At 46.9% G+C, this 57671-nt stretch carries 54 protein-coding genes, 6 tRNA genes and 1 other RNA gene (1 of these 61 only partly in view); 31 read left to right on the top strand and 30 right to left on the bottom strand.

Translation table 11 applies throughout. The features are described from left to right. Positions 1–132: 132 nt before the first annotated feature. From FTT63_RS01505 to FTT63_RS01490, 4 genes are all read left to right on the top strand, one after another. Positions 133–987 carry a DUF3298 domain-containing protein gene (locus tag FTT63_RS01505; protein WP_180191910.1) on the top strand — a complete coding sequence of 285 codons (855 nt, stop codon included), beginning with the start codon at positions 133–135 and terminating at the stop codon, positions 985–987. A 119-nt stretch (positions 988–1106) separates the two neighbouring features. Further along, a complete protein-coding gene (gene serS / locus FTT63_RS01500) occupies positions 1107–2378 on the top strand; it encodes a serine--tRNA ligase (RefSeq protein ID WP_016659896.1) in 1272 nt (423 codons plus the stop codon). Positions 2379–2459: 81 nt separating this feature from the next. Continuing rightward, complete coding sequence (gene cysG / locus FTT63_RS01495) at positions 2460–3842, top strand: siroheme synthase CysG (protein WP_180191909.1); 1383 nt, start codon at positions 2460–2462, stop codon at positions 3840–3842. Positions 3843–4081: 239 nt separating this feature from the next. Continuing rightward, positions 4082–4561: a tRNA (cytidine(34)-2'-O)-methyltransferase gene (locus tag FTT63_RS01490; protein WP_045796434.1), complete on the top strand. Its 480-nt coding sequence runs from the start codon at positions 4082–4084 to the stop codon at positions 4559–4561. 154 nt (positions 4562–4715) lie between these two features. Here the strand turns inward: FTT63_RS01490 and FTT63_RS01485 are convergent, their stop codons facing one another. The 6 genes from FTT63_RS01485 to rpoD form a co-directional block, all read right to left on the bottom strand. Beyond that, positions 4716–6113, bottom strand: coding sequence for an APC family permease (locus tag FTT63_RS01485; RefSeq protein WP_005176119.1), 1398 nt, complete (start codon positions 6111–6113; stop codon positions 4716–4718). Positions 6114–6383: 270 nt separating this feature from the next. Next, entirely contained in the window at positions 6384–7568 is a 1185-nt protein-coding gene (locus FTT63_RS01480) for an iron-containing alcohol dehydrogenase (RefSeq protein WP_180191908.1), read from the bottom strand. Position 7569: 1 nt separating this feature from the next. After that, positions 7570–8103, bottom strand: coding sequence for a hypothetical protein (locus tag FTT63_RS01475; RefSeq protein ID WP_005176124.1), 534 nt, complete (start codon positions 8101–8103; stop codon positions 7570–7572). 81 nt (positions 8104–8184) lie between these two features. Then, positions 8185–8844 carry a lipoyl(octanoyl) transferase LipB gene (gene lipB / locus FTT63_RS01470; protein WP_005176127.1) on the bottom strand — a complete coding sequence of 220 codons (660 nt, stop codon included), beginning with the start codon at positions 8842–8844 and terminating at the stop codon, positions 8185–8187. A gap of 140 nt (positions 8845–8984) precedes the next feature. Beyond that, entirely contained in the window at positions 8985–9272 is a 288-nt protein-coding gene (locus tag FTT63_RS01465; RefSeq protein ID WP_005176130.1) for a YbeD family protein, read from the bottom strand. A 99-nt stretch (positions 9273–9371) separates the two neighbouring features. Continuing rightward, a complete protein-coding gene (gene rpoD, locus FTT63_RS01460) occupies positions 9372–11258 on the bottom strand; it encodes an RNA polymerase sigma factor RpoD (RefSeq protein WP_163142590.1) in 1887 nt (628 codons plus the stop codon). A gap of 373 nt (positions 11259–11631) precedes the next feature. Here rpoD and FTT63_RS01455 point away from each other — a divergent pair, with 373 nt between their 5' ends. Then, positions 11632–11838, top strand: coding sequence for a PA3496 family putative envelope integrity protein (locus FTT63_RS01455; protein ID WP_005176134.1), 207 nt, complete (start codon positions 11632–11634; stop codon positions 11836–11838). Positions 11839–11907: 69 nt separating this feature from the next. After that, positions 11908–12432 carry a YecA family protein gene (locus tag FTT63_RS01450; RefSeq protein ID WP_005176137.1) on the top strand — a complete coding sequence of 175 codons (525 nt, stop codon included), beginning with the start codon at positions 11908–11910 and terminating at the stop codon, positions 12430–12432. 60 nt (positions 12433–12492) lie between these two features. Here the strand turns inward: FTT63_RS01450 and FTT63_RS01445 are convergent, their stop codons facing one another. The 5 genes from FTT63_RS01445 to FTT63_RS01425 all read right to left on the bottom strand — a co-directional run bounded on the left by FTT63_RS01445 (position 12493) and on the right by FTT63_RS01425 (position 15916). Next, a complete protein-coding gene (locus FTT63_RS01445) occupies positions 12493–13053 on the bottom strand; it encodes a glycine zipper domain-containing protein (protein WP_168396337.1) in 561 nt (186 codons plus the stop codon). Positions 13054–13335: 282 nt separating this feature from the next. Further along, positions 13336–13743, bottom strand: a complete 408-nt coding sequence (locus FTT63_RS01440; RefSeq protein WP_168396336.1) for an ABZJ_00895 family protein — start codon at positions 13741–13743, stop codon at positions 13336–13338. 39 nt (positions 13744–13782) lie between these two features. Beyond that, positions 13783–14397 (bottom strand): DedA family protein, encoded by a 615-nt coding sequence (locus FTT63_RS01435; RefSeq protein WP_180191907.1) that lies wholly within the window; start codon positions 14395–14397, stop codon positions 13783–13785. Positions 14398–14471: 74 nt separating this feature from the next. Continuing rightward, a complete protein-coding gene (locus FTT63_RS01430; protein ID WP_016659901.1) occupies positions 14472–14774 on the bottom strand; it encodes a hypothetical protein in 303 nt (100 codons plus the stop codon). A gap of 209 nt (positions 14775–14983) precedes the next feature. Beyond that, entirely contained in the window at positions 14984–15916 is a 933-nt protein-coding gene (locus FTT63_RS01425; RefSeq protein WP_005176153.1) for a rhodanese-related sulfurtransferase, read from the bottom strand. A gap of 199 nt (positions 15917–16115) precedes the next feature. Here FTT63_RS01425 and FTT63_RS01420 point away from each other — a divergent pair, with 199 nt between their 5' ends. Continuing rightward, positions 16116–16607 carry a DUF1289 domain-containing protein gene (locus tag FTT63_RS01420; RefSeq protein WP_075174416.1) on the top strand — a complete coding sequence of 164 codons (492 nt, stop codon included), beginning with the start codon at positions 16116–16118 and terminating at the stop codon, positions 16605–16607. Between the two features lie 49 nt (positions 16608–16656). Then, positions 16657–17274, top strand: a complete 618-nt coding sequence (locus FTT63_RS01415) for a LysE family translocator (protein WP_180191917.1) — start codon at positions 16657–16659, stop codon at positions 17272–17274. A 76-nt stretch (positions 17275–17350) separates the two neighbouring features. Here FTT63_RS01415 and panD read toward each other — a convergent pair whose 3' ends face one another. The 11 genes from panD to FTT63_RS01360 all read right to left on the bottom strand — a co-directional run bounded on the left by panD (position 17351) and on the right by FTT63_RS01360 (position 23429). Further along, on the bottom strand, positions 17351–17731 hold the full coding sequence (gene panD / locus FTT63_RS01410; RefSeq protein ID WP_005176160.1) for an aspartate 1-decarboxylase: 381 nt from the start codon (positions 17729–17731) through the stop codon (positions 17351–17353). Positions 17732–17865: 134 nt separating this feature from the next. Continuing rightward, a complete protein-coding gene (gene pth, locus FTT63_RS01405) occupies positions 17866–18450 on the bottom strand; it encodes an aminoacyl-tRNA hydrolase (RefSeq protein ID WP_016659905.1) in 585 nt (194 codons plus the stop codon). Between the two features lie 19 nt (positions 18451–18469). Then, complete coding sequence (rplY, locus tag FTT63_RS01400; protein ID WP_005176167.1) at positions 18470–18766, bottom strand: 50S ribosomal protein L25; 297 nt, start codon at positions 18764–18766, stop codon at positions 18470–18472. Between the two features lie 99 nt (positions 18767–18865). Beyond that, on the bottom strand, positions 18866–19819 hold the full coding sequence (locus FTT63_RS01395) for a ribose-phosphate pyrophosphokinase (protein ID WP_005176171.1): 954 nt from the start codon (positions 19817–19819) through the stop codon (positions 18866–18868). Positions 19820–19855: 36 nt separating this feature from the next. Then, positions 19856–19930, bottom strand: a tRNA-Gln gene (locus FTT63_RS01390). Between the two features lie 91 nt (positions 19931–20021). After that, positions 20022–20096, bottom strand: a tRNA-Gln gene (locus tag FTT63_RS01385). Between the two features lie 19 nt (positions 20097–20115). After that, positions 20116–20190: transfer RNA gene (locus FTT63_RS01380), tRNA-Gln, on the bottom strand. A gap of 26 nt (positions 20191–20216) precedes the next feature. Continuing rightward, positions 20217–20291, bottom strand: a tRNA-Gln gene (locus tag FTT63_RS01375). Beyond that, positions 20290–21120, bottom strand: a complete 831-nt coding sequence (gene ispE, locus FTT63_RS01370; RefSeq protein WP_005176175.1) for a 4-(cytidine 5'-diphospho)-2-C-methyl-D-erythritol kinase — start codon at positions 21118–21120, stop codon at positions 20290–20292. Before ispE ends, FTT63_RS01375 begins: the two co-directional genes overlap by 2 nt. A gap of 12 nt (positions 21121–21132) precedes the next feature. Beyond that, on the bottom strand, positions 21133–21711 hold the full coding sequence (gene lolB / locus FTT63_RS01365; RefSeq protein WP_168396334.1) for a lipoprotein insertase outer membrane protein LolB: 579 nt from the start codon (positions 21709–21711) through the stop codon (positions 21133–21135). A gap of 5 nt (positions 21712–21716) precedes the next feature. Next, a complete protein-coding gene (locus FTT63_RS01360) occupies positions 21717–23429 on the bottom strand; it encodes a tetratricopeptide repeat protein (RefSeq protein WP_168396333.1) in 1713 nt (570 codons plus the stop codon). A gap of 78 nt (positions 23430–23507) precedes the next feature. Here FTT63_RS01360 and hemA point away from each other — a divergent pair, with 78 nt between their 5' ends. Next, positions 23508–24791, top strand: a complete 1284-nt coding sequence (gene hemA, locus FTT63_RS01355) for a glutamyl-tRNA reductase (protein ID WP_168396332.1) — start codon at positions 23508–23510, stop codon at positions 24789–24791. A 36-nt stretch (positions 24792–24827) separates the two neighbouring features. On the opposite strand, the gene FTT63_RS01350 is transcribed toward hemA, so the two are convergent. Then, the gene (locus FTT63_RS01350) at positions 24828–26726 is read right to left on the bottom strand and encodes a DNA primase (RefSeq protein ID WP_168408324.1); all 1899 of its coding nucleotides are present in this window, start codon (positions 26724–26726) and stop codon (positions 24828–24830) included. 460 nt (positions 26727–27186) lie between these two features. Beyond that, positions 27187–28170, bottom strand: a complete 984-nt coding sequence (locus FTT63_RS01345) for an outer membrane protein assembly factor BamD (RefSeq protein WP_005176190.1) — start codon at positions 28168–28170, stop codon at positions 27187–27189. 71 nt (positions 28171–28241) lie between these two features. On the opposite strand from FTT63_RS01345, the gene rluD reads away from it, so the two are divergent. The 3 genes from rluD (at position 28242) to FTT63_RS01330 (ending at position 30705) form a co-directional block, all read left to right on the top strand. After that, a complete protein-coding gene (rluD, locus tag FTT63_RS01340) occupies positions 28242–29294 on the top strand; it encodes a 23S rRNA pseudouridine(1911/1915/1917) synthase RluD (protein WP_104470400.1) in 1053 nt (350 codons plus the stop codon). A 64-nt stretch (positions 29295–29358) separates the two neighbouring features. Continuing rightward, complete coding sequence (pgeF, locus tag FTT63_RS01335; RefSeq protein ID WP_005176194.1) at positions 29359–30108, top strand: peptidoglycan editing factor PgeF; 750 nt, start codon at positions 29359–29361, stop codon at positions 30106–30108. A 33-nt stretch (positions 30109–30141) separates the two neighbouring features. After that, positions 30142–30705, top strand: coding sequence for a flavodoxin family protein (locus tag FTT63_RS01330; RefSeq protein WP_104500249.1), 564 nt, complete (start codon positions 30142–30144; stop codon positions 30703–30705). Between the two features lie 80 nt (positions 30706–30785). Here FTT63_RS01330 and smpB read toward each other — a convergent pair whose 3' ends face one another. After that, the gene (gene smpB, locus FTT63_RS01325; RefSeq protein WP_005176206.1) at positions 30786–31262 is read right to left on the bottom strand and encodes an SsrA-binding protein SmpB; all 477 of its coding nucleotides are present in this window, start codon (positions 31260–31262) and stop codon (positions 30786–30788) included. 181 nt (positions 31263–31443) lie between these two features. On the opposite strand from smpB, the gene coaD reads away from it, so the two are divergent. From coaD to FTT63_RS01305, 4 genes are all read left to right on the top strand, one after another. Then, positions 31444–31935 (top strand): pantetheine-phosphate adenylyltransferase, encoded by a 492-nt coding sequence (coaD, locus tag FTT63_RS01320; protein WP_005176208.1) that lies wholly within the window; start codon positions 31444–31446, stop codon positions 31933–31935. Between the two features lies 1 nt (position 31936). Next, complete coding sequence (locus FTT63_RS01315) at positions 31937–32200, top strand: YfhL family 4Fe-4S dicluster ferredoxin (protein WP_034597403.1); 264 nt, start codon at positions 31937–31939, stop codon at positions 32198–32200. Between the two features lie 27 nt (positions 32201–32227). Beyond that, positions 32228–32606, top strand: an RNA gene (rnpB, locus tag FTT63_RS01310) — RNase P RNA component class A. A gap of 73 nt (positions 32607–32679) precedes the next feature. Then, a tRNA-Met gene (locus FTT63_RS01305) sits at positions 32680–32756 on the top strand. A gap of 41 nt (positions 32757–32797) precedes the next feature. Here the strand turns inward: FTT63_RS01305 and FTT63_RS01300 are convergent. After that, on the bottom strand, positions 32798–33211 hold the full coding sequence (locus tag FTT63_RS01300) for a hypothetical protein (protein WP_225876425.1): 414 nt from the start codon (positions 33209–33211) through the stop codon (positions 32798–32800). A gap of 186 nt (positions 33212–33397) precedes the next feature. Between FTT63_RS01300 and FTT63_RS01295 the strand changes: the two genes are divergently transcribed. Beyond that, positions 33398–33474: transfer RNA gene (locus FTT63_RS01295), tRNA-Met, on the top strand. 116 nt (positions 33475–33590) lie between these two features. Here the strand turns inward: FTT63_RS01295 and FTT63_RS01290 are convergent. The 3 genes from FTT63_RS01290 to FTT63_RS01280 all read right to left on the bottom strand — a co-directional run bounded on the left by FTT63_RS01290 (position 33591) and on the right by FTT63_RS01280 (position 36617). Further along, positions 33591–33863, bottom strand: coding sequence for a hypothetical protein (locus FTT63_RS01290; protein ID WP_016659913.1), 273 nt, complete (start codon positions 33861–33863; stop codon positions 33591–33593). 253 nt (positions 33864–34116) lie between these two features. Further along, the gene (locus tag FTT63_RS01285) at positions 34117–35742 is read right to left on the bottom strand and encodes an NAD+ synthase (RefSeq protein WP_005176221.1); all 1626 of its coding nucleotides are present in this window, start codon (positions 35740–35742) and stop codon (positions 34117–34119) included. Between the two features lie 374 nt (positions 35743–36116). Next, on the bottom strand, positions 36117–36617 hold the full coding sequence (locus FTT63_RS01280; protein ID WP_016659914.1) for a hypothetical protein: 501 nt from the start codon (positions 36615–36617) through the stop codon (positions 36117–36119). 154 nt (positions 36618–36771) lie between these two features. Between FTT63_RS01280 and FTT63_RS01275 the strand changes: the two genes are divergently transcribed. From FTT63_RS01275 to FTT63_RS01255, 5 genes are all read left to right on the top strand, one after another. Beyond that, positions 36772–38274, top strand: coding sequence for an AAA family ATPase (locus FTT63_RS01275; RefSeq protein WP_005176226.1), 1503 nt, complete (start codon positions 36772–36774; stop codon positions 38272–38274). Then, positions 38262–39725 (top strand): VWA domain-containing protein, encoded by a 1464-nt coding sequence (locus FTT63_RS01270; protein ID WP_163169961.1) that lies wholly within the window; start codon positions 38262–38264, stop codon positions 39723–39725. The genes FTT63_RS01275 and FTT63_RS01270 overlap by 13 nt, the downstream gene beginning before the upstream one ends. Positions 39726–39933: 208 nt before the next feature. Then, positions 39934–40890 (top strand): metal-dependent hydrolase, encoded by a 957-nt coding sequence (locus FTT63_RS01265; RefSeq protein WP_127798968.1) that lies wholly within the window; start codon positions 39934–39936, stop codon positions 40888–40890. A 15-nt stretch (positions 40891–40905) separates the two neighbouring features. Further along, positions 40906–41757 (top strand): SDR family oxidoreductase, encoded by an 852-nt coding sequence (locus tag FTT63_RS01260; RefSeq protein ID WP_127798979.1) that lies wholly within the window; start codon positions 40906–40908, stop codon positions 41755–41757. A 175-nt stretch (positions 41758–41932) separates the two neighbouring features. Then, positions 41933–43387 (top strand): NAD(P)/FAD-dependent oxidoreductase, encoded by a 1455-nt coding sequence (locus FTT63_RS01255; protein ID WP_180191916.1) that lies wholly within the window; start codon positions 41933–41935, stop codon positions 43385–43387. 119 nt (positions 43388–43506) lie between these two features. On the opposite strand, the gene gltA is transcribed toward FTT63_RS01255, so the two are convergent. Further along, the gene (gene gltA, locus FTT63_RS01250) at positions 43507–44781 is read right to left on the bottom strand and encodes a citrate synthase (RefSeq protein WP_005176240.1); all 1275 of its coding nucleotides are present in this window, start codon (positions 44779–44781) and stop codon (positions 43507–43509) included. Between the two features lie 1020 nt (positions 44782–45801). Here gltA and sdhC point away from each other — a divergent pair. The 9 genes from sdhC to sucD all read left to right on the top strand — a co-directional run. Continuing rightward, positions 45802–46200 carry a succinate dehydrogenase, cytochrome b556 subunit gene (sdhC, locus tag FTT63_RS01245; RefSeq protein ID WP_005176242.1) on the top strand — a complete coding sequence of 133 codons (399 nt, stop codon included), beginning with the start codon at positions 45802–45804 and terminating at the stop codon, positions 46198–46200. Beyond that, positions 46200–46565 (top strand): succinate dehydrogenase, hydrophobic membrane anchor protein, encoded by a 366-nt coding sequence (sdhD, locus tag FTT63_RS01240; protein ID WP_005176252.1) that lies wholly within the window; start codon positions 46200–46202, stop codon positions 46563–46565. The genes sdhC and sdhD overlap by 1 nt, the downstream gene beginning before the upstream one ends. A 12-nt stretch (positions 46566–46577) precedes the next feature. Next, entirely contained in the window at positions 46578–48476 is a 1899-nt protein-coding gene (locus tag FTT63_RS01235) for an FAD-binding protein (protein ID WP_163169964.1), read from the top strand. 14 nt (positions 48477–48490) lie between these two features. After that, positions 48491–49201, top strand: coding sequence for a succinate dehydrogenase iron-sulfur subunit (locus FTT63_RS01230; RefSeq protein WP_005176256.1), 711 nt, complete (start codon positions 48491–48493; stop codon positions 49199–49201). Between the two features lie 817 nt (positions 49202–50018). Further along, positions 50019–52844, top strand: a complete 2826-nt coding sequence (locus tag FTT63_RS01225; protein ID WP_180191906.1) for a 2-oxoglutarate dehydrogenase E1 component — start codon at positions 50019–50021, stop codon at positions 52842–52844. Between the two features lie 16 nt (positions 52845–52860). Continuing rightward, on the top strand, positions 52861–54069 hold the full coding sequence (odhB, locus tag FTT63_RS01220; protein ID WP_104471741.1) for a 2-oxoglutarate dehydrogenase complex dihydrolipoyllysine-residue succinyltransferase: 1209 nt from the start codon (positions 52861–52863) through the stop codon (positions 54067–54069). Between the two features lie 98 nt (positions 54070–54167). Then, positions 54168–55601: a dihydrolipoyl dehydrogenase gene (gene lpdA / locus FTT63_RS01215; protein ID WP_045796462.1), complete on the top strand. Its 1434-nt coding sequence runs from the start codon at positions 54168–54170 to the stop codon at positions 55599–55601. Between the two features lie 170 nt (positions 55602–55771). Next, entirely contained in the window at positions 55772–56938 is a 1167-nt protein-coding gene (sucC, locus tag FTT63_RS01210) for an ADP-forming succinate--CoA ligase subunit beta (protein WP_163169966.1), read from the top strand. Positions 56939–56949: 11 nt separating this feature from the next. After that, a protein-coding gene (gene sucD, locus FTT63_RS01205) for a succinate--CoA ligase subunit alpha (RefSeq protein WP_104471739.1) crosses the window boundary here: on the top strand, positions 56950–57671 show its 5' portion. Its footprint extends 169 nt past the window's final position; 722 of the gene's 891 nt are visible here — the first part of the coding sequence; its start codon is at positions 56950–56952; its stop codon lies off the right edge, out of view.

Genomic DNA, 57671 nt, shown 5'->3' with positions numbered 1-57671 from the left:
CAGGTTACAGAACTGCTCTAGGATCGAACAGCAGGAGTTTTATATAGTGGTAAACGGCTAAATTGTGCATATACAACGCCTTAGCGGGGTGAAAACTGCTGAAAATTGCAGCATGAAAATAGGGGAAATACAATGCAACATCTGAAATCAAATCTGCTCACCACGACAATCGCACTGACCACGGCATTAATGTTAAGCGCCTGTCAGCCGAAGCAGGATGCCGCACCTCAGGTGGAGGCCGAGCAAAGTCAGACTCAGGCGGCTGCTATTCCCGTGATTCAGGCCAAAGTGGTGCCGGTGGAACTGAAACAGCAGCAGCGCTGTGATGAAGAGGGCTGTACCGAATACGATATTCAGACGGTCAATACCAATGTGCCGTGGATTAATGCGTATTTTATGCAGCGGATTAAAAAGGCCGACCCGATTGCATTTAGTGAAGATGCTGCTTCTACTGTGTCAGCATCGTCAGCATCGTCAGCATCGTCAGCATCGTCAGCATCGTCAGCATCGTCAGCATCAGAGGCCAATAGTACAGAAGAACCGAACCGCCTTAGTCTGAGTTCGACCTATGTGCGTTATATTGGCCAGCATGGCCGTCTGGCTACCTTTAGCATGCAAAGTTATAGTTATCCGGCCGGAGCAGCGCATGGCATGCATCATCAGGAGTTTGTGACCTTTGATTTAAACAGCAAGAAGCGTCTGGCCTTGCAGGATATTCTGCTGCCGAATAGTGATGAAGCCAAACTGGTACAAGAACTGTTTAACCATAATTACAACTGGCTGAATGAGCACGACATCCAGCGTGAAAAACTGCGACTGAGTGACAATTTTTATTATGGCGCCAATGGGCTGGTGTTTGTCTATCCATTGTATGAGCTGGCTTCCTATGCAGAAGGCATGCCGGAACTGGAGCTGCCGTATTATGCGGTGGACAAACTGATTAAAGCTGAATATCTGCCAAGTTTGCCGAAGTATCCGGCCCAGTAAATTGTGAAAAAACTGCGCCAGATTGCTGTAATAAGCCCCAGCCGTGAAGCGGATTACTGTATTTTTTAACCCGAAGCGCTTACACTATAGCCAGTTTTTTTCTTTACAAAAGATTGGCTATGATCGACCCGAAATTACTCAGAAATAATATTGAGGCTGTAAATTTAGCCTTGGCAAAACGTGGTGTGCAACTCAATGTAGAAGAATGGGCATCATTGGAAGCTCGCCGTAAAGAAATCCAGTCCAAAACGGAAGCTCTACAGGCCGAGCGTAATGCCGGTGCCAAACAGGTCGGTCAGATTAAAAAAGCCGGTGGTGATGCTTCAGAAATCATGGCACGTATGTCAGCCATTGGTGATGAAATTAAAGCAGCCGAAGTGGCTTTAAATGAATTACAGGCGGAAATTGAAACCAAATCACTGACTATTCCTAACCTGCCACATGAATCTGTGCCGGAAGGTAAAGATGAAGCCGATAACGTGGAAATCCTGACCTGGGGTACACCACGCGAATTTGATTTTGAAATCAAAGATCATACCGACTTAGGCGAATGGATGGGTGGTCTAGAATTTGAAACCGCGACCAAGCTGACCGGTTCTCGCTTTAGCGTTTTAAAAGGGCCATTGGCGCGTCTGCAACGTGCTTTAACCCAGTTTATGCTGGATACGCATACCCTGAAAAATGGCTATACCGAAGCCTATGTACCGTACCTGGTCAATGCCGATTCTTTACGTGGTACCGGTCAATTACCAAAATTTGAAGAAGACCTGTTTAAGCTGCAAGGTGAAAAAGAGTTCTATTTAATTCCAACCGCGGAAGTGCCAGTCACCAACTTTGTCCGTGACGAAATTATTGATGCGGACCGTTTACCGCTGAAATATGCTGCGCATACCCCATGTTTCCGCAGTGAAGCTGGTTCTTATGGTCGTGATACGCGTGGTTTAATCCGTCAGCACCAGTTTGATAAAGTAGAAATGGTGCAAATCGTTAAACCTGAAGATTCTATGCAGGCACTGGAAGAGTTGACCGGTCATGCAGAAGGCATTTTGCAGGCGCTGGGCTTGCCGTACCGTAAAATCATCCTGTGTGGTGGTGATATGGGCTTTGGTGCGACCAAAACCTATGACCTGGAAGTGTGGGTGCCAAGTCAAAATACCTATCGTGAAATTTCTTCGTGTTCTAACATGGGGGATTTCCAGGCGCGTCGTATGAAAGCGCGTTATCGTGCCGACCAGAAGAAAACTGAATTTGTCCATACCTTGAATGGTTCAGGTCTGGCGGTTGGACGCACCTTATTGGCCGTGATGGAAAACTATCAGCGCGCGGATGGCTCAATTGAAGTGCCTGAAGTGCTACGTCCGTACATGGGTGGTGCAGAATATATCGACTAAATTCATGTTGATGTACAGAATGCACCAATTTGTGCACAAAATTTGCTTAAGACAATCAGAACTAAATTACTGAGGTAGTCTGTGGATATTTTTCCAATCTCGTTAAAGTTGCAACAGCAACGCTGTCTGATTGTCGGTGGCGGCCATATTGCCTACCGTAAAGCCGGTTTACTGCAAAAAGCAGGCGCTATTATTGATGTGGTGGCGCCGGACATTGATGCCGCTTTACTGGAACTGGTTCAGCAGAGCCAGGGGCACTATGAGGCTGCTGCCTTCAATACTGAAATTCCGCTGCGCCAGTATCGTCTGGTGATTGCTGCCACCGATGATGCAGCAATCAACCGTCAGGTGTTTGAGGCTTGTGAAGCTGAAAATGTGCTGGTTAACAGTGTCGATGATCCGCCACATTGTCGCTTTATGGTGCCGGCCATTGTCGACCGTTCGCCTTTGCTGATTTCAGTGGCCACAAATGGTGCATCGCCGGTGTTGTCGCGCCAGATTCGCACCCAACTGGAAACCAGTATTCCGCATGGCATGGGCAAACTGGCGAGTTTTTCCGGTCAATGGCGTGCTGCGGTCAAGGCCAAAATCCAGAATCCGGATGAACGCCGGATTTTCTGGGAAAACCTGTATGCCAGTCCGCTCAAAGAGCAGGTCTTTAATGACAATCTGCAAGAAGCCAATCGTTTGATTGAACAGGCCTTGCAGGAATGGACCACGCCAAAAGGCGAAGTGTATCTGGTCGGTGCCGGTCCGGGTGATCCAGAACTGTTGACCTTAAAAGCACTACGCTTGATGCAGCAGGCCGATGTGGTGATTTACGACCGTCTGGTGTCTGATCCGATTATGGAGCTGTGCCGCCGTGATGCTGAAAAAATCTATGTCGGGAAGGCGCGTTCCAACCATGCTGTGCCACAAGAGGGCATTAATGCCTTGCTGGTCAAATATGCGCAGGAAGGTAAACGTGTCTGCCGTTTAAAAGGCGGTGATCCGTTTATTTTTGGCCGTGGCGGTGAAGAAATTGAAGAACTGTTTGCTGCAGGTGTGGGTTTTCAGGTGGTGCCGGGCATTACCGCAGCATCGGGCTGTTCAGCTTATGCCGGTATTCCTTTAACCCATCGCAACTATGCGCAAAGCGTACGTTTCCTGACTGGGCATTTAAAAGAAGGTTCACCGGAACTGCCGTGGAGCGAGCTGGTCTATGAAAACCAGACTCTGGTGCTGTATATGGGACTGGTGGGACTCGAAAAAATCTGCCAGAAACTGATTGCCCATGGCCAGCGTCCGGATATGCCAGTGGCCTTGGTGTCTAAAGGCACCACACCGGAGCAGAAAGTGGTGGTCGGGACTTTGGCGGATATTGCATCTAAAGTTACTGAACATCAAATTCAGGCACCCACCCTGACCATTATTGGTGAAGTGGTGAAGCTGCGCGAACAACTGCAATGGCATGAGCGAGGATAAAGCAACACAACGTGTTGCCCGAGCGCAAGACGAAGGCTATGCCTAAGTAAAGAGGATAAAGCAACGCACTGCGTTGCCCGAGCGCAAGACGAAGGCTACGCCTGTCAAGTGGCAGCTATGTTGAATCATGGTTGCCGGAGATGCAAAAGGGCAATACTGCGTAGCGCTTTAACCCTGACAGCATCCTTGTCCCATCAAGAAAGTTTAATTGCTTAAATCAACCAGATAGTGAGTAAAAAGTGATCCACGTTGTGTTATATGAGCCTGAAATTCCTGCCAATACCGGTAATATTATCCGGCTTTGTGCCAATACCGGTGCTCAGTTACATCTGGTCAAGCCCCTGGGTTTTGAGCTGGATGATAAAAAGCTGAAACGTGCCGGTCTGGATTACCACGAATGGGCGCGGATGCAACTGTGGGATTCAATTGAAGACTGTCTGGCCGATTTGGCCAGTAAAGGCGTAGGTGTGGATGCGGTGTATCCATTAACCACCAAGGGGACAGAAACCCCGCATACTTCGGATTTAAACCGTCCTGTGGCCTTGTTGATGGGACCAGAAACCCGCGGTTTGCCTGAGCATGTGCGTTTGATGTTCCCACAAGAGCACTGGATTCGCTTGCCGATGGCAGAAAACTCCCGCAGTTTAAACCTGTCGAATGCCACAGCGGTCATTGTCTATGAAGCTTGGCGTCAGCAGGGTTTCCAGCCTTTAAGCTAGGGCAGATCATCGCGAAGAATAAAAAACCAGGATCACTGATCTTGGTTTTTTTATCGCTATTTATTTTTTCAGTGAGCAGGATCAAGCCGTCAAAACTTGACCTGAAATGTGGAAACAAAAAAGGTGCCGAAGCACCTTTTTGAATGACTTAAACTTAGAGTTTATCGTCAAATTCATTGTGTTGTGGCGCAGGGTGTTTAAAGCCTTTGGTTTTATAACCCAGGTATAAAATACCGGCCATTGCCCACCATAAACCATATTTCAATGATGTTTCATCAACTTCAAGCCACAGTGCAAACACCGCGATAAAACCACAGAGCGGCACCACCACAAAGTTCAGAATGTCTTTAACATTGCGGGTACGGCCATCACGTAGCGCATAGCGTGAAATGACTGACAGGTTAACGAAACTGAATGCAGTCAGGGCACCAAAGCTGATCAGGGAAATCACGAAATCCAGATCCATAAAGCCCGCAGTTAAGGCCACCGCACCCACAATCAGAATGTTATAAGACGGTGTGAAGTTACGAGGGCTGATATGACCAAAGATTTTCTTGTTGATCACGCCATCACGGCCCATCACGTACATCAAACGGGATACACCGGCATGTGCAGAAATACCCGAAGCCATCACCGTTACAATTGCGAAGGTCAGTACATAGGACTGGAACAGTGAACCACCCACCAGCATCAGAATTTCTGGCTGAGTTTCAGCAATATTCTTGAAGTAGCTGCCCGGTTCATTCGGGAAGTAAATCTGCATGAAGTAGGTGCTGACAATAAAGATGATCCCGGCAATTAACGCAGTCAGGAAAATCGCTTTTGGCAGGGTCTTTTCGGTATCTTTGGTTTCTTCTGCCAGCGAGCTTAAGGAGTCAAAACCGGTGAAGGAGAAGCACAGTAAGGTAGCACCGGTAATCAGCGCACCGACTGAGGTCAGCTCATTCCAGAACGGTTCCAGGCTCCAGAGCTGATAACGCTGTTCGGCACTAATCGGGCCATCGGCATTAAAACCGGCCTGCAGTTTGGTAAATACCATCCAGGTAAAGATCGCGATGACCAGAAGCTGGATAAATACGATCAGACTGTTGAAGTTGGCGACAAAACGCGCACCACGCAGGTTGATGCCGGTCATAAACGCGGTCAGTACAATGACCCAGACCCAATGATTAACATCCGGGAACAGCGCTTCCAGATAAATCACGGCCAGAATAATATTCACCATTGGCGACAGCAGGTAGTCGAGCCAGGATGACCAGCCCACCATAAAGCCAACATTGGGGTGAATGGATTTCTGCGCATAAGTATAGGCAGAACCCGAAGATGGGTAGCGGCGAATCATGTGACCATAGCTTAACGAGGTCAGCAAGATTGCAACCAAGGCAAAAATATACGAGGTGGGTACATGAAAATGACTTTCTTCCGATACTAAACCGAAAGTGTCAAATAAGGTCATTGGCTGAATATATGCTAAACCAATAATAATGATGTGCCAGAGCCCTAGCGTTTTTTGCAGTTTAGCTGCCGATTGAGTCCCAGAGATATTTGTCAACGGCGTTATCCTCTTAATCGTTGATCAAGGATCAGTCATGTTCCTAAGGATCGTTTGAGACGAACGATCCCCCCTATCAATAAAACAAAAGTCCGCCAATCTACTCCAAAATGGTTGCTTTTGTCAGTAACTTTTTCAGAAATTTTTAGCAGAAAATATGCCAATCATCTGAATAAATAAGAACTTTTTCTTGGGTATAGTAAAAGCCTGATGCTTAAAAAAACATCAGGCTTCTAGAAATTTTGGCTATATTCGCCTATTTGCTGGAAATTACCAAGCCTTTTTTAAGATAGATTTCAAATCTTCCAGACTGGCTTCTTTCGGGTTGTAAATGATCGAGCCATCGTTTAGGGCTTTTTCGGCCACTTCATCCAGCTGTGCTTCTGTAACCTTGCCGGTTTCACTCAAGGTGCGTGGCAATTTGGTCATGGCATACAGACGGTCGCGCATGGTCAGCAGGGTAGCAATGGCTTTATCGGCACGCAGATGCGCCGGAGTCTGGGCATAAATATCCGGGCCGGCCAATGGCAGCAGCAGTTCGGCAATTTTGTCGCCATTGACATCTTTGTTGTATTCCAGCACATAGGGTAAGAACAGGTTCATGCACAGTCCATGCGGCAGATGCGCCACTGCACCTAAGGCATGCCCGAGGGAATGTACCAGACCCACCATCGAATTGGAGAAGGCAATACCAGCCATGGTCGAGGCCTGTGCCAGTTCCAGACGGCCATAGGCATCGCTTGGATTGTCCAGCACTTTAAACAGGTTATTGCTGATTTTCTTGATTGCGGCGGTGGCATAGGCATCCGAAATCGGATTCGAGGCCATGCAGCTATAAGCTTCAACCGCATGGGTCATGGCATCCATAGCTGTCATTGCCGTTAAATGCGGTGGCAGGGTCTGGGTCATGCGCGGGTCCAGAATCGCGGCATGTGGCATCAGGTAATAAGAAGCGAATGGCATTTTGACATTCTTTTCAGTCTCTGACACCACAGCGACCATGGTGACTTCTGAACCGGTGCCTGATGTGGTCGGAATCACGAAGAAGGGCTTTAATGGTTTTGGCAGGTTGTGCGCACCTGAATATTTCAGCAGGTCATCGCCGCCTTCCGTTACCAGAATATTGGTGGCTTTGGAGGTATCAATCACCGAACCACCACCCACTGCAATAATGGCATCACAGTTGTGGTCACGATACAGCTGCGCGGCTTTACGTACCGTGTCCAGACTTGAATCCTGTGGCACATCATCAAAAATATAGCCAATTTCAGCATCGGTTGATTCAAAAGCCGCTTCAACCGGGGCCAGCAGGTTGTTTCCACGTACCCCTTTATCGGTAATGATCAGCGGGCGTTTCGCGCCTAAAGTCACCAATTCAAACGGAATGTGTTCCAGTGCGGCATTGCCGGCAATGACTTTGACTGGACAAAAAAATTCGTAATAAGGCTTCGCCATGTTATGCACTCCGTTGGAAATAGGACTGAGCCACTTTCAGGTAAATATGGGCAGCTCCGCTGAGTTTTTCTTTTAAGCTAAGTTCGGATGGGTATTGTTTGACAGCCAGCTCTGCCAGCAGTTTAGGTAAAATCAGGGCTTCCATTTTGTTTAGGCAACGCACCAGACGAATCGCATAAGACAGGTCACCATCGGCAATCATGCGGTCATGAGCAAAGGCCTGTGCCGTACTTTCCTGAAACGAGAACACCAAAAAGGCATGGGTCAGATGCTTGAAGGTAATGACCAGATCGGGTTTGCCATCCAGTTCAGGCAGCAGTTCGAGCTGATGATCTTCAGTCACCCGGGCAATGAACGCAGGTCCATTGGGAAACACTTTCATGGACAGGATAAAATTTGCGGGAAACTTTGCAACTTCCTGTTTTATTTCTTGATCGACCTGGCTTGCCATCACCAGACCTCTGCCAATCACATCCATCATGAGTTTGACATAGGCCTGTTGCAAAGCGGGCTTCACGGTTTTGCTTGAAATCACTCGCTGAGTCCCTTTGTTAACATCTATTATTGGGTTTAGAGTAAATACTCTAATTTATTTCTTATTCAAAAGTAAAGTCATTTAGGCTTGAATGGTTTGAACCTCACTAAAGTAACCACTGTGCTCTAAAGTTTCAATGATATCTCGGCATAAAGTTTCAAACGATGGATAGTCTGGGACTAAATCCTGAATGCGCACCATTTCCAGACCGGCATACCCACAGGGGTTAATGGTTTGAAAACCACTCAAATCACAGTCAATATTCAGCGCTAGTCCATGGTAACTACGGCCTTTGCGGATTTTAAAGCCCAATGAGCCAATTTTACGCTCCGCGACATATACACCCGGCGCATCTGCTTTGGCATAAGCTTCAATACCATATTTTTTGAGCAGCGCAATCATCAGGTTTTCGGCATACGATACCAGCGTGCGGACATTCCAGCCCAAACGGTTCAGGTCAAACAGGAAATACGCCACCAGCTGGCCCGGACCATGCCAGGTCACCTGTCCACCACGGTCGGTTTGTACCACCGGAATATGGCTGGGAATCAGAATATGTTCTGCCTTGCCGGCCTGACCTTGGGTCAGCACCTCATGATGCTGCAAAATCCAGAGCTCATCGGGGGTATTGGCATCACGCTGTTCAGTCAACTGCTTCATCTCTAAAAAGCGGTCTTGATACGGTGTTAATTGCGAATACTGGCGAATAATGAGGGTCGGTTTTTGAAGCGCATCGGTCACAGGCTGCGTCCTTAAAAATGAAATCTGCTGATGTGAATTATAATGATTCAGAATAGGAATGGGAGTATGCCTGCTTTAAATTACTGCGCTTGCACGGTACGCCATAAAAAAACACGCATGAAGCGTGTTTTTTTTGAAACTTAAAGCGCGGTTTTAATCAGCGGGCAGGCAGCTAAATCGGCATAGACCGCATGCACCTGTTCCAGCTCCTCGAAACGCAGCTGTGCAGTAATCGAGTGGTATTTACCGGTACGCGACGGGGTCACGGTCATTTTGTCGCCATCAAAGTCCGGGAAGTGTTTCACGAAAATATCGTTCACCGCTTGACGCAGCTCTGCACCGGCCAGACCAATCAGTTTAATCGGGTAATCCATCGGAAAAACCCAAAGATGCTCTTGTAATTCACGAGAGGGAGTGCGGTCAATCATAATTACCTCAAAAGATTGAAAAACGCCTGCAAGGCGCAGGCGTTTTGGCATTGCTACTTAAATGGGGATGGATTGATCCCAATTCAAGCCGCTGCTGACTTAGTCGTTTTCCAGGAATGAACGCAGGTGTTCAGAGCGGGAAGGGTGACGTAATTTACGTAAGGCTTTGGCTTCAATCTGACGGATCCGTTCACGGGTCACATCAAACTGCTTACCGACTTCTTCCAGAGTATGATCGGTTGGCATATCAATACCAAAACGCATTTTCAGGACTTTGGCTTCACGTTCAGTCAGGTTTTCCAGCACTTCGCGTGTTGCTTCTTTTAAGCCTTCTGAAGTCGCTGCATCGACTGGAGAGGTGATGTTGCTGTCTTCAATAAAGTCACCCAAATGCGAATCTTCATCATCACCAATTGGCGTTTCCATGGAAATCGGTTCTTTGGCAATTTTCAGGACTTTACGTACCTTCACTTCGTCCATTTCCAGACGTTCACCGAGTTCTTCCGGTGTCGGTTCGCGGCCCATTTCCTGCAACAACTGACGAGAAACACGGTTAATCTTGTTAATGGTTTCAATCATGTGTACCGGAATACGGATGGTACGTGCCTGATCGGCAATCGAACGTGTGATCGCCTGACGAATCCACCAAGTCGCATAAGTCGAGAACTTGTAACCACGACGGTATTCAAACTTGTCTACCGCTTTCATCAGACCGATGTTACCTTCCTGAATCAGATCCAGGAACTGCAAGCCGCGGTTGGTGTATTTCTTGGCAATCGAGATCACCAGACGCAAGTTGGCTTCGACCATTTCTTTCTTGGCGCGACGTGCTTTGGCTTCACCCACCGCCATACGTTTGGCAATGTCTTTAATGTCTTTAACATTCAGACCCAACTCTTTTTCGATGTCGGCAATTTTTTGCTGGAAGGCCAGTACGTCAGGACGCACTTTTTCCAGGTAGCCTTTCATCTCTGCAGGAGCTTTGGCAATCTGTTCGTCTAACCATGCCGGATTAGATTCCTGACCCGGGAAAGTCGTACGGAACTGGGTACGGTCCATACGGCCACGACGTACTGCATAACGCATCACTTCACGTTCTGCTGCACGAATCTGGTCATGCGTGCCACGAATCATTTCTGAAATAATATCAAACAGGCGCGGCGCAAATTTGAACATCATGAACACGCTGGCCAGAGCCTGTAACGCAGCTTCCGCTTCTTTGCTGTTACGGCCATGCTTTGCAATGACGTCTTTGGTGTTTTTCCAGGCTTCAGTCAGCTCGGCAAAACGTACTTTGGCAATTTCAGGGTCCGGACCAGAATCCGCTTCAGAATCATCATCCGATTCTGACTCTTCTTCTTCATCGTCGTCATCAAGTTTGACATCTTTGGTGCTCTTGCTGCTCGATTCTTCTTCATCGTCGAGCACGGCTTCATCTTCCTGTACTTCCGGAATTTCTTCATCGGTTTCAGGATCTAAGTAACCTGAAAGCAGATCGGCCAGGCGGCGTTCGCCATTTTCATAATCTTTGTATTCTTGTAGAACCACTTCAACGGCATTTGGCCAGTACGCAATTGAATGCAGCACATCACGGATGCCTTCTTCAATACGTTTCGCGATACTAATTTCGCCTTCTCGCGTTAACAGCTCAACGGTCCCCATTTCACGCATATACATACGCACAGGGTCCGTGGTACGGCCAGGCTCATTTTCTACAGAAGCCAGTACTGCCGCTGCTTCTTCTTCAGCGACTTCATCTGCAGCTTCTGTGGTGTCTTCGAACATCGCATCATCAGATTCAGGTGCACGTTCATGCACAGGAATACCCACGTCCTGAAGCATCTGGATGATGTCTTCAATCTGTTCGCTTTCCGTGATTGAGTCTGGGAGATGATCGTTAACCTCGGCATAAGTTAGGTAACCTTGCTCTTTGCCTCGGCTAATCAGAGCCGCTACTTGCGAAGTAGGGGAAGTCATATCGCTCATCTTTGCTTACTCTTCGTTGAATCTGTGGCAGTGAAAAACCGTGCATGATAGCACAATTTGCTGTAAAAGTTTCTGATTTGATCAATCAAGCATGATTTTATAAAAATGTTTGAAAGCAAAACTGAATAGGAATATGGGGCATCTTGCCCGGTTTTCAAGTCTGGCATCCGTTTTGTCCGCGAAATATTCTTGTCATATGCTTTAAACTATACTTATTCAGATAAGGTCTTCATAAATACACAAATTTTAGCGCGAAATACAAGCCAAAAATAGTCGGGAAAAACAAAAAATATAAATAAAACTTGACAACTTTTTCAAAGGCAGATAAATAGCGGCTAAACCCATTCACATTTTTCATTCTGAGGTAGTTTTAGTGTCTTCAACAGATTTTGAACTAGATGATAACTACGGTGATGATGATGTCAGCTTCGATGAAGCGGCAGGTAAAATCAGTGCGAAAGAATCGTTAGAAAAACGTCGCCTGATTGATGATTTGCTGGCACAGCGTCGACTGGAGCGTGATCTCAAGGATTTTGATTATGACTTCGACGAAGATGATTTTGACGACGAAGATGACTGAAATTTGGGTTCAGTAAAGTCTTCGGAAAATGCTATGCTATACCTTGTATAGACGATTTTTGGATTTAAGATGAGTGCTTTAGATTTAGACCTGTTGAGTGAATATCTAGATGGTGACCAGAACGAATACGGTCTAGATTTTGCTGCCACTCATGGTTTTTTGTGTGCCATTGCAGTCGGCCCGCAATTTGACCAATGGCTGGATGAACTGTTTGAAGGCAACCAGAAAAAAGTGCCGGCAGAAATCGTAGCGCAGGTGAAAACCTGGCTCGAATCCATTCGTCAAAACCTGGCCAATGAAGAAGGCATTGAATTTCCATTCGAAATTGAAGAAGCAGATGTAGAATCAAGCTTGGGCGACTGGAGTGTGGGCTTTGTGGATGCCATGTTCCTGAATGAAGAAGCCTGGTTCACGCCAGAATTTGAAGAACAGCTGGTAGATCTGACTTTACCAATCATGGTGTTTAGCGGCATTGATGAAGAAGACCCGCAAATGGAAAGCTTCCGTCGTAATGGTCAGTTAATGGATGAGCTGGCGGAAGAAATTCCGGACAACCTTAATGAACTGTATTTGATGTATCACACTCCAAACTGATGCAAACCGAATAAATAAAAAAACACCTCCTCGGAGGTGTTTTTTTATAGCCGGATTACATTAGCGGGTCATACGGTTCCAGGCATCACGCACCGCATGTTTGGCATCTTCCCAGGCCAAACGGGTATCGCCCTTGGTGGACTCCCATTCGCTGCGTAAATCGGGTTCTACATCTTCAAAGCGTGTACCCGGTTCATAGCGTGAGCGCTGGGCATAACCGACCCGGTAGGCGGCCTGATAATCGCGCTCATAGCTTAAGTCCGGATGCGTATGTTGCAGGCTGGTATAGTAAGGCTGGCTCTGGCTGTGTTCATGCCAGTAAATATCTTCATCACCTTCGGTCGGGTTTTCGGCTTCTGCAGCGGTTTTACCAACCAGACCGCCCACCACGGCACCAATGGTACCTCCGACCACTGCGCCAATCGGGCCGGTGGTGGCCCCGACTGCGGCACCTGTGGCTGCACCACCGACCGCACCGACACTGGTACCCACCGGATGGGTGCCGGTTTCACCTGTTTTCGGGTTGGCATTCAGCTGTTGCTGCTGCTGTTTCGGTAGCTGTTTGACCTGTTCGCGTTTTTGTTCCTGCTGGCGCTGGGTTTCTATTTCTGGATTCGTCATGTCTGTATCCTCTTGGGGCTGATGATGATCTAAGTAAAATGAATCAAAAAATTAAGATCAAGCGGATCTCTTGAGTTTTAACTTAGATCAGACAGCACCTAGCGCGGGCAGGAGAATTGCACCTTTCACGTTAAGATAAATAACTTATGTCGGTTTCTGGTGACGAAAAGCAGGGCTTACTTACATACAGTTAAATTTTCCGTGCAGATGCGCTGTCCGGAAGCCACCCATCTGCACAACAGAATTTCTAAAGCATATTTGATTAGTGTTTGAAATTGCTAACTACTGTTTGGCGCAATAAGCGGCATACCAGACGTAGGTGGCATAAAATACCGCACCATGGATGGCGACCATACATAGCATCAACACTGCCATGAGGGCCAGTCCCATTTTCTCAGCCGATTGAATAATCTGCTCTGCATAGGGGTTCATCAGCACCATAAAAAAGATAAACAGGCTGCCAATGATGATGGCCACGGCACTGCTGCCCCAAATCAGCTGAATTCTTTCATCTGAGGTCGGCAGGCGTTTTTCACGTTTTACAAAATGTTTGGCATTGATCAGCGCGACCACCACCAGTGTTGGAAAAAGGGTTAATACCCCAAGATTTAAACCATAAACCAGAACCATGGTCAGCAGGACCAGCGCAATGCTGTAGACTGCAGCCAAATGCAGCAAATAGTGTTTCATTGAATCCCCAAGTTTGGCCTGTAGCTCGGCCAATGCACATCACGAAGCGCGTTTACGCATATACCTACGGTATAGAATCCAGCCGATAATCGCAATCACAATTGCAATAATGACATAGCCGACCTGGCTAAAAATTTTCTGCATCAGCGCCTGATTTTCGCCAAAATAAAACCCGACCGCAGCCAGAAAAGTGGTCCAGATGATGGTGCCGAGGCTGCTGTAGAACATGAATTTCCAGAAGGGCATCCGGCTCATGCCGGCGGGAATACTAATTAAAGAGCGTACCGCCGGAATCATGCGTCCGGCAAAGACAATGCGATGCCCATACTGCTCGAACCAGTCCAGTGATTTTTTGACATCGGCCGATTTTAGGAACAGGTATTTTCCGTAGCGGTCGACAAAGCGGAAAATCGCATCATGTTCGAATTTATAGCCGACCCAGTACAGCAAGGCCGCGGCCAGTAGCGTACCGAAACAGCCGGCAACCACGACACCAACAAACAGTAATTCACCTTGTGAGGCCGAATAACCAGCAGAAGGCATAATAATTTCGGAAGGAATAGGGGGGAATACGTTGTCCAGAAACATAAGCAGGGCAATACCGAAGTAGCCCAGCTGTTCCATAATGGAAATAATCCATTCGGTCAGGTTCATAAAGTCAAGAAGGCCTAAAAATTAGACCTTCATGCTAAAGAGGATTGGTTTTTCAGTAAAGAGCTGAAACGTAACTAAAAATCTTCCTCAGTGGTATGCGACAGGGTATGCACATAGACTTTTCGAAGCCCATACGCCACCAGCAGCGGCAAGACAGCGACAATCAGATAACCACTCCAGATATTGGAAAGGTGATAGGCAATAAACATTGCCAGAATCGCGCCGAGCACGGTGCCAAACCCCACAATAAACAAGTGTGAACGCTGTTCAAGCTGCTGTTTCAGGTGGTGCAATTGCAGATCTTGCTGCTGATGCGCTCGTTGTAGTAAGGCAGTACGGAATTGGTGTTTATAGCGTGTTGTTATCGTTCTTTGCATAAGTCAATCCTTGTCCATGGGTGAGAATCTGTACGTCAAAATAAAACTGCATTGTTTTTGTTGTGATTTGGAGTTTAGCCTAAGCATGACTGGCTTCTGTTAGTACCAGAGGGTGCTTTGGTATTGAATTGATTCTGGTATGTAAATAGACGTAAAAAAAGCCCTATAAATAGGGCTTTTTGTAAAATTATTTGTACTGGTTTACATTATTACAGACGTTTGCGTTTTGCCGCTGCAATCTGAGATTGACGCATACGGAAGCCGGCTTTCTGTTTTTCTGTGGTTTTATCAATACAGTATTTACAAGATACGCCGTGTTCATAGCTTGGTTCTGCCACTTCTTCTGGCAGTAAAGGCCAACCACAGGCATGACACTTGGTATTTTGACCTTCTTCCACACCATGCGTAACCGCAGTACGACCATCAAATACGAAACATTCACCTTCCCACAGGCTTTCTTCTGCCGGGGTTTCTTCGAGGTATTTCAAAATACCGCCTTTCAGATGATAAACTTCCTGGAAGCCCTCTTGCAGCAATAACGAAGTGGATTTTTCACAGCGAATCCCACCGGTACAGAACATGGCAATTTTCTTGTCTTTGTGCTGTTCCAGTTCTTTTTTCACATAGTCTGGAAATTCACGGAAGGTTTCAGTTTGTGGATCAATCGCGCCTTTAAAAGTCCCGGCCTTGTATTCATAGTCATTGCGGGTATCAATTAAAATTACGTCATCACGTGCAATCAGTTCGTTCCATTCTTTCGGGTCCAGATAATGGCCGACCAGATCACGTGGTTTGACCTCTACACCCAAAGTCACAATTTCTTTTTTCAGCTTGATTTTCATTTTACGGAAAGGCTTGTCGGCGCTGTGCGACTCTTTATATTCCATCGCGCTAAAGCCTTCGTTTAAAAGAAACTGATGTACCTGATCAATGGCTTCGCGGTCGCCCGCCACCGTACCATTAATCCCTTCACCCGCCACAATGAGAGTACCGCACAGGTTGATGCTATTTACCAAGTCTAAAAGACGTTGTTGTAGATCCGCAGGATCTTGAACTTCTTTGAATTGATAAAGTGCGGCAACAACCCAACCAGAGGTCGCTTGCTGTTCTACAGGTGCAAGCTGTTCTACAGTAGCGTTCATGGAGTACTCCAATGTGATATAAAAAATTTGAGGGGCATATTTTAGCGTGAAAGTGCCCAGATAGCGAGAAATCCAGAACAGAAATATGGTTTTAAATCTGCGATAGAGTCGGCTATGATGCCTATCCTCGCCTATGATTTTACCAAAAGTAATACGGCCGCATTCAGGCCGGCATTACTGCGCTTTTCTGGAGTATATTTTGAGTACGGATCGTCGAATCGCCTCATTGACCCCGTGTGCAGGCCGCTGCTCTACGGTATTTGGTGATTCAGTGTGTCGTGGTTGTCGTCGTTTTAATCATGAAGTGATACGCTGGAATGGCTATACCCCCGAACAGCAAACGGCTGTCTGGCAGCGTCTGGATGCCCAGCTGGACCAGATTCTGGTGCCGATGTTGCCATTTGCCCGCTTGCCGCAGGTAGAGCATTTTGTCCTGTCAAAGCGGGTGCGTTTACGTCCCGATGCCAGCGCAGGCCGCAAGTTATATCATGCGCTCAAATTATGTGAAAAAAACAAGCATCTGGCCGATGACAGTGGTCTTGGTATTCAGGCCGCGCAGGTTAAACCACTGTGGCAGGAATTTGAGCGTCGGGTACTGGCACTGGCGACTGCGAGTTATGACCTGGCATTTTTACGTGCCGATGGCATTAGCCAGCATTTATTAAAAGTCAGTCTGGAAGAGGATGACTAGTTTTTCATCCTAAGGTTTAAGCAAGAGTAGCGCAGGAGTACCACAGATGATCAATATGGCTGAATATCTGTTGTACTGTCTGGTGGTGGTGATCATGATTGCCATCCCAGGCCCGGTGATGATGCTGGTGATTGGTGCCGGACTCAAAGGTGGTTACCGGCGGGCGTTTCAGACCATTGTCGGGACTAATTTAGCTTCTTTGCTGTTAATTGCCTGCTCGGTGCTGATTTTAAAAGGCATCTTCAATATTCAGGCCTTCTGGCTGGATTTAATTAAGCTGCTAGGCTGTGTCTATATTGCCTATTTGGGGGTGGACATTCTCAAGGAAAGCCGGGCAGCGGCCGGACCGAAACAGGAGACGGCCAGCGCTGTAGGCGGATTTCGGCAGGGTTTTCTGGTCGGGATTTCCAATCCGAAAGATATTCTGTTTTTTAGTGCCTTTTTCCCGCAATTTATTCAGGTCACCGATCATTTTAATAACAGCTTAATCCTGCTGACCGCCAGCTGGATTGTACTGGATTTTCTGACTTTGTCTTTGTTGTATTTGGGTTTTTACCGTTTAACGCTGTCACGCGGTTATCGGCCGGTACTGGCGCTGTGTGGTGCTCTTTTAATTCTGATTGCGCTATATGGCCTGATTAGCACAGCAGGGCAGTATCTGTTTTAAATGATCTATGAATATTGACGTCATAAAAAAGCCCGCAATTCAATATACGGGCTTTTTCGTAGGATGATCTTAGGTCTTAAGCGACTTGTACCGGAATACAGTTGGCGGTGTGGCTCACGGTGTTGTCCGGGTTGGCATATACCAGGCGTGGTTTATGCGCATTGGCTTCTACTTCAGTGAAATCACCGAAAGTCGCAATAATGATGATATCGCCGACATCTGCCTGATGTGCTGCGCCACCATTGACTGAAATGATGCCTGAATTGTCTTCACCACGAATCGCATAAGTGGTAAAGCGTTTGCCATTGGTTACGTTCCAGACGTGAATTTCTTCGTATTCGCGAATGCCAGCTAAATCCATAAGTTTGCCATCAATTGCACATGAACCTTCATAATGAAGTTCCGCATGTGTCACGAAAGCACGGTGAATTTTGCATTTTAATAAACGAGATAGCATGGCTAGCGTCTCCTTAGTGGACCTAAGATCTTTATCTTATGGTTGAATCAATCACTGCGACCGAATCAGCCGACGAGCGCATTTTGCGCCCAATTTTGCCAGATGGCAAGCAGGATTGTTCAACAATTATTAGGTTATTCGTTGGGTTTATAGGCATTGATCTGGTTCATGGCTTGCTGAATCTCACCATTGACCAGTAATTTCATGCGAGACAGCGCGTGACTGAGAGCATCATCCATCAAGCCTTGTTCCTGGCTTGGGGCTTTGCTGAGCACATGACCGGAAACACGTTCTTTAGACCCCGGATGACCAATACCAATGCGTAAACGGTGGAAATTTGGACCGGTGTGCGGAACGATGTCACGTAAACCATTATGACCACCATGACCGCCGCCAGTTTTCAGGCGAATAATCCCCGGATTCATATCCAGTTCATCATGGGCAATCAGCATGGCTTCAGGTGCGATTTGATAGAATTTGGCGAAGGGCACAACACTTTGACCGGAACGGTTCATAAAGGTTGTTGGTAATAGCAGACGAACGTCCTGACCTTCAATATTACCGCGACCGCTGATGCCTTTGAATTTCGGATCAGCTTTTAAAGAGATGCCATATTGATCTGCAAGGCGTTCAACAAACCAGAAGCCTGCATTATGGCGGGTTTGGGCATACTCAGCACCTGGGTTGCCCAAACCAACAATCAGTGAAATATTTGACACTAATTTACACCATTAACACTTATGCGCGTTTGAAGTCAGCGTGCATTGGTGTGTTTTTAGCAGGGTGACGTTGTAACGCTTGGATTTTCACGTTTTCAACTTTGTCGCCTACTTTGATTTCTACAACTTCTTCAAAGAAAGCATTGCTTTCTAAAGCTTTTACAAGCTCACGAAGTTCTAAAGTTACTGCTACTGGCTCAGCGTCGCCACCATAAATGATAGCTGGAACTTGAGCAGCGTGACGAAGGCGGCGGCTCGCACCTTTCCCTTGGTTAGCTGCTTCACGCGCTTGAGCGTTTAATACGAAGTTTGCCATGATAGACATCCTATTTCAGGTTAAATAAACCAGACCTGCGACCGATCTGGTGATAGAAAGCCCTGCATAAAGCAGGGCTTTTGAAAATTTAGCGCACTATTATAGATAAGAATCGAACATTGCGCTAATAGATTCTTCGTTGTTAATACGACGAATTGTTTCAGCAACCATGCTTGCGACTGAAACCTGACGAATCTTGCCAAGGTTTTGAGCTTCTTCTGATAATGGAATGGTGTCAGTAACAACCAGTTCATCAATCACAGAATTCTTTAAGTTCTCAATCGCTTTACCAGACAGCACCGGGTGAGTAGCATAAGCAACCACTTTACGCGCACCAAAAGTTTTGAGTGCATCTGCTGCTTTACACAGGGTACCTGCGGTATCGACCATGTCATCCACGATGACGCAGTCACGATCTTTCACATCACCAATCAAATGCATCACTTGTGATTCATTGGCTTTTTGACGACGTTTATCAATGATCGCAAGGTCGATATCCCCCATTTGCTTGGCAACAGCACGGGCACGTACGACACCACCCACGTCAGGTGAAACCACCATCAGGTTGTCGTGTGACTGCTGGCGTAAGTCAGCAAGCAGCGCTGGCGTACCGTAAATGTTGTCTACAGGAATATCGAAGAAACCTTGAATCTGGTCAGCGTGCAGGTCAATCATCACCACGCGGTCAATACCGACAGTGGTCAACATATCTGCAACCACTTTTGCAGTAATTGGCACACGGCTTGAACGAGGACGACGATCTTGACGGGCATAACCGAAATAAGGAATCACGGCAGTGATACGGCCAGCACTTGCACGACGCAATGCATCTGCCATCACCAGGATTTCCATCAGGTTATCATTGGTTGGGGCACAAGTAGGCTGAACGATGAAAACGTCTTTACCACGTACATTCTCGGTAATTTCTACAGCAATTTCACCGTCAGAAAATTGACCGACTGAGGCAGCACCTAAAGGAATGTGAAGATGGCTTACGACTTTTTGGGCGAATTGTGGATGCGCAGTTCCACTAAAAACGACAAGATTGGGCATGAAGCACCCTTGGCGGTTGGAATGTATGGAAATAGATGGCAGGGGTAGCTGGATTCGAACCAACGAATGGCGGGATCAAAACCCGCTGCCTTACCACTTGGCGATACCCCTAATGCGGCAGAACTTTAATATTTTTGCTGGTCGATGTCAAGGTAAATTAACAGCAGAACAGCAAACCAATGCTCTGTCTTTTTCGAGAAAATGGCAGGGGTAGCTGGATTCGAACCAACGAATGGCGGGATCAAAACCCGCTGCCTTACCACTTGGCGATACCCCTAAATTTGATGACTGTAAGATGGCAGGGGTAGCTGGATTCGAACCAACGGATGGCGGGATCAAAACCCGCTGCCTTACCACTTGGCGATACCCCTAATACAGTACATCTACAGGTGAAAAATGGCAGGGGTAGCTGGATTCGAACCAACGGATGGCGGGATCAAAACCCGCTGCCTTACCACTTGGCGATACCCCTATTCAACTTTGAAATGAATTAATGGTGATTCGGCTAAACTGTGGACCAGGTAAGCTTTACATGGTGCCTGAGCCAGAATCTCATCAATCTTCATTTCTGAAGTCACTTCAATAAAAACACAGGCACCTGTACCTGTAAGCTTGGCAACTCCGAACTGATCCAGATATTGCATGGCTTCATCGACTTCAGGATATAAGGCTCTGGCCAGTGGCTCAAAGTTGTTTCCGAAATCAGATGGCTTCAACTGATAGGCGCAAAATTTAGATGGCTTCGTATCTCTTGTCAATGTTTTTTGTGAAAAAAGCAGTTGAGTGCTGATAAAACAGTCAGGTTTTAGCACTATGTACTGTTTTTGTTCTAAGTCTATGAATGTTAAGTGTTCACCAATACCTTCTGCCCAGGCATTGCGGCCATGGACAAAAATCGGCACATCGGCGCCCAGTTGCACCCCTAAATCGGCCAGCTGCTCAGAATTGAGTCCACATTGCCACAGTTGGTTCAGCACAATGAGGGTGGTGGCGGCATTGGATGAGCCACCACCAAGTCCGGCACCCATAGGAATCTGTTTGTCCAGCCGGATTTTTAAACCGGTCGGCGCTTGGGCAAAAGGTTTTAAGATCTGCGCCGCCCGATAAATCAGGTTCTGTTCCAGATCGACTGAATTTAAACCGTCGATCTGAATCTCGGCTGTATCCAATGGCTCAAATTCAAGCCAGTCGTAGAGATCGATCAGCTGGAAAATGCTTTGCAGTTCATGATAGCCATTTTCACGGCGGCCAGTAATATGCAAAAACAGGTTTAGTTTGGCAGGTGAGGGAACACGAATCATGACAGCACAAAATTAACGGTTTTGGATCACCATTGTAATACGGTTCTCCTGACCGGATTCAAATGTTTGCTTTAAAATTAAACGGTTTGGCAAACGCGCCTGTTCGTTATAGCTTAAATCAACGGTCCAGCCATCTTCTAGAAACTGGGTTGGACGACGCTGGCTATCGTAAGCGACTTTGGCCTGTGTAGTGGCCGGACGTGCCTGCACCCAGTCAATGATATGACTGATTGGCGCTTGCCAGCCGGTGGCCCGCTGCAGCAGTTCTTCGGCTGTTGCTGCCTGAATAGTGCCGGTTTTGGCGCTATTCAGTGTGACTTGTCCCGGCTGGCCGGAAATCTGTGTTTTACCGACGCCTAAAATGCCGCTTAGTTCAATATCAAACTGTTCCTGCTGTTGCAGCCAGTTAAAAAAGGCGCTGCCTGACTGCTGTGGTGTGCGTACCCCGATTTTTCCTTGCAGATGAAACTGATTTTCTGCCTCAACCATTGGGCTTGCGGGTGTTTGCGGTTGGGTGAACTGCTGACAACCACTCAGCACCAGGGTGCTGACCGTGACAAGACTAAGACTGAGTTTGGAAATAAGTTGCATGCGTATTAACTCTGAGGGCTGTGTTGCGGTAACAATAACGAATGAAGCTGTTCTAATTGCGGATCATTTGGATATTTTTGTTGGAGTTGTTGTAAAACTTGACTAAATTTTGTCAAATTGCCCTGCATATACAGCGCCTTGGCATAACGGACCCCAATTTTGACTGTTGCACTTAAGGCAAAAGCCTTTTCCAGCACCTGGGCAGAGGTGTCAAAATCATTTTGCAGATAGCTGATCAGGCCTAAAGTATCCAGAATTGAGGCCTGTTCCGGGGCGAATTCCAGTGCCTGTTCCACATACTGGCGTGCTTCATCCAGCCGGCGGTTTTGCAGCGCCAGGGTATAGGCATAGGCATTTAAATAAGTCGGACTGTTCGGCTCGACCTGTAACAGCTTTTTCAGTAAACGATCCAGTTTGTCTTTGTCCTGATAAGGGTCTAGCAGCAACACTTCTGAATACAGCAGTTCCGGATCATCGGGTAAATTGCGGATGGCTTCATCCAGCAGTCTTAAGGCGGCAGTCTTGTTGTTCATGCGCTTTAGAATTTCCGCCTGAGCCTGATATAAAAAACTGGCGTGCTGCGGATAATTGACCCGTTCCTGGGTCAAAAAGCGTAAGGCTTCATGCTGGCGGCTTTGCTGGCTATAAATATTGATCATGCTGCGCCGCGAAACGGTATACAGGCTGCCATCGACCAGACGGTAATAGGCTTTGGCGGTTTCAAAATGCTGTTTACGCTCGGCATTGACCGCCAGATAGTAATAGGCTTCATTTTGATACTGGTTGGAATAACGCAACTCGACCAGATATTTCTCGGCCTTTTCATACTGCTTCAAGTCAATACTGGTCAGACCAGCCAGAAACAGGGCTTCATCTTCCTTTGGCCATTTTTCCAGCATCGCTTCCAGTTTGGTCAGGGCCAATTCCGGCTGATTGGTTTTTAACAGATATTTGGCTTCAGCCAGACGTACTTCCAGATTGTTTTTATGTTTGCGGCTGGATTTGGCATACCATTCCTGGGCAGCTTTCGAGTCTTGCAGCGCACTTAGCAGGCTGGCTTTGAGCAGGATATAACCGGTCACTTTCGGACGTTTGCGTAGCACCCGGTTGACCGTTTCCAGCGCTTCTTCTAACTGGCCATTCTGGGCTTTTAAACCGGCAATCAGAATCAGAATTGAGGGATTATCTTTTTCTTTGCTGGTGCGTAGTGCCTGAATCAGAAACTCACGATCTTCTAGCGACTCCGGGGCAATACCGGCCAGAATCTGTTCTAAATCGGCAGTGGCATCAATGGCCAGAATCTTGTCCAGGGTTTCAGCGGCCAGGTCATATTCATGCGCTTTCAGGGCAATATGCGCCAGATAAAACAGGGCTGGAACATCTTCCGGTTCTTGAATCACCCAGTGGGTGGCAATGTCCAAAGCTGCATTTAAGTCATTGTGTTCCAGTGCAATATTCAGTGCGCGCTGTTTAATACTGGTTGAATTACTTTTAATTGCCAGTACAGTATAGTTATGTAAGGCGGTGGCCACGTCATTCGAGGCGAGGGCAAATTCCGCCACCATGCTTTGTTTTATGGCGTTCAGATTTGTAGGTGCATGGAAAAAATCTCCAGATGCTCTAATATGAGCACTAGAAGCCATGCTACCCACGAGTAAGAGTGTGGTAGAATATTGCTTAATTGTCGCGCCGCTAAGCCGGCTGGTTGTTTGACGCAATTTTTCTTGATCCAAGTAATGCTTTTTATGACACCGTTATTGCACAATAGCATAAATTTAGCGAAATGATGATCTGATATGTCTTTCTTTGCATTGGGTGTCAACCATCAAACCGCCTCTGTAGAATTGCGTGAGCAAATTGCTTTTAACCCTGAAAAGTTAACTCAATTACTCGCCGAACAAAGCCAGAGCCACCTGTTAAATGACATGGTGGTGGTTTCTACATGTAACCGAACTGAAGTGTACGCCATGTCTGACCATGCAGACACGGTGCTGGGCTGGCTCGCCCAGGTAAATGGTCTGGATGTCAAACAACTACAAAATCACGTTTATCGCTATGAAAATGCGCAGGCTGTCACTCACTTAATGCGCGTTGCCAGCGGCCTCGATTCCCTAATGCTCGGTGAACCGCAAATTCTGGGGCAGGTCAAATCGGCCTTATCTTTGGCCAAAGATGCCCACACCGTTTCGCAAGATTTAAACCATATTTTTGAATACGCCTTTTATGCGGCCAAACGGGTGCGTTCTGAAACGGCAGTCGGCAGTCATGCGGTGTCCATGGGCTATGCAGTAGCACAGTTGGCGCTACAGGTGTTTAGCCATCCGGACAAGCTGACCGTGCTGGTGGTGGCGGCAGGTGAAATGAACAGTCTGGTGGCCAAGCATCTGGCGGAAATGGGCGTGGCCAAGGTCATGATTTGCAACCGCACCCGTGCCCGTGCTGAAAATCTGGCCCAGGAAATTGCCCATCGGGTAGAAGTTGAAATTATTGAATTTGAACAGCTGGCAGAACATTTGCATCGCGCCGATGTGATCTCCAGCTGTACCGGCAGCCTGCATCAGGTGATTGGCTATAAAGAAGTCAAAGCCGCGCTGAAAAAGCGTCGTTACCAGCAGATGTTGCTGGTCGATCTGGCTGTTCCGCGTGATATCGACCCGAAAGTGGAATCGCTAGATGGTGTGTATCTATACGGCGTTGATGACCTGCAAAGCGTGATTGACGAGAATCTGGCACAGCGTCGTCAGGCCGCGGTAGAAGCCGAGGTGATGGTGAATCAGCTGGCGACCGAACTGGTAACCCAGCAAAAGGTCAAAAGTGCCGGCAGTACCATTCAGGCTTATCGTGAGCAGGGTGAAACGTTACGTCAGGAAGAACTGCAGCTGGCGATGGCACGAATTGCCAAAGGTGAAAATGCGGCACAGGTGTTACAGGAATTTTCTTACCGTTTGACTCAGAAATTGCTGCATCCCACCTCGATTGTGCTGCGTCAGGCGGCCAAAGCCGAAGATCCGGAATACTTTGAAATGCTGCAAAACGAACTGCAGCAGGTCAGTGTCAAACGGCGTAAATCTAAACGCTAAGCCATTGTGATGGTTTAGCATGGTGTTTAATGCCGCTTATTCTTCCAGTAAGGTCAGGGAACGTTTTTTATCAATCTGATAAATCTGATGTTTCAGATTACGCATTTCTTCAATACTGCTAAATTTCTTCGAGCGGATTTTCTGCTGCAAGAAATGGTATTGCAGTTTAATGGAAAAATCTTCGGCCAGCTTGTCAGCTTTTTCTGGTGAAGTGGTGTAATCCCCGACATTGGCCTGCTGTAAAATGCGCTGCAATTCGTAATGATAAGCCGCACAGGCGCCTAGCACATAGTATTTGGCCAGTTCCGGATCATCCGGTAATTCATCAAAAATTCCGTTAAAGATTTGCAGGATTTTGGCCAGTAACTGATCGGTCGGAATCAGTGCGCGTAACGGCTCAAAATGAATATATAAATACGGATGGTTGATTAGAATCGCCACCACATATTCTTCGGCATCAACCTTGGTGCTAAAGCTGAGTGAGGCATCATTATTGGTATGTGGCTGCCATTTGCGGTTAAAGCCGAGTTTTTCCCGGAAAAACTGTTGCAGCAGATAACGGTAAGAGCCCGTTTTCGGTAACAGTTCAGTCAGCTGTTTTAACTCGCCCATCACCTGACTTTTGCCTTCTGGCTTGCTGATGTCATGGTTTTGACTTAAATGCGCAAACACAAAATCAGACAGTAGCGGCGCCTGATCGAGCAGGCGGCGGAAATTTTCAATACCTTCACGGCGGATCAGTGAGTCTGGGTCATGATCATCCGGCAGCACAAAAAACTTCAGTTCACGGCCATCATTCAGCAGGGGCAGGGCAATTTCCAGCGTACGTCGCGCTGCTTTCTGACCGGCGGCATCACCATCAAAGGCAATGGTAATGCGCGAGTTCTGCTTAAACAGAATATTCAGATGTTCGGTATTACTGGCAGTCCCCAGCGTTGCCACGGCGCCATAAATGCCATATTGCTGCAGCGCAATGACATCCATATAGCCTTCCACCATCAGCCAGTCCTGGGCTTTCTGCTTGCGGCCTTCGTATAGGCCATACAGCAGCTGGTTTTTGTGGAAGACTTCCGAATCGGGCGAGTTGATATATTTCGGCTTGATCTCGTCATTGAGCGCACGGCCACCAAAACCGACCACACGCCCTTTGTGATCGCGGATCGGGAAAATCACCCGGTCACGTAGCAGGTCAAAATCACGGCCGGAATCGCTGGTACGAATTAGCCCCAGCAGTTTTAAACCTTCAATATCTTGTGGAAAGGCTTTTTCCAGATGCTGCCAGTCTTCCGGTGCATAGCCCAAACGCCAGAACTGGATGGTCTGTGCGCTTAAACCGCGCTGGCGAAAATATTGCTGTGCCGACTGGCTGTGCGGTAACTGCTGTTCATAAAACTGCGCCACATTTTCCAGCAGATCAAACAGGTTGCCTTCCTGTATCGGCTCCTGATCAAAATCCGGATATTGTTCAAAACCGGCAAAGGGATCATCTGCTGGCTGGAACTGCTCAAAAGGATCAAAATGTGCAGCAGGGACTTGATCAGTTTCGGTCGGTGTGGGTGTTGCTGGCGCGGGTGCAGTTTTGGCCGGTGGCGCCGGTTTTTTGGCCTCGCGTTTATAGACCAGTTTTTTGCTGTCCTGATTGTCTTTTGGCAGCTCGATACCGGTCTGACTGGCCAGATCTTTCATGACATCGACAAAGTTACGGCTGTCGATATCCATTAAAAAGCGAATTGCATTGCCGTTGGCCTGACAGCCAAAGCAGTGATAATACTGTTTGTCGCGATAAACGTGGAAAGACGGGGTTTTTTCCTGATGAAATGGACAACAGCCCGAATAGGTCCGCCCGGTTTTTTTCAGTTTCACGCGCTGACCAATCAGATCGACAATGTCGGTCCGATCCAGAATCTGATCAATCGTGTGTTGAGGAATAGCCATACTGTTTTTATCGGGTCGGTTAAGCGGTAGGTCGAACAGATCGACAGGGTATAGAGATTACAGTGTATTGTTTCCTTTCTATCCGGTTTTGCGTGTTCAGGCAAGTGGCCAAGATAAAAGGGCAAGTATAGTAACGTATGCTTTATATTTTGCAAAATTGAAAAACAGGTTAAAAGCTCTATCCTTACTCGCTATTTTTCAAAGCTGTACTTATGTTAGGACAATAAAAGGAAGAGACAAATTTTATTTTAAGTGTGTTGGGCCTCTATTTTCATTCGGCCTGTTAAGGGCTTTGTATGGAGAACTTCCTACTTTGGAAAGACCCAAAGTAGGCAAAAGTCTTTGTTCCCCATACACAACATCCTTGTTGTGATGGGGAACGTGTGGCATCCCTGCCACATCCGCGTATCCAATGGAATGTTTAAATCAAATTTAAGACAGTCATGGATGTTAATTATGTTTACTCGGCCGCTTCACTGTTTTCCTGTTTTTCAGGACGGTCCAGCAAACCAAAACTTAAACGGTTGGTCCAGCTACGTGGTTCTTCCTGCTGGTTGGCCAGTTTTTGCTGCTGTTCGGTGGTGGCCTGTGCTTCACGACCAAAAATACCCAAAGTCGCACGGTTTAGCCAGCTACCTTCATTCCGTGCAGCACGCAGGTTTACAGAGCCATCGGCTTTAACCAGATTTGGATAGTTCAGTTTTAACAGGTCAATATACTGTTGTGCAGTGGCACGGTCACCCAGTTGGGTATAACCATAGGCTGCGGTGGCAATTGCTTCCGGAATCTGTGGGGTTTGCGGATAATGTTCGATTACCCAGAGTGAACGTTCCACCGCGGCGACCCAGGCCTTACGTTTAATATTAAAACGTGCCGCATTCATTTCCGCTTCTGCCAGCTCTTGCCCGATAAACTGCATACGTTGTGCAGCATCCACAGCATAGGTGCTTGATGGATAACGGCGAATGAAATCGACAAAGTTCTGATAAGCCACTTTTAAATAGCTGACATCACGATGCGCCTGTTTTAACGAGGTATAACGGATTAAACCATCATAGTTCTGTTCCATATTGGCCACGCCGCGCACATAGTAGGCATAGTCAGCATTTGGATGCTGCGGGTTCATCCGGATAAAACGGTCGGCCAGTGCGACTGCACCTTCATAATCTTTTTGCTGGAATTTTGCATACAGCAGTTCAAGTTGTGCCTGCTGGGCATATTCACCGGTAGGATAATAGGTTTCTAATGCTTCAAGATGCTGGATAGCATCGGTATATTGCCCGCGTTCCAGTGCTCGTTCTGCTTTTTGAATATAAACTTGTTCGCTAGATTGCGGACCTGTATCGACCACTTCTTTTTTTGGATTACTGCTACAGCCCACGATTGCAGATGCAACGCCAAGTGAAAGAGCTAGCATGGTAATTTTATAACGTGGTAGCGACATAAAAATTCCTCTGTTATTACGGGCAATGAGCTACAATTGCGCTATTAAACCACTTTTGTCTGAATGATCAAATGTCTCAAGCACAATCTTCCAATTCCAACATCCCTGAAACTGACTTCAATTTACTTGATGATTCTGAGGATGCAGATAATCATACTTCAGACCCAACTGCAACACGTTTATCGTTGCAATTTCAACTGGATGAAAGCTATCTGGGGCAACGTATCGATCAGGTTGCAGCTCTCATCTGGAGTGATTTTTCACGTGAAAAACTGAAGCAGTGGCTAAAAGATGGCCATTTGTTGGTGAATGGTAACACTGTCAAACCAAAGTACAAGTGCGAAGGCAATGAACTGTTAAGTTTAAATGTTGAACTTGAAGCACAGACCAACAGTCAGCCTGAAAACATCCCTTTAGATATTGTCTATGAAGATGATGATATTTTAGTGATTAATAAACCGGTTGGTATGGTGGTGCATCCTGGTGCGGGCAATATTACCGGCACACTGGTCAATGCCTTGCTGTTCCATTATCCAAAATCGGCAGAATTGTCACGTGCCGGGCTGGTACATCGTATTGATAAAGACACCAGCGGTTTGCTGGTGGTGGCGAAAAATCTGGAAGCGCAGTTTGACCTGAGCAAGCAGCTGGCCAACAAGTCGGTGTACCGGATTTATGACGTGGTGGTATATGGCAATATCATTGCCGGCGGCACCATTGATGAACCGATCAAGCGCCATCCGGTCGACCGTGTCAAAATGACAGTGCTTCCGGGCGGCAAAGATGCCGTGACGCACTATAACGTGAAAGAGCGTTTCCAGCATTTCACCCGGGTTCAGGCGCGTCTGGAAACCGGCCGTACCCATCAGATCCGGGTTCATTTCAGCTATATTGGTCATGGTCTGATTGGCGATCCGGTGTATATGCCACGTGTGCGTGTGCCGGCTGGAGCCTCCGAGCTGCTCAATGAAACCTTGCGCGGTTTTAAACGTCAGGCACTGCACGCGGCTAAACTGGGGCTGGTGCATCCACGTACCAAACAGGACATGATGTTTGAAGCGCCGTGGCCGGAAGATTTCAGCCAGCTGGTGGATGTGTTGCGTAGCGAAAACGCTGCCTATTAAACCGTTCTGCGTCGTTGAGAAAGTATGATCTCAACGCCGCTTTTAAGTGAACACAGGAGCTGAGATGCAATTTATTCAGGGATTACCGGCACAGGTTTATGTGGCGCAAACGCGGATTCAGCATCAGCAGGCCTTGCCAGCGCAAGTACCGGAACTGGCCGGTTTTAACCTGGCCTTGCATGTGCAGGATGCAGCGGAACGGGTGCAGCAGCATCGTATGCTGTTACTGGAACAGCTGGCCGAATACGGTGTTAATACAATCAGCTGGATGAACCAGACCCACAGCACCTTGTGTCATGTGATAAATGATGAGCTGCATTTTAATGCACCGGAAGGCGATGGACTGGTCACGCAGCGCAAAGGCCATGCCTTAATGATGATGACCGCCGACTGCCTGCCCATTGTGCTGGGCAATCAGGATGGCACTGAAGTGGCCAATTTACATGCCGGCTGGAAAGGTCTGGCACAGGGTATTGTTGAAAATACCATTGCCGCCATGCAGCACCCACCGACCTGGGCCTGGTTAGGCGCGGCCATTAGCCAGCCGTGTTTTGAGGTAGGGGCCGAAGTAAAGCAGGTATTTTGTGAGAAATATCCCGCATTAAGCAGCGCCTTTCAGGCAGGGAAACAGGCCGGAAAATTCTATGCCGATTTATATGCGATTGCCCGCTATATCCTGACCGAGCAGGGGGTAACCACCATTTTAGGTGGTGATCAGTGTACCTATCGGCAGGCCGAGGAGTATTATTCTTATCGTCGTCAGGCCAAAACCGGACGCATGGCAACATTCGTTTTTATCGCTGATCAATGCTAAACTTGACTGAATTATTGGGTTTTTAAAGTTTCCATGTCTGTTACTGATCAAACATCTGTGTCGCAAGTAAAAGTCTGTGTTGTGTATCATAGTCCCTATGGCCATACCGCCAAGGTGGCACAGCATATTGTGCAGGGCGCCGAAAAAGCCGGAGCTGAAGTACATTTAATGGCAGTGAGCGAGGTCGATTGGGATGTGCTGGATCAGAGCGATATTCTGGTCATGGGCTGTCCAACCTATATGGGCAGTCTGACTTCGGCACTGAAACAGTTTATGGAACAATCTTCAAAACGCTGGCTAGCGCGAAGCTGGCAGGGCAAAATTGCTGCTGGCTTTACCAATGGCGGCGGTTTAAGCGGTGACAAGCTGGCGGTGTTACAGCAGATCAATTTATTTGCCATGCAGCATGGCATGTTATGGTCGGGCTTGCCGTTTATGCCAACAGGCCGTAGTCCGCATGATATTAACCGGATGTCGAGCTTTCTGGGCTTAATGACCCAGTCTGACAATGCCAGCGTTGACGTTACCCCGCCAGAAGGTGACCTGGAAACAGCGGTGAAGTTTGGCGCTTATCTGGTGGGCTTAAAACAGAAATAAGTTTGCTTTCCAATGATGCAATAAAAAATGCCTCCCATGTTGGAGGCATTTTTACATCAAGTACTTGTGTTCAAACGTGTTTATTTATGCATTAAACGGGCTTTATCACGCTGCCAGTCACGGTCTTTTTCAGTGGCACGTTTATCATGCAGCTGTTTCCCTTTCACCAGGGCAATTTCCAGTTTGGCCAGCGGACCTTTCCAGTAACAGACCAGCGGCACACAGGAATAACCTTTCTGGTTCACCGCACCGAGCAGTTTGGCAATTTCTTTGCGGTTCAGTAACAGCTTGCGGGTACGGGTCGCTTCAGGCACCACATGGGTCGAAGCCGACAGTAAAGGTTGAATTTGGGCGCCAAATAAGAAGGCTTCACCATTTTTAAAGGTGATATAGCTTTCGGTCAGGCTCATACGACCGGCACGCAAAGACTTGACTTCCCAGCCTTGCAGGGACAGTCCGGCTTCAAATTTTTCTTCAATAAAATAATCGTGGCGTGCACGTTTGTTCTGTGCAATCGTGCCACTGGTATTTTTTTTAACTACAGTTGCTTTCGCCATAATGAGTCACTTCCAACGTTAGGCCTATTGTGCCCCAAACACAGGCATGCTGACAATTCCAAAATCAGCGCTGAATGGCAGCACTATCGCAGGATTTTTGTGAAATTGGCCGAGTTTATTCACCAATAAATCAAGTTTTTGCTAAAATATGGCTCTACAAAACCAACTAGAGTAAAAATGGATGTCTAAAACTCGCGTGATTTATCCGGGGACCTTTGATCCAATCACCAATGGTCATATCGATTTAGTAACACGGGCGGCCAGAATGTTTGATGAAGTGGTGGTCGCAATTGCCATTGGTCATCATAAAAATCCGGTGTTTACTCTAGATGAGCGGGTAGAACTGGCCAAAACCTCACTCAGCCATTTACCCAATGTGGAATTTGTCGGCTTTGATGGCCTGCTGGTGAATTTCTTCCGCGAACAGCAGGCCACGGCGGTACTGCGTGGTTTACGTGCAGTGTCTGACTTTGAATACGAGTTTCAGCTGGCCAATATGAACCGTCAGCTGGATACCAATTTTGAAGCGGTATTTTTAACGCCGTCAGAGCAATATTCGTTTATTTCATCCACGCTGGTGCGTGAAATTGCGCGTTTAAAAGGAGATGTGACCAAGTTTGTACCGCAAACCGTGGTCGAAGCCTTTGAACGCAAACATCAACAAGGTTGGTAGCGTGTCTTTATATATTACCGATGAATGCATTAACTGCGATGTCTGTGAACCTGTGTGCCCGAATGAGGCTATTTTCATGGGCGAGCTGATTTATGAAATCAACCCGGCGCTGTGTACCGAATGTGTCGGGCATCATGATAAACCGCAGTGTCAGTTATTCTGTCCGGTGGACTGTATTCCGCATGATCCCCATCATGTCGAAACCCAGGAACAATTGCTGGAAAAGTATCAAAAACTGATTGATCAAAAAAGCACGAGCAATTAGTGCATTTATTTGTTAAGATGCGCCCTCGAAGTGAACCAGACGATCGCTGCTGTGGAGGTCTCCGTGACTAAAGCAGGGGAGGAAAGTCCGGGCTTCATAGGGCAGGGTGCCAGGTAACGCCTGGGCGGCGTGAGCCGACGGAAAGTGCAGCAGAGAGTAGACCGCCTTCATTCAGGTTTCTTTTTCGGAAGAAATCGAAGGTAAGGGTGAAAGGGTGCGGTAAGAGCGCACCGCATGACTGGTAACAGTTCATGGCATGGTAAACCCCACCAGAAGCAAGACCAAATAGGAATCCTGAGGTACGGCCCGTACTGGATTCGGGTAGGTCGCTTGAGCGTATGAGTGATTGTACGCCTAGAGGAATGATCGTTCTCGACAGAACCCGGCTTATCGGTTCACTTCACCAAATTTTGTACAATTAGCCTGTAGAAGGGCTTGACGTTATAAACATTACAGCAGATAATGCGCGCACAGTTTACGGCTATGTAGCTCAGTTGGTTAGAGCACCGCACTCATAATGCGGGGGTCACAAGTTCAAGTCTCGTCATAGCCACCATTTTTAAAGATCACATCCTTATGTGATCTTTTTTTTTGTCTTTAAAATCTGTGCTCGCAGTTGAGCTGCTGCACATCCAGCTTCAGCGTCTGCTGTAGCTGTTGAATCTGTTGCCAGCGTTGCTGCTGGTCGGCATAGACAAAAATTTTCTCATCGACCTGATCCAGTTTGGACACGGTAATTTTTTGTGCAGCACAATAACGGCCTTCATAGCGTTCCTGTGCAAGCGCCTGTTGTGCTTCAGGACTTAGGCGATCTGCGGTTAAAATCTTCTGCTGGCCTTTGGCATACTCGACCAGAATGCGTTTTTGCGGAATGGTGAACCAGAGATGACCATTAATAAATTCTGCGACATCGCGGCGTACCCCGTTATAGTCCACCATGAGTGGGGCAACCAGCTGACAGCCCGATAATGTCGCAACTAGCAGACTACTGATCCATATTTTTAACTGCATTGTGTTCAAATGATTGATCCTGGAAAGTTTCATCATAGTCAGCGAAAGGGTTTGACCCAAGTAAAAAATTGCAAATCCGGTTAAAAATTAATAAAAACGTCATGTTTTGCTTAAACAGTGTTCATTTGAGTAGATAAATATCTTGACGATAAAGTCCGAACTTTAGATAATGCGCACACAGTTTACGGCTATGTAGCTCAGTTGGTTAGAGCACCGCACTCATAATGCGGGGGTCACAGGTTCAAGTCCCGTCATAGCCACCATTTTAAAAGACCAAGCTCTCAGCTTGGTCTCTTTTTTTGTCTGTTCAAAAAGTCCAAAAAAATGTTGTGCAAACTCTCCGCGCAATTTAGATACCAGCGATGAATAAAATGCTGGCTTAGGAATTCAGCTGTTGCTGTACCCAGCTTAAGAATTCCTGTTTATGCGCAAGGGCCGGCGCTTTAGAACCATCAATCACTTTAGGCTTGCCATTAAATATACCTTTAAACAGATAAGACTGCCCAGCTTCAAACTCGATACTGCCTGTATCATGGATTTCGGCGAAAAACGCGTTCAGGCGCTCATACTGGCTATAGCGATGAAAATGCGGACGTTCAGTTAAATAATGATAAATCTGTTCTAAAGTCTGCAGGGTATTTCTTAGTGTCATATGAAATCCATTGCATCCAATTTTAGCTCATGCATATCTTGAACATAGGGTTAAACATAGACCGTTGTCTATCTGTTTTTAGTCAACCTAGACGATTCATTGATATTGGTTTTTTTGAATGACGTAGAACTCAAAAATATAGGATCGGTTTAGATGGCAGGGGAAGATGCGTATTCTAAGTAGCCTCATTCCAGCAGACAATAAAAAACCCCAAGACTGGCTTGAGGTTTTTAGGATGGATCAGATCAGGAGCTTATAGGCCCGGTTTCCAGCCATTGACCAGTGGGTAACGGCGTTCACGGCTAAAAGAACGTGATGTAATGCGTGGACCAATTGCGCCCTGACGGCGTTTGTATTCATTGCGGTCAACCAAACGCACCACTTTCTCAACCACAGCCTGATCAAAGCCTTTGGCAATAATATCGTCCTGACTCAAGTCTTCTTCAATATAGGCATACAGGATCGCATCCAGCACATCATACGGTGGCAAAGAGTCCTGATCTTTCTGGTCCGGGCTCAGTTCAGCTGATGGCGGACGGCTAATTACACGCTCAGGAATCACCGGCTGTTCGCTTATACTGTTCCGGTATTTGGCCAGTTCAAACACGATGGTTTTGTAGACATCTTTGAGAACCGCATAACCACCGACCATATCGCCATACAGGGTGCAGTAACCGACTGACAGTTCAGATTTGTTACCGGTCGACAGGACCAGGTTGCCAAACTTGTTGGATAAGCCCATCAGCAGTGTACCACGGGCACGGGCCTGCAGGTTTTCTTCGGTGGTATCAACCGGGCTATTGCCAAAGAATGGATACAGGGTTTGCATAAAGCTGTTCACAATCGAGTGAATTTCGGCAATACCAAAGGTCACACCCATGGTTTTGGCTTGTTGTGCAGCATCTTCTACACTAATTTGCGCGGTATAGGTATATGGCATCATCACCGCTTGCACCTTGTCTGCACCCAGGGCATCAACTGCAATGGCCAAGGTTAGTGCAGAGTCAATTCCGCCTGACAGACCCAGAATCACGCCCGGGAAACCTGAACGTTGTACATAGTCACGTGTTGCCAGCACCAGACCCTGATAAATTTCAGCCATGGTGTCAAGGGCTGCCGCCTGTTCACCCGTTTTATAGCGCTGTTGTTCGGCTTCATACTCCACCACAAACAGGCCTTCCTGATAGGTTGGCGCACGTAAAGCCAGTTCACCGTCTTTGCTGATCAGGAAGCTGGTGCCATCAAAGATCAGATCATCCTGACCACCAACCTGGTTGACATAGGCCAGGTTCAGATTCAGCTGTTTGGCCAGCGCAGTCATGGTATCAATACGGTGCTGTGGTTTACCAACTTCGTATGGCGATGAATTCAGCACCAGCACGGTTTCTACATTCAGCTGGGCCAGTTGCTGTACAGTGGCTAAAGACCAGACATCTTCACAAATCAGTACGCCAAATTTATGCCCCAAGTATTCAAAGACCAGATGTTGATGACCTTCGTTAAAATAACGTTTTTCATCAAACACGCCGTAGTTCGGTAAATTCTGCTTGTTATAAATACCCAGAATCTGGCCATCTTTCATTACCGCAGCCGAGTTATAACGCTGGCCATCTTCAGTTTCATTGACAAAACCAAATACCACGACGATATCTTTAATCTGGCTGAGCTGTTCAAAGGCCTTTTGCGTGCGTTTTTTGAGGCTTGGGCGTAACAGCAAATCTTCTGCTGGATAACCAATCAGAGAAAGCTCTGGGAAAATGATCAGGTCAGCCTGTTGTTTTTTCGCTTCATTTGCTTGTTCAAGCATTTTTTGCGCATTTGCTTCGAGATTGCCAATGTATGGAGAGAACTGTGCAAGGGCAATTTTAAAAGATTTCATTAATTTACGTCCTATTCCTATAGGGTTTTGAATACACGGGCTGCCGCTTGTAATTATGGTGATCGGGCAGCGGTGCATTCTGATACTAAAAAGTACTGCCGACTGGCTCAAGTATAAAAAGTAATACGCATACGACTTGATAAAATCTCATTTTGCAATGCAAAAAATCAGACGGGTTTATTTTATCTTAAATTAATTCAGATGCTAGAGCATATTCAGGATAATTGCATAGTAGCGGCAATTCGCGCCGTGAGAGAAGGCGCATAATGCTTTATTTAGTAAGCTTGAGTAACAAAAGCATGGGTTCGGTGAATCGGGCCTGATGGCACAAAAAACCGGCAGCTTGCAACATGAAAGCGCTATTGCAGCGCAGTTTAGGCCGGTGGATGCAGAATAATATTGTCAATCTTGTTTAAAAAAATATCGCGGGCAATATCGCCTTGCTGTTCAATGTTGTAGGCAAAAAACGGTTTACCGGGAATTAGCTGGTAACGGTAGGGATTATACCGCCCGGCAGACAGATAAAAAGCGGTTTGCAGCAGCGCACCTTTCAGCAGCACATTAATCTGCTGCTGATGCTGGTAAATATGTGTCATTTCATGAATCAGCACCGCCTGAAAGGCAAGCGGTGCCTGGCTATAATCTTCCCGGTACAATGGATCACGCACATGAATATAACCTTGCGGCGCCATCAGAATATGCGCCGGTTGCCAGGGCAAATAAGGATGATTCATGATGCTGACCCGGCTGTAATCAATCAGCTGCCCGAATACGCGCTGGCACAACGCAATTTCGCCCGGGGTTAAAGCCCGGCAGCGAAACTGCTCCAGTTTAAGCAGGCGCAGTAGCAGCGGTAACAGTTTCAATAACAGCATGGTGAAAGATCAGGTCGGGCCATTCAATTTTCCCAGTTATAACAAAACTGGCAGGCAGATATGTAGCAAAAATTTCATCTGCGGTGGCTTGCCGGTTTTTCTTCATTTCCGCAAACCGTTACAATGCAGTTTTTCGCGCAGGTTCAGGTATTCGATGAAAGCACGTATTCATACACTTATTTCGCAAATGTCCCAGCAGATGTATGAACGTGAACAGGTGATCGCACAAACCTTGCTGGCTGCTGTAGCTGGCAGTCATACCTTTTTATACGGCTTGCCGGGCACGGCCAAAAGCCTGATTTCCAGACGGGTTGCAGCCGCTTTTGAGGTCGATGCCTATTTTGAATATTTGATGAACCGCTTTAGTACCCCGGAAGAAATTTTTGGCCCGGTGTCAATTAAAGCCTTAAAAGAAGATCACTATATCCGTAAAACCGAGCATTATCTGCCCTGTGCCGATTTTGCTTTTCTGGATGAAATCTGGAAGGCCAGCCCGGCCATTTTAAATACCTTGCTGACTTTGGTGAATGAAAAAGTCTTTAAAAATGGCGAGCAGCTGCAGCAGGTGCCCTTAAGTGTGCTGATTGGTGCATCCAATGAAATTCCTGAACCGAATCAGGGACTGGATGCGCTGTATGACCGTTTTATTTTGCGTCTGGTGGTCGAACCCATTCAGCAGGCCGGCAATTTTCATCAGCTGCTACAAGCCAAACCGGGCAGTGCTCATTTACAGCTTGATGAATCACTTAAAATTACCCAGGCCGAGCTGGCCGAATGGCGCGAACAGATTCATGAAATTGAGCTGCCGGCTTTGGTATTACAGGTGATTGATCTGATTCGCCAGTATTTACAGCAGCATGTCGATGGCTTGTCGGTCTATATTTCGGACCGGCGCTGGCAACGTGTAGCCTATCTGCTCAAAGCTGCGGCATTTTTAAATGGCCGGCCGCAGGTCTTGGTCAGTGATCTGTATCTTCTGAAATCCTGCCTGTGGAATCAGCTGGAAGATATTCGGGAGATGCACAAGCTGATTGATCAGGCCATTCTGGAGATTGGCTTGCATGCCGATTTGCAATTGGAGTCACTAATTCAGCGCAAAGACGAGCTGGAACAGCAGATGCTGAACGCTTTTTACTATACCGATGATGTCTATGAAAGCTATCTGATTCAGGACAAGGAGTACTTAAGAGCAGTGACTCACCTGGATCATCATTATCAGGATAAAGTGCTGTATCTGTTATTAAATAAAATGGACAGCAAACAGGATTTCTTTGCTGTGGATGCTTCCGGTGAGGAAATTCGCGGCATCGTGTGTAACTTTAATGGCGGCCGGCTCTGTACCTTAAAAGGCGGCTATTATGGGCTGGAAGAAGTGGTCACACCGTATATTAAATACCCGAAAGGCAGCGCACGCCGTGTCATTGATGAAAAGTTGGTGCAGCAGTTGCGGGGAGAGCTTGCCCAGCTACAAAATGCACTGAGCAAAGATTTAGCCCTGTTACAGCAGCGTTTTAATGCCCAGTCAGCACATTTTGCTTCAGTCTTTGTTGCCGCCGCCGACAGTGCCCAGTTACAACAGCATGTGCAGCAGCAGTTACAGCGCTATCAGCTGCAACTGCAAGACTGCGCGCGGCTGGAACAGCTATGTCAAGGCTAGACCTGCAGCAGCATCAGCGTCAGCATACAGCGTTAGAGCAGTTGACCGGACAGCTGTATCAGGAGCTGGCCGATTCCTCCTTAAAACACTGGCTGGATGATCAGAAAGTCAGTCAGCATCTGGATGATAAAGTCCGGGCCTGGGCCTATCAGGCCAAATCCAGTCTCGATCAGCAGCATCCTTATAGGGAAGTGCAGCAGCAACTGGAACACTGGCTGGCGCAGCCCTCCATCAATAGCGCCGAGTTTCAGCAGATGCAGGTGCAATATCAGGATTTTCAGGCTCAGCTGGGGCTGCCTGATTTAAGCCCGTTTTGGACTCAAAGCGCTACTTTCTCTGCCGGACAGCGCGAGCTACAGGCACAGTTATTAACAGAAAAATGGCAACGTAAACTGACCGAAGCCATTGCTCATTGGGAATTTGAGCAGCTGGCCTTGCAGCGGGATGCTTTTCTGGATGAGATTCGCGATTTTCTCAGCCAGATGCAGCGACTGGCCAAATACAAAGATGCCACCGGCATCGAAACCGGTATTTTTATTGACTATTCCAGAGGCCAGTTACAACCACAGGATATCCAGCAGTTTGAGCAATGGGCCAGCTATTTGCAGGAGGATCGTGAGCTGCAAGCCTTGTGTCAGAAAATCGGTTCTGCCCAGCCTGCACATTATCCGCGCCAGGCCGTGCAGCAGCATCGGCCAGAGCAGGAGCTGGAATTGCTGGAGCAGCACTGGCATGAAGAAATTACCGGTATTCAGCTGGCGCAGGATTTGAATCTGGCGCTGCCGAGCGAGCTGGCCTTACTGGCCGATCCTGATCTGGCTATTTTATTTGACCTGAAATATCTGGAATCCAACCTGATGAGCTTTAACCTGCAAGGTCAGCACAGCAGTCGGGTAATTCAGGATCAAACAGCACGGCATAAGCGTCTGGGGCAAAAAGGCCCGATGATTTTGTGTCTGGACACCAGCGGTTCCATGCACGGTCAGCCGGAGCTGATTGCCAAAGCCATGAGTCTGTATCTGGCGATTCAGGCCATGAAAGCCAAACGCCCGATGTATTTAATTAACTTCTCGACCCAGCTGACCAGCTTGAATTTACTCGAAGGCTATTCGCTGGATGATCTGATTCACTTTCTTAGCCAGTCTTTTCATGGCGGCACCGATGTTATTCCCGCCATCGAACATGCCCTGTCGATGCTGGCCCAGCCAAATTTTCACAATGCCGATGTGCTGGTGGTGTCCGATTTCATCATGGGGCAGTTACCGACAGAACTGATGGCCCAAGTCGAGCAGCAGAAACAGCAGGGCACCGGTTTTTATGCGGTAGCGATTGGTAACTTCCGTTTTGAACATCTGAATCAGGGCCTGTTCGATCATCAGTGGATTTATCAGTCCAAAGAACGCAAAGTGCGTTATCTGCCCAGTAACCGCAGTGACAGAGTGTCCAAATAGGCGCTGACCCCAATTGACAAGGAAATGAGCTCTGCAGAAAAAAGTGTGAGCAAATTGTCAGACAATATTTTTAAAGTCACGATTTGCCAATTTTATGACGATTTTGGCAACTGGTTTCAATGCAGGGCTGGCTTAGTTTTGGTCTCATTCAGGTCGATGACCACGGTGTCTTGACCTGGCTCAAATGGACAAAACAAAGAGAATAGCCATGCAGATTGCTCAGTTTTTACCTCAGCCTGTTCGCCATTTTTTCAGCGCGACACCTTTTGATGCCGAGAAACAGTCGGCTGCCCTCCCAATCCGGCATATGAAATTCGACTTTAAGGCCGAAGAAATAGATCCCAAATTTTACTTGAATGCCGAACTGGCCAGTGCCTATTTTGCCTCGCTGTCGATTTTCCTGACCTATGGCGAAGATCTGGTGATTGACACCGCGCGTTATCATCGTGAGCTGTTAAATGATCCCGTGCTAAAACAGCGGGTCACCTCCCTAATTGGCCAGGAGGCGCTACATTCCAGATTGCATGAAGAACTGAATGATGCCTTTCGGGATGCCGATCTGCCGGTTGAGCTGTTCCGTTCCTGGGCCAAATTCGTCTTTGATCACGGCTTTAACCGTTTGCCACAGCCGATGAAACTGTCACTGATGGCCGGTATTGAACATTTTACTGCGGTGCTGGCCGAGTACATGATGAATCATGAGGAAATTTTCTTCCAGTCGCATGATGAAAAGCAGCGTGCCATCTGGATGTGGCACATGCTGGAAGAATCGGAACACAAAGACATTGCCTATGATGTGTTCCAGTCTTTATCCAACAGTTATGGCTTGCGCATTGCCGGTTTCTTCCCGGCGCTCATCACCATCCTGGTGCTGATTTCCATTGCCTCGCTGCTGGTGCCGTTTTATCGCAAACCGTCTAATTTGTTTAGCCTGAGTTACTGGAAAGACCTGCCGCGTAGCATCAAGCTGATTTTTGGTCTGCAAGATGGCGTGTATGGCAGTAGCTGGGCGCATATTCTGGATTATCTGCGTCCCGGTTTTCATCCGAATGACCATGATACTTCGGCCTTTTTAGCCTATTACAAGGAACGTTTGCTGCATCCGGAAAGCGGGGTGTTAACGCCATATTTCGTCAAGGAATTTACCCCGGCGCTCAAAGTGTAAGGATGAAGAAGGATGATGGGATTATTTGCAAAAAAAGTGCGACTGAGCCAGCAGGCCTATGCGGTGGTGACCGGTGCAGGCAGTGGGATTGGACGCAGTTTTGCGCTGGAACTGGCCAGGCGTGGTGGCAGCGTGATCTGTGCCGATATCAATCTGGCGGCGGCTCAAGCAACCGCCAAGCAGATTGAACACCAGTTTGCGACTGCGGCCTTTGCGTTGCAATGTGATGTGGGTGTGGCCGAGCAGGTGCAGCAACTGGCTGAACAGTCTGAACAGCTGTTGGGCCATCCGGTGACTTTGCTGATCAATAATGCCGGTGTGGGGCTGGGTGGCAAGTTTGATGAAGTCAGCCTGGCCGACTGGCAATGGTGTATGCAGGTCAACTTATGGGGCGTGATCCACGGTTGTCATTATTTCGTACCGAAACTGAAACAGCAGGGTGGTGGTGCGATTATTAATGTCGCTTCGGCTGCTGGTTATACCGCAGCGCCGGAAATGACCGCCTATAACGTCAGCAAGTCCAGCGTACTGGCCTTGTCTGAAACCCTGTCTGCCGAGTTACGTGGCGCCAATATTCGCATCAATGTGTTATGCCCAACGCTGGTGCCGACCAATATCATGAAAAATGGCCGTTTGCCTGCGCATTATTCGGGACTGGCAGATCATTTGCTGACCCATCATGCCTTTGTCAGCTGTGAGAAGGTGGTAGCGCAGACCTTAAACAATTTAGACCGGGGCGAGCTGTATACCATTCCACAGCCAGATGCCAAACTGTTCTGGTGGTTCAAGCGTGCCGCGCCGCGTTTATATACCAAGCTGCTGGGTGTGGGTTATCCATTATTCAATAAATATGTACAAAAATCCTGAGTAGAAAAAAATGAAACAAGATGATCAAGTCACGTTGCAAACGGTCGCTGAGCCGGCCGATCTTGTGCTCAAAAAGCCTAGTCGAAAAGCCAAAAGTGCCAGTGCAGCATCAGCAAGGGCAGGGGCCAATCAGCCAAATTCTCAAACAACTGAGCAGCGCGGTAGATCAACTACTATGCCAAGCCGGATCTATGACACCATTATTATTGGGGCGGGTATTTCCGGTCTGGCAGCGGCCTATAAACTGAATCAGGCTGGCTATCAGGATTATCTGGTGCTGGAAAAAGCCGGCCGGGTAGGAGGCACCTGGCGGGACAATACCTATCCGGGTTGTGGTTGTGATGTGCCCTCGGCCTTATATTCTTTTTCCTTTGCGCCAAGTCATGGCTGGAGTCATTTATTTGCCAAGCAGCCGGAAATCCTGCGTTATCTGGAAGATGTGGCGACCCGTTTTCAGCTATATGCCAAGATTGAATTTCATAATGAACTGCAAGATGCACGCTGGAATGAGACTGAACAGATGTGGGAGCTCAACACCAGCAAAGGGCGATATCGGGCCAGAACCGTGATTTTCTCTACCGGCCCGATTACCGAGCCGCAACTGCCGAAAATTAAAGGCATCGACAGTTTTAAGGGCGAAATGTTTCATTCGGCACGCTGGAACCATGCCTATGACCTGCGTGGTAAACGCATTGCGGTCATTGGCACCGGCGCCTCGGCCATTCAGTTTATTCCGAAAATTCAGCCTCTGGCCAAAGAGTTATATATTTTCCAGCGTACAGCGCCGTGGGTCCTGCCAAAGCCTGATCTGCCTCTGAATCAGGTGATGAAAAGTACACTGGCCAAGTTTCCGGTCATCCAGCAGCGTTGGCGCGGTGCGGTATCGCAATCTTTGAATCTGATTAATTTTGGCCTGCGTCATCCACCTTTGTTGGAGCCTGTGAATGTACTCAGCCGGCAGCTGTTAAAATTACAGGTCAAAGATCCGGCTTTACGTCAGGCGGTTACCCCCAATTTTTCGGTCGGCTGTAAGTGTTTACTGTTTGCCAATGATTATTATCCGGCCTTGCAGGCCCCGAATAGCACTTTAATTCCGCATGGCTTGGTGGAAATTGAAGGCAATACGGTGATTTCCGCCAATGGTGACCGGCATGAGGTCGATGTGATTATCTGGGGAACGGGCTTTGAGGTGTCACATCCACCGATTGGTCGCCGTGTGCAGAATGCCCAAGGCCAACGACTTTCCGAGCTGTGGCAGAGCAGTTCACCCGAAGCCTTTTTGGGCACCAGTATCCAGCATTTACCCAATGCCTTTTTGGTGCTCGGGCCGAATATTCTGGTCTATGATTCCTTTATTGGCATTGCCGAAGCGCAACTGGACTATATTGTCAGTGGTTTATTGCAAATGAAAGCCAAGGGCTTAAAGCGCATTGAAATCAAGCCGGATGTGCTGAAATACCACAATGCCAAAGTACAGACTCATGTGCAGAAAACTGTGTTTAACCGTGGTGGCTGTCAAAGTTATTATCTGGACCAGAATGGTCGCAACTTTGCCGCCTGGCCGTGGTCACTGGCCGAGTTAAAGCGACGTTTACAGCGCCTAGATCTGGAGCATTATCAGGTAGCTTAACGTACTTTTGCGCTGAATATTGGCGTTGCCTCGGTCTGGTCGAAACGCGCATTTAGTTTGAATGTCCATAAAAAAACCACCCAAACGGGTGGTTTTTTCGTCGTTGAACGCGAACCGGATTAACGGTTGATGTCGCGTTGAACTTCGCCAGTGTAAAGCTGACGAGGACGACCGATCTTGTAAGGACCGCTGTGCATTTCTAACCAGTGGCTGATCCAACCAACTGTACGTGCAAGCGCGAAGATCACAGTAAACATTTCTGTCGGAATACCAATCGCTTTCAGGATGATACCAGAGTAGAAGTCTACGTTTGGATACAGGTTACGCTTGATGAAGTATTCGTCAGAAAGCGCGATACGCTCAAGTTCCATTGCTAACGCTAATTGTGGATCGTTGATACCTAATGCACCAAGAACTTCGTCGCAAGTCTCTTTCATTACTTTCGCGCGTGGGTCGAAGTTTTTGTAAACACGGTGACCGAAGCCCATCAGTTTAACTTCTTTAGTCTTCACTTTTTCCATGAAGCCAGCAACGTTTTCTACAGTGCCGATTTCATCCAGCATCTTAAGAACTGCTTCGTTCGCACCACCATGCGCAGGACCCCAAAGTGCAGAGATACCGGCAGCGATACAAGCATAAGGGTTAGCACCGGTAGAACCCGCTAAACGTACTGTAGACGTAGACGCGTTTTGCTCGTGGTCAGCGTGAAGAGTGAAGATACGGTCCATTGCTTTGGCAAGAATCGGGTTCACTTTGTAGTCACGGTCTGCAGGTGTAGCAAACATCATGTACAGGAAGTTTTCAGCGTAGCTTAAGTCGTTACGTGGGTAAACGAATGGTTGACCAACAGTGTACTTGTAGCTCCAAGCTGCTAAAGTAGGAATCTTCGCGATTAAACGGATCGCAGTGATTTCACGGTGGTTAACATCTTCGATGTCCAGGTTGTTGTGATAGAACGCAGATAATGCACCCACAACACCAACCATGATCGCCATAGGATGCGCATCACGACGGAAACCGTTATAGAAGCGGCTAACTTGGTCGTGAACCATGGTGTGGTTACGAACTTTCGCGTCAAACTCTTCTTTTTGCTCAGCTGTTGGAAGCTCGCCGTTTAATAACAGGTAGCAAGTTTCCAGGTAATCAGCTTTAGTCGCCAATTGATCAATCGGGTAACCGCGGTGTAACAGAACACCTTTGTTACCGTCAATGAATGTGATCTTAGATTCACAAGAAGCTGTCGCCATAAAACCAGGATCAAAAGTAAAGTGACCTGCAGCCAACACATCCTTAACGTCAATTACATCTGGGCCCAATGTGCCGCTGTAAATTGGTAATTCAATTTCTTTGCCATCAAGCTGTAAAACGGCTTTCTTGCCAGTTGCTTCAGACATTCAATAGATCTCCTGTCCTGGTGAATGTTGATCTGACTCGTAGTATCAATCTTTTAATGCGCGAATCAGACGGATCGAAAATTTGCTATAAGATTAGTGTGTACTGAAATTTTGTCAATTATACTTATGGATAAAAAGTGACGCTGACACAGCAGCTTAGTCAAAAAATATTCGTATGAAAAACTGAGTAAAATCACAGCACCGACGCGCTATAATAAGTCAAATTCCCGGACAGGTGCAGAAAAAAATAATAGGAATGCTTTAATTGTAAGCAATTTTTTAGCGTTAAAAGCTCTTGAAAAGCCAGGCTGCTGGAATTTTAAGCTTTCCGAAATGTATCTGTTTTTCATAACTTAGCTGGGCTTTGCCGGTTCTGCTGCTGCTTTGTTATTCATAAATAAAAGCGCTAAGTCTGTCATTTTTTTAGGTTTAACTGGTTAAAAAATAGCTGATTAAATCAGCCATTCAGCCAGTTAACTTGTTCTGATGCGCTGAAATTGCAAGTAAAGTCAGAGCAATCTGTCAGCTTTTGCAAGACTCAAAATCCAAATGCCGGCCTGAAGCGGGAAGCACGGGCAGGGCGCTGAAAATATTTCATGTTGTTTGCCTGATAGCAAATATTCAAGGAAAAAATATTCAGGCACCCAAAGATAAAGTGAAAAGATTCAACAATATAGTGTCTAGACATTTACTGTGCTGCTTTAGTCTAAATATTTCAGTCCGGTGAAAATTGCAATTATAGCTAAAATCAATAGCAGAAATATAAAATAAATTAATAAAAAACAGTGAGATGATGCCTTAAAGATGTATCCGGTTGATGTGTTTCATAAATTACCTATTTGTTAATGATTCTTATTTAAGGGTTTTTTGTTCAAAAAGCCCAGTGCGGTTGTTTGTATTTTAATAGTTGACGTTTTATAATTCAGTGTCGTTTTGAATATAGGCATTCGAATGCCTAGCAATGCCAGCTTTCCTTCGAATTAATTCCAACAAACTCCGGATGGAGTTTTTACTTACAGGATGCCCGCTGTGAAAAGCAACAGACCTGTCAATTTGTCCATGGGTCAAGTTTTATCAGTAAACTTAAAATCACCTGTGGCTATTGCATCAATTTTACACCGTCTTTCAGGTGTCATCGTATTTTTACTCGTACCGGTACTTCTTTGGTTATTAGACAAGTCTTTGTCTTCGCCAGAAGGTTTTGCAGAAGTACAGGAAATCTTTAACGGTTTCTTTGTCCGCTTTATCGTATGGGTATTTGTAGCCGGATTAATCTATCACTTCATCGCTGGTGTCAAGCATTTACTTGCTGACCTTGGTGTTGCAGAGGAACTGCAAAGTGGTCGTGTTGCAGCTACTATCGCATTAGTCTTGTCTGCGATTGGTATTCTCGCAGCCTTTGTATGGATTGTTCTCTAATGAAAAGTGCTACAGGTTTAACGGGTTCAGGTTCTCGCGACTGGTTTATCCAACGCGTAAGTGCTGTTGTTCTTGCTGTTTATACCGTTGTGGTATTTGGTTGGATTCTGCTGAATGGCGGATTTAACTTTGAACAGTGGTACGGCTTTATGATGACATTACCAATGAAGATTTTATCTTTATTGGCAGTCTTATCTCTTGTTGCACACGCATGGATTGGTATGTGGCAGGTATTCACAGATTACGTGACTACTCGTCAGATGGGTCCTTCAGCTTCAGGTTTACGCCTAGTGCTGACTTCAGCAGTGATTATTGCTGTTTTTGCATACGCAATCTGGGCAATCCAGATTTTCTGGGCGAATTGATAGGAAGATATCATGGGCGCGATTAACCCTAAAGAAGATTATTCAAATATTCCACACCAATTTTTTGACGCAGTCATCGTTGGTGGTGGTGGTTCAGGTATGCGTGCATCTTACCAACTTGCTCAAGCGGGTTTGAAAGTTGCAGTACTGACCAAAGTATTCCCAACACGTTCGCACACGGTTGCAGCGCAAGGTGGTATTGGTGCATCTCTTGGTAACATGCAAGAAGATAACTGGCACTACCACTTCTATGACACAGTTAAAGGTTCTGACTGGTTAGGCGACCAAGACGCGATCGAATTCATGACGCGTGAAGCGCCACAAGTGGTTTATGAATTAGAACACTTGGGTATGCCATTTGACCGTAACGCAGACGGTACAATTTACCAGCGTCCATTCGGTGGTCACTCTGCAAACTACGGTGAAAAAGCTGTGCCACGTGCATGTGCTGCTGCTGACCGTACAGGCCACGCGCTGCTTCACACGCTTTATCAAAGCAACGTGAAAATGGGGACTCAATTTTTCGTTGAATGGATTGCACTTGACTTAATCCGTAACGAAGCAGGCGACGTACTGGGTGTAACTGCAATTGACCAGGAAACAGGTAAAATTGCGGTATTCCAAGCTAAAGCGACGCTATTCGCTACTGGTGGTGCAGGTCGTGTTTACCGTGCCTCTACTAACGCGTATATCAACACGGGTGACGGTCTTGGTATGGCTGCTCGTGCAGGTATTCCATTACAGGATATGGAATTCTGGCAATTCCACCCAACAGGTGTTGCGGGCGCAGGCGTATTGTTAACGGAAGGCTGTCGTGGTGAGGGTGGTATCCTTCGTAACGATTCTGGTGAACCGTTCATGGAACGTTATGCTCCAACTTTAAAAGACTTGGCGCCACGTGACTTCGTATCACGTTCTATGGACCAGGAAATTAAAGAAGGCCGTGGTTGTGGTCCGAACAAAGACTACATCTTGCTGGATATGACGCACCTGGGTGCTGACACGATCATGAAACGTCTGCCATCTGTATTCGAGATTGGCAAGAAATTCGCGAACGTTGACTGTACCAAAGAGCCAATTCCGGTTGTACCAACAATCCATTACCAAATGGGTGGTATTCCGACCAACATTCATGGTCAGGTTGTTGTTCCAGAATCTCGTGAAACGACTCCACTGGTTGCCAACTACGACAAAGACACTGACACATATTCTACAAATGTGGAAGGTCGTGACTTTGCGAAACCTGTAAAAGGTTTCTATGCAATTGGTGAATGTTCATGTGTATCTGTACACGGTGCAAACCGTTTAGGTACTAACTCACTGCTTGACCTGGTGGTATTTGGTAAAGCGGCTGGTCAACATATCATTGAGTATGTAACTAAACAGCACGATGGCGAGTACGAACCACTACCTACAACTGTACTTGAAAACACGCTGAACCGTATTCGTAAACTTGACGAATCAACTTCAGGTGAAAACGCTCAAGAAGTTGCGGATGCAATTCGTAACATCGTTCAGGATCACGCAGGTGTATTCCGTACTTCAGCATTGCTTGAAGAAGGTGTGAAACAGATTCTTGCGCTTGAACCACGTGTTCGCAATATCCACCTGAAAGACAAATCTAAAGTCTTCAACACTGCACGTGTAGAAGCATTAGAAGTTGAAAACCTATACGAAGTCGCAAAAGCAACCTTGATTTCTGCTGCTGCGCGTAAAGAGTGTCGTGGTGCGCACACTGTTGTAGACTTTGAATTACCACCAGATCACCCGACTTATTCTTATGGTCGTCGTGATGATGAGTGGATGAAGCACACTCTGTGGTTCTCTGCAGACAACCGTCTTGAGTACAAACCAGTACGTTACAAGCCGCTTTCTGTTGCAGCTATTCCACCTAAACCACGTACATTCTAATCAGGAGAAACAAGATGAGTAGAGGTACTCGTACATTTCATATCTACCGCTATGATCCTGATAAGGATAAAGCACCGTACATGCAAACATTCAAGCTGGAATTGACTGATAAGCATCGTATGTTGCTTGACGCACTTTTGGCGTTGAAAGTACAAGACGAAACTTTAACGTTCCGTCGTTCTTGCCGCGAAGGTATTTGTGGTTCTGATGGTGTAAACATCAATGGTAAAAACGGTTTGGCGTGTCTTTGGAACCTGAACGATTTACCAAATGAAATCACCATTCGTCCATTACCAGGTCTGCCAGTGATCAAAGACCTAGTTGTTGATATGAATCAGTTCTACGACCAGTACAACAAGATTCAGCCATTCTTGATCAACAACCAGCCTGCGCCACCAAAAGAGCGTTTACAGTCTCAGGAAGACCGTGAGCACCTAGATGGCCTGTATGAATGTATTTTATGTGCATGCTGTTCAACTTCATGCCCATCATTCTGGTGGAACCCGGACAAATTCCTGGGTCCTTCAGCGCTGTTGAATGCTTACCGCTTCATCATCGATTCACGTGATACTGCAACTCAAGAGCGTCTGGCGCGTCTTGACGACCCGTTCTCGCTGTTCCGTTGTAAAGGCATCATGAACTGTGTGTCAGTTTGTCCGAAAGGTCTGAACCCAACCAAAGCAATCGGTCACATCCGTAACATGCTTCTGGATACTGCAGGTTAATCTGAACGCCAGTTTGGTGAACTCAAAAAAGCACATCTCCGGATGTGCTTTTTTTATGCTGCTTTATTGAACACTTGAGTGGGGTTGGTCTGATGAGATGCATTGCTGCATACAAACTGGGTATGAAAAGTGCAGGTGAATAGTTTTAAATCAATCCTCTACAAAAGTGTAATAGAGTGATGGTATTTTGTTTTAATACGCCCAGAAATGGGGCATGAGACTGCAAAAAGTGGTGCAAGATGTTATTATATAACGCAAGTTGAAGAGGGCAGATTGAAAGATGTGCTCTCTTTTGTTTTATGGAATAAAGAAGCCGTTGGACTTTGGTCTTAATTGCTTCTAATTATTAAATAAAGCACCATATGTTAGAGCAAAATATGTTTCTTGTATTTCGCCAATTTATAGGAGGTATACGTCAAAAAAATCAATTGAGAGTTGGAGATCATGTTACGATTAATAAACTTCTATATTTAAAAATTGAGGTTGAATTTATGTACATTTTTTCAACATTTAAAGAGATGTAGAAAGCCAGAAATTAGAGTAAACCTATTTAGAAAAGCTAATTTGCCGAATTAATTTTTCTAAGTCGATTTGCAAAAAAATTGCTCGGTTTTGGCCGAGTATAAAATGAGTGATGATGCCAATCAGGGCGTTATGATTCATTATTCACATTGGGTAGTCCTAATGTAGTGATAACGCCTCATGACAGTTGTCGAATGGGGACGAATGTCATGTTACCAATTTGACATTATCAATCATGGGTTTTGCTTAAAAAGCATCCTGAAAAATGTTTTTGCAATAGGAAATGGGTCCACAAATGCAAGAAGTTGCTGACGCTCTGCGTCTTGACACTGAACTTTCCGCTGATAGTGCAGCGTATATTGAAGAACTTTATGAGCAGTATTTAACGTCTCCAGAGTCAGTTGGTGAAGACTGGAGAGTGTACTTCGATAAATTCCCAAAAGGTGATCAACCTCATAGCAATGTACGTGAGCAATTCCTTTTATTGGGTCGCAACTCAAATCGTATTCAGTCTGTGGCTCAAAGCGCGGTAAGCTCTGAGCATGAACGTCGTCAAATAGGCGTCCTGCAACTGATCGCAGCGTATCGTAATCGTGGTCACCAAAAAGCAAAATTAGATCCGCTAGGTTTGGCAAAACGCGAAGAAGTGCCAGATCTTGATCTTGCTGCGCACGGTTTAACCAAATCTGATTTAGATACCGTATTCAACACAGGCAACCTGGCGATTGGTAAAACAGATACCACGCTGGGCGAAATGATTGAAGCGATGGAAGCAACTTACTGCGGTTCAATTGGTGCAGAGTACATGCACATTGTTGACACCAAAGAGAAACGCTGGATTCAACAGCGCCTTGAAAGTGCCCGTGGTCAGTATGGCTTCAATGCAGAACAGAAAAAACACTTCCTTGAGCGTTTAACTGCCGCTGAAGGTCTGGAAAAATATTTAGGTAATAAATACGTTGGTGCAAAACGCTTTGGTGTGGAAGGTGGTGAATCTTTCATTCCAATGGTTAACGAACTGATTCAACGTGCCGGTGCGGTTGGTTGTAAAGAAGTCGTGATTGGTATGCCACACCGTGGCCGTCTGAACTTGCTGGTTAACATCATGGGTAAAAACCCGGCTGACCTGTTTGGCGAGTTCGAAGGTAAATCTTTACACAAGAAAGGTTCGGGTGACGTTAAGTACCACCAAGGTTTCTCATCTAACGTAATGACCCCAGGTGGCGAAGTTCACTTGGCATTGGCGTTTAACCCGTCGCACCTTGAAATTGTTGGACCTGTGGTTGAAGGTTCGGTACGTGCCCGTCAAGTACGTCGTAAAGACATTGGTGGCGATGACGTATTGCCATTAATCGTACACGGTGATGCTGCATTTGCAGGTCAGGGCGTGAACCAGGAAACTTTCCAGATGTCACAAACACGCGGTTATACCGTGGGTGGTACTGTGCACATCGTAATTAACAACCAGGTTGGTTTCACTACCTCTGATCCACGTGATGCGCGTTCTACAGAATACTGTACCGACATCGCGAAAATGGTTCAGGCGCCAGTATTCCACGTGAATGGTGATGATCCTGAAGCGGTAATCTTCGTAACGCAATTGGCACACGACTTCCGTCATACTTTCCGTAAAGACGTAGTGATTGACCTGTTCTGTTACCGTCGTCGTGGTCACAACGAAGCGGATGAGCCATCTGCAACCCAGCCACTGATGTATCAGGTGATCAACAAGAAAGCCACTACACGTACTTTGTATGCAGACCAACTGGTACAACAGGGCGTATTAGATCGCGCTGCTGCAGACCAAATGGTTGAAGACTACCGTGCCGATCTTGAAGCAGGTAATCACGTTGCCAATGCGCTGGTTCTTGAACCGAACAAGAAAATGTTTGTGGACTGGACGCCGTACCTGGGCCATGAATACACTGACGAATGGGATACCACTTTCCCGGCTGAGCGCTTAAAAGAGCTTGGTGAAGGCATGCGTAAACTTCCAGAAGGTTTCGTGATGCAGCGTCAGGTGTCTAAAGTGATTGACGAACGTCTGAAAATGCAGACCGGCGAAATGCCGCTGAACTGGGGTGCTGCTGAAACTCTAGCCTATGCAACACTGCTAGATCAGGGTTACCTGGTACGTATTACTGGTGAAGACGTAGGTCGTGGTACCTTCTCGCACCGTCATGCCAAACTGCATAACCAGGTTGATGGCGAAACTTATATTCCATTGTGCCATGTGAAAGAAAACCAGCCGCGTTTTGCTTTATATGACTCGCTATTGTCTGAAATGGCGGTACTGGCATTTGAATATGGTTATGCGACCACTATTCCACACGGTCTGATCATTTGGGAAGCACAATTTGGTGACTTCGCTAACTGTGCGCAAGTGGTGATTGACCAGTTCATCGCCTCTGGTGAAACCAAGTGGGAACGTGTATGTGGTTTAACCATGTTGCTGCCACACGGCTTTGAAGGTCAAGGTCCGGAACACTCATCTGCACGTTTAGAACGTTTCTTACAGCTGTGTGCTGAAGACAACATGCAAGTGATTACCCCGACTACACCAGCACAGATTTTCCACGCTTTACGTCGTCAGGCAATTCGTCCAATCCGTAAGCCAATGATTGTGATGTCACCGAAATCATTACTGCGTCACAAGCTGGCAACTTCATCTCTTGATGAGCTAGCAACTGGTACTTTCCAGACTGTGATTGACGAAATCGACAGCAACATCAACAAGGCCGACGTGACCCGTCTGGTACTTTGTGGTGGTAAAGTGTATTACGACCTGCTTGAAAAACGTCGTGAAAAAGAATTGAACAACACGGCAATTGTTCGTATTGAACAGTTGTATCCATACCCAGAACAACGCATTGCGGAAATTCTTGAAGCTTATCCAAACGTGAAAGAACTGGTTTGGACTCAGGAAGAACCGAAGAACCAAGGTGCTTGGTTGTTCATCGCGCCGCGTCTATATGATGACGTGATGAAAGCTGGTAAACAGGTTCGTATCAGCTTTGCTGGTCGTGAGGCTTCTGCCGCTCCAGCGTGTGGTTCACCATATTTGCATGCAAAACAACAAGCTCAGCTCATCAATGACGCGCTTGCGATCGTAGCTGAATAACAGGAGATTCGAAGTAATGGCAACCGAAATTAAAGCACCGGTATTTCCAGAGTCAGTTGCAGATGGAACAATCGCGACTTGGCACAAACAACCAGGTGAAGCAGTATCACGTGATGAAGTGATCTGTGACATTGAAACTGACAAAGTTGTTCTGGAAGTTGTAGCTCCTGCAGACGGTACGATTGCTCAAATCATTAAAAATGAAGGTGATACTGTACTTTCAAATGAAGTGATTGCACAGTTTGAAGAAGGTGCTGTATCTGGCGCTGCGCAAACTCAAGCAGTTCAGTCTGAAGAGAAAGTTGAACAGGCGGCTGCGAAAACTGAAGCAGGTGCAGCACCTGTAGTTGAGCGTGCTCAACCTGTTGCGGACCAGGCACCAGCGGTGCGTAAAGCATTGACTGAAACCGGTATCAACGCTGCTGACGTACAAGGTACAGGCCGTGGCGGTCGCATCACTAAAGAAGATGTGGCCAACCATCAAGCGAAACCAGCGGCTGCGCCTTTAACTGCAGCAGTAGGCGAGCGTATCGAGAAACGTGTTCCTATGACGCGTTTACGTAAGCGTGTAGCTGAACGTTTACTTGCAGCGACTCAAGAAACTGCAATGTTGACGACGTTTAACGAAGTGAACATGAAACCAATCATGGAAATGCGTAAGCAATATAAAGACGCATTTGAAAAACGCCACGGTGCGCGTCTTGGCTTCATGTCATTCTTCGTAAAAGCTGCGACTGAAGCGCTAAAACGCTACCCAGCAGTAAACGCATCAATTGATGGCGACGATATCGTTTATCACGGTTACTATGACATCGGTGTAGCTGTATCTTCTGACCGTGGTCTGGTGGTTCCTGTATTACGTGATACAGACCGTATGAACTACGCTGAAGTTGAATCTGGCATTGGTGCTTATGCTGCGAAAGCACGTGAAGGTAAACTTGCGATTGAAGACATGACTGGCGGTACATTCACCATTACTAACGGTGGTACTTTCGGTTCACTGCTGTCTACGCCAATTCTGAATACACCACAAACTGCTATTCTAGGTATGCACAAAATCCAGGAACGTCCTATGGCAGTCAATGGTCAGGTTGAAATCTTGCCAATGATGTATTTAGCGCTGTCTTATGACCACCGTTTAATCGATGGTAAAGAAGCGGTAGGTTTCCTTGTAACAATCAAAGAATTGTTAGAAGAGCCAGCTAAACTTATCCTTGACTTATAATTTATTAATTAAAAATCTCTCCTAACCCCTCTAAAAAGAGGGGAAAGGTTCCCCCTTGAGCAAAAGGGGGAATTTAGAGAGATTGATTGGAGATAAAAATGTCTCAACAATTTGATTTAGTTGTTATTGGCGGTGGTCCAGGCGGTTATGAAGCAGCCATTCGTGCGGCTCAGCTTGGTTTTAAAGTGGCATGTATCGAAAAACGCATCCACAAAGGTAAACCATCTTTAGGTGGTACCTGCTTAAACGTGGGCTGTATCCCGTCTAAAGCACTGCTTGATTCTTCACACCGTTATGAAGATACCGTTCATCACCTGGCTGATCATGGTATTACGACAGGTGAAGTAAACTTTGACCTGTCTAAATTACTGGCACGTAAAGACAAGATTGTTGACCAGTTGACTGGCGGTATTGACCAGTTGCTGAAAGGCAATGGCATCGAATGGTTAAAAGGTACTGGTAAATTACTGGCGGGTAAGAAAGTTGAGTTTGTTCCTCACGAAGGTGAAACTCAGGTTCTAGAGCCAAAATATGTAATTCTTGCGTCTGGTTCTGTACCAGTGAACATTCCGGTAGCTCCTGTTGATCAAGACATTATTGTTGATTCTACTGGCGCGCTTGAGTTCCCTGAAGTACCGAAGCGTTTAGGCGTGATTGGTGCCGGCGTGATCGGTCTGGAGCTTGGTTCAGTATGGCGTCGTCTAGGTGCTGAAGTTGTTGTATTTGAAGCAATGGATGCCTTCTTGCCAATGGCGGATAAAGCGCTGGCAAAAGACTACCAGAAACTGCTGACCAAACAGGGTCTGGATATTCGTGTAGGCGCGAAAGTGTCTGGCACTGAAGTCAACGGTCGTGAAGTGACTGTAAAATACACCCAAGGCGGCGAAGAGAAAGAACAGACTTTCGACAAGCTGATCGTGTGTGTGGGTCGTCGTGCGTATGCTGAAGGCTTACTGGCTGATGACTGCGGTATCAAACTGACTGAACGTGGTCTGGTTGAAGTGAACGACTGGTGTGCGACTTCTGTTGAAGGCGTATATGCAATTGGTGACTTGGTACGCGGTCCAATGCTGGCACACAAGGCCATGGAAGAAGGCGTAATGGCAGTTGAACGTATTCACGGTCATGCTGCTCAAGTGAACTATGACACCATCATCTCTGTCATCTATACACACCCTGAAGCGGCGTGGGTAGGTTTAACAGAAGAGCAGGCCAAAGAAAAAGGTCATGAAGTGAAAACCGGTCAATTCGGTTTCGCAGTCAACGGCCGTGCTTTAGCTGCCGGTGAAGGTGCAGGTTTCGTGAAGTTTGTTGCTGATGCTAAAACAGACCGTTTACTGGGTATGCACGTGATTGGGCCTGCGGCGTCTGATATTGTTCACCAAGGTATGATCGCGCTTGAATTTGTATCTTCAGTTGAGGATTTACAATTAATGACATTCGGTCACCCAACCTTCTCTGAGGTGGTGCACGAAGCAGCACTGGCCGTCGATGGACGTGCCATCCACGCAATTCAGCGTAAGCGTAAATAAATAAAAAAAGAGCGGTTTCGACCGCTCTTTTTCATTTGGTGGTTGTTTTTGTTTGAATAATCATCTAAAACTAAAACGATAAAACTGTATAAATGTTAATACTCACGACGATGGATGTTGGAGTTTTAGCGAGTCATAAAAAAACGTGAAAAGTAGTAAAAGGTAAATAAATGAATCTACATGAGTACCAAGCCAAAGCGCTATTAAAAAAATATGGTATGCCGGTGCAGGAAGGTCTGCTTGCAACCAATGCAGATGAAGCAGTACAGGCATTTGAACAGCTCGGTGGCAAATTCGCTGTCATGAAAGCCCAGGTGCATGCGGGTGGCCGTGGTAAGGCGGGTGGTGTGAAAGTGGTGAAATCGGCTGAAGGAGCGGCAGAGTATGCCAATCAGCTGATCGGTACTCGACTGGTCACTTATCAGACCGATGCCAATGGCCAGCCGGTGAACAGTATTCTGGTGGCCCAGGATGTCTATCCGGTAGAGCGCGAATTATATTTGGGTGCCGTGGTTGATCGTTCTAGCCGTCGCGTGACCTTTATGGCCTCAACCGAAGGTGGGGTCGAAATTGAAAAAGTCGCAGAAGAAACCCCAGAAAAAATTATTAAAGTCGAAGTTGATCCACTAGTCGGCTTATTGCCATTTCAGGCACGTGAAGTTGCGTTTGCCCTGAACTTAAAAGATGGACAAATCAACCAGTTTGTTAAAATCATGACTGCGGCGTATCAGGCCTTTATTGAAAATGATTTTGCCCTGTTTGAAATTAACCCGCTGTCTGTACGTGAAAACGGCGAAATTTTATGTGTCGATGCCAAAGTTGGCATTGATTCCAATGCGCTGTACCGTTTGCCGGAAGTGGCGGCACTGCGTGACAAGAGCCAGGAAAATGAGCGCGAACTGAAAGCCTCTGAGTTCGATCTGAACTATGTAGCGCTAGAAGGCAATATTGGCTGTATGGTCAATGGTGCCGGTCTTGCCATGGCAACCATGGACATCATCAAATTGTATGGTGGTCAACCGGCCAACTTCCTTGATGTCGGTGGCGGTGCAACCAAAGAGCGCGTGATTGAAGCATTTAAAATTATTCTGGCCGACAATTCGGTTCAGGGAGTATTAATCAATATTTTTGGTGGGATTGTACGTTGTGACATGATTGCGGAAGCGATTATTGCAGCAGTTCAGGAAGTCAATGTCAGCGTGCCGGTGGTGGTACGTCTGGAAGGAAACAATGCTGAGCTGGGGGCTAAATTACTGGATGAATCTGGCCTGACCTTAATTTCTGCAAATGGCCTGGCCGATGCTGCAGAAAAAATTGTTGCTGCGGTAAAAGCTTAAGGAGATGCATCATGAGCGTATTAGTAAATAAAGACACAAAAGTATTGGTTCAGGGCTTCACCGGTAAAAACGGAACCTTCCATTCGGCCCAGGCGCTGGATTATGGCACGCGTGTTGTCGGCGGTGTAACTCCAGGTAAAGGTGGTCAAACCCATTTAGACCTGCCAGTATTTAACACCATGAAGCAGGCGGTCCGTGAAACTCAGGCTGACGCTTCGGTGATTTATGTACCCGCACCTTTTGTACTGGACTCGATTGTTGAAGCGGTCGATGCCGGTATTGAACTGATTGTGGTAATTACTGAAGGTGTACCGACCCTAGATATGCTAAAAGCCAAACGCTATCTGGAAACCAATGGTAATGGTACACGCCTGATTGGCCCGAACTGTCCGGGTATTATCACCCCGGGCGAATGTAAGATCGGGATTATGCCAGGTCATATTCATCAGCCAGGGAAAATCGGGATTATCTCGCGTTCAGGAACGCTGACTTATGAAGCGGTTGCGCAAACCACCAAATTGGGTCTGGGCCAGTCGACCTGTATCGGCATCGGCGGTGATCCGATTCCGGGCATGAACCAGATTGACTGTCTGAAGCTGTTCCAGGACGATCCTCAAACTGAAGCCATTATCATGATTGGTGAGATTGGCGGCACAGCCGAAGAAGAAGCAGCCGAATACATTCAGGCGCATGTGACCAAGCCTGTGGTGGGCTATATTGCCGGTGTAACCGC

The sequence above is a fragment of the Acinetobacter sp. C15 genome, from assembly GCF_013420645.1.
In the GTDB taxonomy this organism is placed as follows: Bacteria; Pseudomonadota; Gammaproteobacteria; order Pseudomonadales; family Moraxellaceae; genus Acinetobacter; species Acinetobacter indicus.
Note: the sequence above shows the minus strand (reverse complement) of the source record. Positions and strands in the feature narration are given on the sequence as shown.

What these genes read in the sequence shown, in the direction of transcription:
- FTT63_RS01505 (WP_180191910.1), top strand. Translation starts at nt 133, where the DNA reads ATGCAACATCTGAAATCAAATCTGCTCACCACGACAATCGCACTGACC.
- serS (WP_016659896.1), top strand. Translation starts at nt 1,107, where the DNA reads ATGATCGACCCGAAATTACTCAGAAATAATATTGAGGCTGTAAATTTA.
- FTT63_RS01480 (WP_180191908.1), bottom strand. Translation starts at nt 7,568, where the DNA reads ATGGCGAAGCCTTATTACGAATTTTTTTGTCCAGTCAAAGTCATTGCC.
- FTT63_RS01465 (WP_005176130.1), bottom strand. Translation starts at nt 9,272, where the DNA reads ATGATTGACCGCACTCCCTCTCGTGAATTACAAGAGCATCTTTGGGTT.
- rpoD (WP_163142590.1), bottom strand. Translation starts at nt 11,258, where the DNA reads ATGAGCGATATGACTTCCCCTACTTCGCAAGTAGCGGCTCTGATTAGC.
- FTT63_RS01450 (WP_005176137.1), top strand. Translation starts at nt 11,908, where the DNA reads ATGAGTGCTTTAGATTTAGACCTGTTGAGTGAATATCTAGATGGTGAC.
- FTT63_RS01445 (WP_168396337.1), bottom strand. Translation starts at nt 13,053, where the DNA reads ATGACGAATCCAGAAATAGAAACCCAGCGCCAGCAGGAACAAAAACGC.
- FTT63_RS01440 (WP_168396336.1), bottom strand. Translation starts at nt 13,743, where the DNA reads ATGAAACACTATTTGCTGCATTTGGCTGCAGTCTACAGCATTGCGCTG.
- FTT63_RS01435 (WP_180191907.1), bottom strand. Translation starts at nt 14,397, where the DNA reads ATGAACCTGACCGAATGGATTATTTCCATTATGGAACAGCTGGGCTAC.
- FTT63_RS01430 (WP_016659901.1), bottom strand. Translation starts at nt 14,774, where the DNA reads ATGCAAAGAACGATAACAACACGCTATAAACACCAATTCCGTACTGCC.
- FTT63_RS01425 (WP_005176153.1), bottom strand. Translation starts at nt 15,916, where the DNA reads ATGAACGCTACTGTAGAACAGCTTGCACCTGTAGAACAGCAAGCGACC.
- panD (WP_005176160.1), bottom strand. Translation starts at nt 17,731, where the DNA reads ATGCTATCTCGTTTATTAAAATGCAAAATTCACCGTGCTTTCGTGACA.
- rplY (WP_005176167.1), bottom strand. Translation starts at nt 18,766, where the DNA reads ATGGCAAACTTCGTATTAAACGCTCAAGCGCGTGAAGCAGCTAACCAA.
- FTT63_RS01395 (WP_005176171.1), bottom strand. Translation starts at nt 19,819, where the DNA reads ATGCCCAATCTTGTCGTTTTTAGTGGAACTGCGCATCCACAATTCGCC.
- ispE (WP_005176175.1), bottom strand. Translation starts at nt 21,120, where the DNA reads ATGATTCGTGTTCCCTCACCTGCCAAACTAAACCTGTTTTTGCATATT.
- lolB (WP_168396334.1), bottom strand. Translation starts at nt 21,711, where the DNA reads ATGCAACTTATTTCCAAACTCAGTCTTAGTCTTGTCACGGTCAGCACC.
- hemA (WP_168396332.1), top strand. Translation starts at nt 23,508, where the DNA reads ATGTCTTTCTTTGCATTGGGTGTCAACCATCAAACCGCCTCTGTAGAA.
- FTT63_RS01350 (WP_168408324.1), bottom strand. Translation starts at nt 26,726, where the DNA reads ATGGCTATTCCTCAACACACGATTGATCAGATTCTGGATCGGACCGAC.
- FTT63_RS01345 (WP_005176190.1), bottom strand. Translation starts at nt 28,170, where the DNA reads ATGTCGCTACCACGTTATAAAATTACCATGCTAGCTCTTTCACTTGGC.
- rluD (WP_104470400.1), top strand. Translation starts at nt 28,242, where the DNA reads ATGTCTCAAGCACAATCTTCCAATTCCAACATCCCTGAAACTGACTTC.
- pgeF (WP_005176194.1), top strand. Translation starts at nt 29,359, where the DNA reads ATGCAATTTATTCAGGGATTACCGGCACAGGTTTATGTGGCGCAAACG.
- FTT63_RS01330 (WP_104500249.1), top strand. Translation starts at nt 30,142, where the DNA reads ATGTCTGTTACTGATCAAACATCTGTGTCGCAAGTAAAAGTCTGTGTT.
- smpB (WP_005176206.1), bottom strand. Translation starts at nt 31,262, where the DNA reads ATGGCGAAAGCAACTGTAGTTAAAAAAAATACCAGTGGCACGATTGCA.
- coaD (WP_005176208.1), top strand. Translation starts at nt 31,444, where the DNA reads ATGTCTAAAACTCGCGTGATTTATCCGGGGACCTTTGATCCAATCACC.
- FTT63_RS01300 (WP_225876425.1), bottom strand. Translation starts at nt 33,211, where the DNA reads ATGCAGTTAAAAATATGGATCAGTAGTCTGCTAGTTGCGACATTATCG.
- FTT63_RS01290 (WP_016659913.1), bottom strand. Translation starts at nt 33,863, where the DNA reads ATGACACTAAGAAATACCCTGCAGACTTTAGAACAGATTTATCATTAT.
- FTT63_RS01285 (WP_005176221.1), bottom strand. Translation starts at nt 35,742, where the DNA reads ATGAAATCTTTTAAAATTGCCCTTGCACAGTTCTCTCCATACATTGGC.
- FTT63_RS01280 (WP_016659914.1), bottom strand. Translation starts at nt 36,617, where the DNA reads ATGCTGTTATTGAAACTGTTACCGCTGCTACTGCGCCTGCTTAAACTG.
- FTT63_RS01275 (WP_005176226.1), top strand. Translation starts at nt 36,772, where the DNA reads ATGAAAGCACGTATTCATACACTTATTTCGCAAATGTCCCAGCAGATG.
- FTT63_RS01270 (WP_163169961.1), top strand. Translation starts at nt 38,262, where the DNA reads ATGTCAAGGCTAGACCTGCAGCAGCATCAGCGTCAGCATACAGCGTTA.
- FTT63_RS01265 (WP_127798968.1), top strand. Translation starts at nt 39,934, where the DNA reads ATGCAGATTGCTCAGTTTTTACCTCAGCCTGTTCGCCATTTTTTCAGC.
- FTT63_RS01260 (WP_127798979.1), top strand. Translation starts at nt 40,906, where the DNA reads ATGGGATTATTTGCAAAAAAAGTGCGACTGAGCCAGCAGGCCTATGCG.
- FTT63_RS01255 (WP_180191916.1), top strand. Translation starts at nt 41,933, where the DNA reads ATGCCAAGCCGGATCTATGACACCATTATTATTGGGGCGGGTATTTCC.
- gltA (WP_005176240.1), bottom strand. Translation starts at nt 44,781, where the DNA reads ATGTCTGAAGCAACTGGCAAGAAAGCCGTTTTACAGCTTGATGGCAAA.
- sdhC (WP_005176242.1), top strand. Translation starts at nt 45,802, where the DNA reads ATGCCCGCTGTGAAAAGCAACAGACCTGTCAATTTGTCCATGGGTCAA.
- sdhD (WP_005176252.1), top strand. Translation starts at nt 46,200, where the DNA reads ATGAAAAGTGCTACAGGTTTAACGGGTTCAGGTTCTCGCGACTGGTTT.
- FTT63_RS01235 (WP_163169964.1), top strand. Translation starts at nt 46,578, where the DNA reads ATGGGCGCGATTAACCCTAAAGAAGATTATTCAAATATTCCACACCAA.
- FTT63_RS01230 (WP_005176256.1), top strand. Translation starts at nt 48,491, where the DNA reads ATGAGTAGAGGTACTCGTACATTTCATATCTACCGCTATGATCCTGAT.
- FTT63_RS01225 (WP_180191906.1), top strand. Translation starts at nt 50,019, where the DNA reads ATGCAAGAAGTTGCTGACGCTCTGCGTCTTGACACTGAACTTTCCGCT.
- odhB (WP_104471741.1), top strand. Translation starts at nt 52,861, where the DNA reads ATGGCAACCGAAATTAAAGCACCGGTATTTCCAGAGTCAGTTGCAGAT.
- lpdA (WP_045796462.1), top strand. Translation starts at nt 54,168, where the DNA reads ATGTCTCAACAATTTGATTTAGTTGTTATTGGCGGTGGTCCAGGCGGT.
- sucC (WP_163169966.1), top strand. Translation starts at nt 55,772, where the DNA reads ATGAATCTACATGAGTACCAAGCCAAAGCGCTATTAAAAAAATATGGT.